Raw genomic sequence first — 57,671 nt, forward strand, 5'->3', positions numbered from 1 at the left:
GCGATCGGCGCCGGCAACTGCGTCGTGCTGAAGCCGGCCGAATCGACGCCGGTCAGCATCCTCGTGCTGGTCGAGCTGATCGCCGACCTGCTGCCGCCGGGCGTGCTCAACGTCGTCAATGGCTTCGGCGGCGAAGCTGGGATGCCGCTCGCGACGAGCAAGCGCATCGCGAAGGTCGCCTTCACCGGCTCCACCGCGACCGGCCGCGTGATCGCGCAGGCGGCGGCGCAGAACCTGATCCCCGCGACGCTCGAACTCGGTGGCAAGTCGCCGAACATCTTCTTCGCCGACATCGCGAACGCCGACGACGCGCTGTTCGACAAGGCGGTCGAAGGCATGGTGCTCTTCGCGTTCAACCAGGGCGAAGTGTGCACCTGCCCGTCGCGCGCGCTGATCCAGGAGTCGATGTACGACAAGTTCATGGACCGCGTGCTCGCGCGCGTGAAGGCGATCAAGCAGGGCAGTCCGCTCGACACCGAGACGATGATGGGCGCGCAGGCCTCGACCGCGCAGATGAACAAGATCCTGTCCTACCTCGACGTCGGCCGCGAGGAAGGCGCGCAACTGCTGATCGGCGGCGACCGCGCGCATCTCGGCGGCGAGCTGTCGGAGGGCTATTACATCCAGCCGACGCTGTTCAAGGGCCACAACAAGATGCGCATCTTCCAGGAGGAGATCTTCGGACCGGTGCTCGCCGTGACGACCTTCAAGGACGAGGCCGAAGCGCTCGAGATCGCGAACGATACGCCGTACGGCCTCGGCGCCGGCGTGTGGTCGCGCGACGGCAGCGTCGCCTACCGCATGGGCCGTGCGATCAAGGCCGGGCGCGTGTGGACGAACTGCTACCACGCCTACCCGGCGCACGCGACCTTCGGCGGCTACAAGGAATCCGGCATCGGCCGCGAAACGCACAAGATGATGCTCGACCACTACCAGCAGACGAAGAACCTGCTCGTCAGCTACAGCCCGAACGCGCTCGGTTTCTTCTGAGCCGGGCGTTTCGCCGGGCCGGGGCGCTGCCCGGTCCGGTGCGGAAGTTTTTCTCCCTCGCTCCGTCCCTCCTCTACCCCACGGGCGAGCTCGCGGGCGGCTCCGGCCGCCCGTTTTTTTGTCACTGAATCCAGGTGCAGACCGATGCTGCATGAAATCCGTCTCGCGTCGCGATGGGCGCTCGCGCCCCTGATCGCGGCCCTCGGTCCCCTCGGCGAAGTCCACGCCGCCGAACCCGGCGCCGCCGAAGCGCAGCTTCCGCCGGTGGAGGTGGTCGGCGCCACGCCGTTGCCCGGCCTCGAACTGCCGAAGGATCAGGTGCCCGGCAACGTCCAGATCCTCGACGCCCCGGCGCTGCGAGCCGCCGGCGGAGCGTCGCTGGCCGAGGATCTGCAGCGCATGCTTCCCGGCGTCAGCGTGAACGAGATCCAGGGCAATCCCTACCAGGCGGACCTCGACTACCGCGGCTTCTCCGCGTCGCCGCTGCTCGGGACGCCGCAGGGCCTGTCGGTGTTCCTCGACGGCGTGCGCGTGAATGAAGCCTTCGGCGACGTCGTGAACTGGGACCTGATCCCGCAGGCGGCGATCGACACCGTCGTCCTCGTGCCGGGATCGAACCCGCTCTACGGCCTCAACACCCTCGGCGGCGCGATCGCGATCACCACGAAGCGCGGCGACACCCACCCGGGCGGCGAAGCCGAACTCTACGGCGGCTCCTTTGACCGCCGCGGTGGGACGATCGAGCACGGCGGCCGGCGCGACGAGCTGTCGTGGTATCTCGCCGCGGAAGGCATGGAGGAGGACGGCAGGCGCGATCACTCGCCGTCGGAAGTCGGACAGGTATTCGGCAAGTTCGCCTGGACCCGCGCCGAAACCGACCTCGCGCTGACGCTCGCGCACGCCGACACCGACCTCATCGGCAACGGCCTCGTGCCCGAGAGCATGGAGCGCGACCGGCACGACGCCGTCTTCACCCACCCCGACCAGACGAGGAACCGCAGCACGCTGCTGGCGCTCACCGGCAGTCACTGGCTCGGCGATCAGGACCGCATCGCCGCGACCGCCTACCTGCGCCGAACGCTGACGCGCACGCTGAACGGCGACGGCAACGACGAGTACGAGGACGACTTCGAAGACTGGGCGGACGACGGCTTCCCGGCCGGCGACGAACCGGACAGCGGCGTCCTCAATCGCACCCGCAGCGAGCAGCGCGCGGCGGGCTTCGCGACACAGTGGAGCCGCATCGCGGGGGCCCATCAGTTCGCGGTCGGCGTCTCCCACGACCGCGGCCGGGCGGACTTCCGGCAGAGCGAACAGGACGGCGAGCTGACGGCGGACCGGGGAATCGACGCCGACGAGGACGAGGAAGCGGTCAACCGCCTGCTCGGACGCACCCGCAGCAGCGGCCTCTTTGCGACCGACACCGTGATGCTCGCGCCGGGTCTGCATCTGACCGGATCGCTGCGATTCAACCATACCCGCGTGATCAACCGCGACCGCATGGGCGACGCGCTCAACGGCGACTTCACCTACCGCAAACTCAATCCGGCGCTCGGTGCGACCTGGCAGGCGACGCCGCAGACGACGCTGTACGCCGGCTTCTCACAAGGCAATCGCGCGCCGACGCCGATCGAGCTCGGCTGCGCCGACCCGGAAAACCCGTGCAGCCTGCCGAACGCGATGGCCGCCGATCCCTTCCTCCGCCAGGTCGTCACGCGCACCTTCGAAGCCGGCGTGCGCGGCACGCTCACGGACAGCACGCGCTGGAACGCGGGCGTGTTCCGCAGCACCAACCGCGACGACATCCTGTTCGTCGGCACCGGCGGCAGCATGGGCTACTTCACGAACTTCGGCCGCACCCGCCGGGAAGGCGTCGAAGCCGGACTCACCGGCACCGCGGGCAGGTTCGACTGGCGCGCGAACTACACCTTCCTCGACGCCACGTTCCAGTCCTCCGCGTGCCTGCTCGCCGAGAACAACAGCACCGAAGGCGAAGGCGGCTGTCCCGACGACGAGATCCGGGTCGGGCGCGGCGACCGCATGCCCGGCCTGCCGCGGCACAACCTGAAGCTCGGCGTCGTGTGGCGCGCCGACGATGCATTGCGGGTGGGCGCCGATCTCGTCGCGTATTCCAGCCGCTACGTGCGCGGCAACGAGAACAACCGCCACCGCCCCGACGCCGAGTTCGGCGGACGCGGCAAAGTGCCGGGTTACGCGGTCGTGAACCTGAACGCCGACTACCGACTGGCCCGGGGCTGGACCGTCTTCGGACGCATCGACAATGTGTTCGACCGGCGCTACGCGACCGCCGGCGCGCTCGCCGAAAATCCGTTCGTTGGGGCCGGCAGCGCCTTCGCGACGGATCCGGAGCAATGGCGTCACGAGCAGTTCATCGCGCCCGGTGCGCCGCGGAGCGCGTGGATCGGCGTGCGCTACGCGTGGAACGCCTTGTGACCAGGCAGCCCGACCGCGTTTGGGATGCCGCCGCGTCGCGCGCCCTGACCGGTCGGGCCGCACCGGCGCCGGCGCACGTACTGTCACGTTTCGGAACAGGTGTTCCACAACGGCACGCGCGAGGCCCCGCGTCCGCGTGTCTCTCCCGCTCCGGCCGCCCGGCCCGTTTCGTGCATTCCCCCTCCTTCACCGGCGCCCGACGCCGGACAACGACAACGATGGAGACACGGGCATGAAAGCCTGCCTTGCGCGCATCCTGATGCTCGCCGTGCTGCTCGCGCCGTTCGCATCGCCAGCCGCGGCCGCCGACCCGGCGACGATCCGCATCGGCGTCCTGCAATACGGCACCGTGAGCTGGGAGCTCGACGTGATGCAGCGCATGGGGCTCGCCGAGCGCGAAGGCGTGCGGCTCGAGATCGTCCCGCTGGCGCTGAAGGACGCGGCGAGCGTCGCGATCCAGGGCGGCGCGGTCGATGTCGTCGTCAATGACTGGATCTGGGTCGCGAGGCAGCGCGCCGAAGGGCGGGACTTCGCGTTCGTGCCGTACTCGCGCGCGATCGGCAGCGTGATGGTGCGACCCGACGCCGGCGTGCGCTCGCTCGCCGACCTGCGCGGCAGGCGCCTCGGCGTCGCCGGCGGCGCGCTCGACAAGAGCTGGCTGCTGCTGCGCGCCCACGCCCGCCGCACGCTCGGCGAGGACGCGGCGCAACTCGTCAAACCCGACTTCGGCGCCCCGCCGCTGCTCAACGCGCTGATGCTCAAGGGCGAACTGCCGGCGGTGCTCAACTTCTGGCACTACGCCGCGCGCCTGCAGGCGGCCGGGATGCGCGAACTGGTCGGCCTCGACGAGATCCTGCGCTCGCTCGGCGTCGAAGGCGATCTGCCGATGCTGGGCTGGGTATTCCGCGAAGAATGGGCCGCGCGCAACCGCGCGGCGCTTGAAGGCTTCCTGCGCGCGTCCGCGCGCGCGAAGCAGCTGATGCGGGAGTCGGACGCGGTCTGGGAAGAGCTGCGGCCGCTGACGCGCGCCGAGGACGACGCGACGCTCGCGGCGTTGCGGCAGGGCTTCCGCGACGGGATCCCGGGCGACAATCAAGTGCAGGCCGAGCGCAATGCACGGCGGGTGTTCGAGATCCTCGCCAACGAAGGCGGCGCCGAACTGGTCGGCCCGGCGACGTCGCTGCCCGCGGGCACCTTCTGGCACGGGGCGGCGCGGTGAAGATCGGCGCCGACCAGGGCGCGATGCTGCCGCTGCCGGAGTCGCGCAAAGAGGCCTCGCCGAAAGCGTGGATGCCGCGCGGCGACGGCTGGCTGCGCGTCACGTCGCTGCTCGCCTTCGTCGCGCTGTGGCAGGTCGCCGCCGCGTGGCTCGCCAGCCCCGCGCTCCCGGCGCCGGCGGTCGTGTTCGGCCGCGTCATCGACGAGACGCGATCGCTCGCGCTGCCCTTCCATCTCGCGATCACGCTCGGGCGGGTCGCGGTGAGCTTCGTGCTGGCGATGGCGATCGGCACCGTGATCGGCATCGCGATGGGCCGCTGGCCGCGGCTCGACCTGCTGCTCGACGGCTGGCTGGTGCTCGGGCTCAACATCCCGGCGCTGGTCACGATCATCCTGTGCTACGTGTGGTTCGGCCTCAACGACGCGGCGGCGATCGTCGCGGTCGCGGTGAACAAGATCCCGACGGTCATCGTGACGGTGCGCGAAGGCGCGCGCGCCGTCGACCGCCGCTTGATGCAGGTCGCGCACGCCTACCGCCTGCCGCGCGCGCGGACGCTGACCCGGGTCTATCTGCCGCAGCTCTATCCGTACCTGATGGCGGCCGCGCGCACCGGGCTGTCGCTGATCTGGAAGATCGTGCTGGTCGTCGAACTGCTGGGCCGCAGCAACGGCATCGGCTTTCAGCTCAACCTGTTCTTCCAGTTTTTCGATATCGCGGGCATCCTCGCCTACACGCTGGTCTTCGCCGCGATTGTGCTGATCGTCGAGGCGGCGGGCCTGCGACCGCTCGAGCGGCGCCTGACGCGCTGGCGGGGGTGAGACGGATGCTTGAAATCGCAATCGGGAGAAAATCCTTCGCGGACCGCGGCGGCCGGCCCCACGTCGCGCTGGCCGGGCTCGACCTGAACGCCGCGCCAGGGGAATTCGTCTGCATCGTCGGCCCGTCGGGATGCGGCAAGACGACGCTGCTCAACGTCGTCGGCGGCCTCGACCGCGATGTCGAGGGCCGCGTCAGCATCGGCGGCGCGCCGCCCGGCGCCGGCACCGGCTTCATGTTCCAGGAGCCGCGCCTGATGCCGTGGCTCACGGTGCTCGAGAACGTCACGCTCGTCGCCGGCCCGTCGGCGGCGGCCGAGCGCCGCGCGCGCGAACTGCTCGCCGCGATGGGGCTCGGCGAAGTCATGGACGCGTTCCCCGGCCATCTGTCGGGCGGCATGCAGCGCCGCGTCGCGCTCGCGCGCGCCTTCGTCATCGAGCCCAAGCTGCTGCTGATGGACGAGCCCTTCGTGTCGCTCGACGTGCCGACCGCGGACCGGCTGCGCGCGATGCTCGTCGAGCTGTGGCAGCGCTGCCGGTGCACGGTGCTCTTCGTCACGCACGACCTGCACGAGGCGCTCGCCCTCGCGGACCGCGTGTGCTTCCTGTCCGCGGCGCCCGGCCGCGTCGTCCTCGAAGTCGTCGTCACGCTGCGGCGTCCGCGCCTGCCCGCCGACCCCGCGGTGCAGGCGGTACACGCGGCGCTGCTGGCGCAGCACCCGCAACTGCTCGCCGGCCTCGCGCAACCGGCGGGCGCCGAGCGGAACGCAGGCTGCGGCAGCGGCGGCGGGAGTTGCCGATGACCGACCTGAACGCGGGATCGAAGGCCGTCGCGACGGCCGAAGCGGCCGGCAGCCGGCCGCCCGCGAACGAGGAACCGCTGCTGCGCCTCGACGACGTCCGCAAGTCCTACGGCGCGCGCGAAGCGCTGCGGGGCGTGAGCCTGCACGTGTCGCGCGGCGAGTTCGTCGCCCTGCTCGGGCCGAACGGCGCCGGCAAGAGCACGCTGTTCCAGCTGCTGACGGGACTCTTCAACGCCGATTCGGGGCGCGTCCGCGTCGCCGGCCACGACATCCGCGACGAACCGGTCGCGGCGCTCGCGGCGATCGGCGTCGTGTTCCAGCAGCCGACGCTCGATCTCGACCTCGGCGTCGCGGCGAACCTGAAGTTCCACGCGAGCCTGCACGGACTCGGCGGGCGACGCGCGCGCGAGCGCATCGGCGACGCGCTCGAACGCCTCGGCCTCGCCGAGCGCGCGCGCGATCCCGTGCGCGAGCTGAGCGGCGGCAACCGCCGCAAGGTCGAACTCGCGCGCGCCTTGGTGCACGAACCGGCGGTGCTGCTGATGGACGAGGCGACGGTCGGCCTCGACCCGGCGTCGCGCCGCCAGTTGCTCGACGAAGTGCTGGCGCTGCGCGCGCGCGGCGTCGGCGTGCTGTGGGCGACTCACCTCGTCGACGAGGCCGAGGCCGCCGACCGCGTCATCGTGCTGCACCGGGGCAGCGTCGTCGCCCAGGGCCGCCCGGCGGAACTCGCCCGCGCCGCCGGCAAGCCGACGCTCGCCGAGGCCTTCCTCGAAATCACCGGCGCGGGCGCCGACTGAAGCCGACCGCGCATGTTCGACACAGCGACAGGAGACCGACCGTAATGCGCATCCGCACCGTGTTCGCAGCATTGGCCCTCGCCCTCGCCGCCGCGCCGGCCGGCGCGAAGGGCACCGGCTACGTTTTCGTCAGCAGCGAGAACGACAATGCGGTCACCGTGCTCGACAGCCGGACCTGGCAGGTCGTGAAGGCGATCCCGACCGGCAAGCGCCCGCGCGACATGAAACTGAGCGCAGACCGCACCGCGTTGTACGTGATCGCGAGCGACGCGAACCGCGTCGACGTCATCGACATTTCGCAGCTCAAGGTGTCCCACAGCATCCCGGTCGGCGACGATCCCGAGATGTTCGATCTCGGCGCCGACGGCAAACGCCTCTACGTGTCGAACGAGGAGGACGCGCAGGTGTCGGTGATCGACATCGCGACCCGCCAGCCGGCCGCGCAGATCGAGGTCGGCGAGGAGCCCGAGGGGGTGCGGCTGAGTCCCGACGGGCGCCGGCTGTACGTGACGTCCGAGGTCGCGAACATGGTCCACGTCATCGACACCGCGAGCCTGAAGATTTTCGCGAACGTCGTCGTCGCGAACCGGCCGCGGCGTTTCGCGATGACGCCCGACGGCGGCGAAGTGTGGGTCACGAGCGAACTGGGCGGACAGGTGACGGTGCTCGACGGCGCGACCAACAAGGTCAAGGCAACGGTCGCCTTCACGCCGAAGGGCTTCCGCGCCGACGACGTCACGCCGGTCGGCATCACGATGACGCGCGACGGCAAGACCGCCTTCGTCACGCTCGGCCGCGCGAACCACGTCGCGGTCGTCGACGTCGCGACGCGCAAGGTTCAGGACTACGTGCTGGTCGGCAACCGCGCCTGGGGGGCGACGCTGAACCGCGACGAAAGCCTGCTCCTCGTCGCCAACGGCCTGTCCGACGACATCTCGGTCGTCGACACCGGCACGCGCAAGGTGCTGCGCTCGGTCGCGGTCGGCCGCGTGCCGCATACCGTCGTGATCGACGACTGATGAGAACGCGGATGAAACCAACGACGCGCGCGCGACGCTTCTTGCGGAACCCATTCGGGCGCCGGCTGGCGGGGCTGTTCCTCGCATTCGGCGTCGCCACCGGCGCGGCGGCCGCGACGACCCGCATCGCCGTCCTCGAAATCGAACCCGACGCGCGCTACGACGAAACCCGCCTCTTTTTCCGCGGCCTCGCGCAGCCGCTCGGCCGGCCGTTCGCCGGCGCGGAAGTGGCGCTGCGCGAAGCGCGCTTCGTCGGCCAGGCGATCGGCACCGAGTTCGCGCTCGAACGGATTTCCGGCGCGGACGCGGCCGCGCTCGTCGCGGCGGTCGAGCGCCTCGCGAAGGACGGCGTGCGCTTCTTCCTGATCGACGCGGCCGGCCCGGTCGTCGCCGACGTGTCGAAGGCCGTGCGCGGCCGCGACCTGCTGCTGTTCAACGTCTCCGCGTCCGACGACGCGCTGCGGCAGGAGCAGTGCCAGCCGAACCTGCTGCACACGCTGCCGAACGACGCGATGCGCGCCGACGCGCTGGCGCAGTTCCTCGTGTCGAAGAAGTGGCGCTCGGTACTGCTGCTCGAAGGGCCGAAGCCCGAAGACCGGCTGCTTGCCTCGGCGTTCGAACGTGCGGCGAAGCGTTTCGGGCTGAAGATCGCCGAGCGCCGACCGTTCGTGCTGAGCAACGATCCACGCCAGCGCGACCAGGGGAACGTCGCGCTGCTGACGGCCGGCGCCGACCACGACGTCGTCTTCGTCGCCGACGCCGATGGCGAGTTCGCGCGCAGCGTGCCGTACCGCAGCGTGCGCCCGCGTCCGGTCGTCGGCAGCGAAGGGCTCGTGGCGACCGCGTGGCACTGGTCGTGGGAGCGCCACGGCGCGCCGCAGCTCAACGCGCGGCTGGAAAAGCAGGCGGCGCGGCGGATGGCGGCGCCCGACTGGGCCGCGTGGATGGCGGTCAAGACCGTCGTCGAGGCGGTCGTGCGCACGCAGAACGCGGCCTTCCCGTCGCTCGCGAAATACATCAAGGGCGAGGACATCACGCTCGACGGCTTCAAGGGCAGCCGCCTCGGCTTCCGCCCGTGGGACAACCAGCTGCGCCAGCCGATGCTGCTCGCAACCCACAACGCAGTCATCGAACGCACGCCGATCGCCGGTTTCCTGCACCCGACGCAGAACCTGGACACGCTCGGCTTCGACCGGCGCGACAGCCGCTGCGCGTTCTGATGCCGCCGGTCCCGGAGGGGTCTTCCTCGGTCGTCCCTTCCCCGACCGTCCCTTCGCCGATCTTCCCTTTGCCGACCTTCCCTTTGCCGACCTTCCCTTTGCCGCCGCGTCCGAACCCGAAGAGGTGCACATGAAACTGCAACATGCGCTGCTCGCACTGCAGGCGATCGCCGGCCGCGAGGTCGCCAAGTTCGTCCGCCAGGGCGGCCGCTTCGCCTCCGCGCTGGTGCGGCCGCTGCTGTGGCTCGTCGTGTTCGCCGCCGGTTTCCAGAACGTGTTCGGCGTGTCGATCATCCCGCCCTACGACACCTACATTCCGTACCAGGTCTACATCGTCCCCGGGCTGCTCGGCATGGTGCTGCTGTTCAACGGCATGCAGTCCTCGCTCGCGATGGTCTACGACCGCGAGATGGGCATGATGCGGCTGCTGCTGACCGCCCCGCTGCCGCGCGCCTACCTGCTGTTCGCGAAGCTGCTCGCCGGCACGCTGCTGTCGGTGCTGCAGGCCTACGTGTTTCTCGTCATCGCCGCGCTCTTCGGCGTCGACGTGCCGTGGAGCGGCTGGCTCTACGCGCTGCCGGTCGTCGTGCTCGCCGGCATGATGCTCGGCGCGCTCGGCCTGCTGCTGTCGGTGCATGTGCGCCAGCTGGAGAACTTCGCCGGCACGATGAATTTCGTGATCTTCCCGATGTTCTTCGTCTCGCCCGCGCTGTACCCGCTGTGGAAGCTCGAGGAATCCGGCGCCGCAGCGATCCACGCGGTCGCGCAGTGGAACCCCTTCACGCACGCGGTCGAGGCGATCCGCTTCGCCCTCTACGGCCAGTTCGCCGGCGAGTCGCTCGCGATCGTCGCCGGCTGCCTCGTGCTGTTCTTCACGCTCGCCGCGTGGGGCTACGACCCGCAACGCGGCATCGTCAAGCGCGCCCCCAAGCCCGCCTGATTCGCACACACAGTTGATCGGGCCCCTCTTGCTCCATTGCGGCGGAGCAAGAGTGCTCCAAAACGGAACACCGCTTTCCAAGGGATACAGTATCGGGGTGCGCAATCGGGCCTTCTGATGCGGCACCCGGGGGCCAGTTGCCCCCGGTCGGATCAAGGCGTCCGATGCGTAACCCCGTGCGCCGCGAAGATGCGCGCGAGGTCGCCCGAGCGCTGCAGTTCGGCGAGCGCGCCGGACAGCGCGGCGGCGAGTTCGTGGTGATCGGCCTTGACGGCCATGCCCAGGGGCCAGCCGGTGACGCGCATTTCGGCCAGCGCGACCGCGTCGATCTCGTAGCCGGCGACGTCCTTCAGCGCGGCTTCGAGTTGGGCGCGCGTCGACATCACTGCGGCGACCTCCTTACGCGAGAGCGCGGCGACCGCGTCCGCGACGCTGCGGAAATGGACGACGTTGTCGCGCAGGCGGCCATTGAGCACCTGCAGCAGGTAGTCGCTCGCATGCGTATCGACTTCCGCGCCGATCTTCTCGCGCGTGAACACCTCGAAGGCGTTCGCGGCGGACCCGGCAATGCGCGGCACGCGCGCGCTGTCGCGCGCGACCGCCATCGTCTCGAGATGGTAGGGCGCGAAGATCTCGACCTTGTCGTTCTCCGCCGCGAAATGGGCGTCGACCGGCACGTGCATCATCACGTCGGCGGGCCGCGTACCCAGGTAATGGCCGCGCCACACCATGTTGCGCAGGTCGTCGCTCATGTTCTCGTCGGCAGTGAATTCGACGAACTCCGCGCGCAGCCCCAGGCGCTCGGCGAGCGCCTGGCCGAGCGCGATGTCGACCCCCTTGCCGCGCGCCGAATACGGCGCGAAGTTCGCATACACCGCGATCCGCAGCGCCCCCGCCTGCTGCAGTTCGAGCTGGGCGACGGCATGCGCCGGCAGCATCGCGCCGGCGAGCAGCGCGGTCGCGGCGACAAGAAAGTGGCGGCGGTCATTTTTCACGGACGGTCTCCAGCCAGGCGCGGATGGCCCACATCGCTTCCTGCGACAGCGTACCCTCGAACGGCGGCATGTACACCGCGCCGTTGCGCGTGACGCCGGTGCGCACGCGGCCGATGAAGTATTCGTCGGTTTCGGGCTCGATGTCCAGTTTGCGCAGATCCGGCGCGATGCCGCCGGACACGGCGCCGAGGCCGTGGCAGCGGGCGCAGTTCTGCGTATAGGCCGAATCTCCGATGCGGATCGCGTCGGCGTTGTCGCGATACGGATTGACCGTCTGCCATTCGTCGCCGAGCGACTTCAGCGTCGACGTGTCGACGGCCTGCGGCGTGACGTCGCCGTGCGCTGCGGCAAGGCCCGCGAGGCCCGCAAGCGCGGCGGCCACCGCTCCGATGCGCAGTTTACGGGTCAGCGTCGCCTTGGATTTGTCGGTGTTCACGTGTGTCTCCTCCGTTAACTGGTTTCTGTCTGCCGGTTGCCGGCATGCGTCCCCCTTCGCAAGGGCTGTGCCACGAAGGCTGAACACGCCGGAGTGCCCCGGAGCGCGCAATCAGCGCCGAGATGCACTGGCAGGGAAATTGCTCCAGCCCGTCACGGACTCGAACAGTTCGATTGCTTCAACACAGGCCAAGTGCTACGTTTTGACACAGGGCGTACAAGAAAAATTGCCCGCGCAGAATTGCAGGGACAAGGAGGAGGAGATGGGGGTCTTACCGCAACTGCGGGAGAGCCGCGACGAGAAGCTCGTGGCTGCCCGACGGTTTTTCTTCGAGCTCGGCGAGTTGCCCGAGACCGGACTCGCGCCGCCGGTCCTGCGCTCGTGGCAGCGCTGCCGCACTGCGGGGCTCGATCATCTGGACCGCCATGCCCTCGACCCGGTCGGCCGCACGCAGCTTTCCGACGCGCGCGAGCGCAGCGGCGCGCTGCTCGATCAGGCCGGCGGCATCATGGAGCACCTGTTCGAGCAGATTCGCGCCTCCGGCAGCATGGTGATCCTCGCCGACCGCGACGGCCTGATCCTCCATAGCCTCGGCGATCCGGATTTCGTTGACCGCGCCCAGCACGTCGCGCTGCGGCCCGGCGCCTCCTGGAATGAGGACGGGCGCGGCACGAACGCGATCGGCACGGCGATCGTCGAGGGCCGGGCGGTCGAAGTGCTCGGCGCCGAGCACTACCTCGAACGCAACGGCTTCCTGACGTGCAGCGCCGCACCGATCTTCGACGCGCTCGGCAAGCTCGTCGGCGTGTTCGACATCTCGGGCGCGTCGCATGTGCCGCAGCGTCACACGCTGGGCCTCGTCCGCCTGTCGGTGCAGCTCCTCGAAAAGCGCCTGTTCGAATCACGCTTCGCGAAGAACCTCCGCGTCGCCTTCCATTCGCGCCCGGAATACGTCGGCACGCTGCAGGAGGGACTGCTCGCGCTCGACGACGACGGCTACATCATCGGCGCGAACCCCGTCGCGCGCGACTGCCTCGGCCTGCCCGCGGAGATCAACGGCGCGGTGCCGTTCGCGAATCTCTTCCGGATCGGCTTCGGCCAGCTGCTCGACCGCACCGCGAGCGCCGGCGACGCGCTGACGCAGCTCGAACTGCGGCGCGGCGATTCGGTGTACGTGGAGGTGCATGGGCAACGCCGCACCGCGGTCGATGTTCCGTCGGCAGCGGTCCTGGCTCGCGCGGCGCCCCTCGCGAAAGCCGCCGTGACCGGACCGGCCCGCCCCGCTCCCGCAGCGAAAGCGGCCGCCACCGCCCCGGGCCGCCCGGCGCGACTCACACTCGCCTGCCTCGCAACCGGCGACGCGCGCCTGCAACTCGCGCTCGATCGCGCGCGCAAGGTGCAGGGCAAGGACATCCCGCTGCTGATCCAGGGCGAATCCGGCGTCGGCAAGGAACTCTTCGCGCACGCGTTCCACAACAGCGGCCCGCGCGGCGACGGCCCGTTCGTCGCGCTCAACTGCGCGGCGATCCCCGAGAACCTGATCGAATCGGAACTCTTCGGCTACAGCGGCGGCGCCTTCACCGGGGCGCGGCGCGAAGGCGCGATCGGCAAGATCCAGCAGGCCCACGGCGGCACGCTGTTCCTCGACGAGATCGGCGACATGCCGCTCGGCATGCAGGCGCGGCTGCTGCGCGTGCTGCAGGAGCGCAGCGTCACGCCCGTCGGCGCGCTGGCGTCGATTCCGGTCGACATCTCGCTCGTGTGCGCGACGCACCGCGTGCTGCGCGACGCCGTGCGCCAGGGCCTGTTCCGGGAAGACCTGTACTACCGCGTCAACAGCCTCACCGTGACGCTGCCGCCGCTGCGCGAACGCACCGACATCCGCTCGATCGTCGGCAAGCTGCTCGATGCCGAAACCCGCGACACGCGCCCGCAGGGCGTCGGCATCGGCGAGGAAGTGATGGGCTTCTTCGAGCGCTACGCGTGGCCCGGCAACATCCGCCAGTTGCAGAGCGTGATCCGCGTCGCGGTCGCGCTGCTCGACGACGACGAAGACGAAATCCGTCCGGTGCACCTGCCCGAGGAGCTTTTCGGCTGCCAGTCGCTGGACGGCGACGACGAATGCGCCCAGCGGCCCCCCGCCGCACCGGCCCAGCCGGTTGCCGAAAACCGGCCCGAACCGAGGAGCCTAGACGAGATCGAGCTCGCCGCGATCGCGACCGTCATCCGCGAAGTCGGCGGCAACGTCTCCGCCGCGGCGCGCCGTCTCGGCGTCAGCCGCAATACGCTCTACCGCAAGCTCGGACGGATCGGCTGATCCGCGCTACGGACGTCGGACATCGCTTCGCTCAGTCCGACCTACGTTCGGCGTCGCCCCGACGGGCAGATTCGGCGTAGGTCGGCGTGAGCCGCAGGCGAAGGCCGACGGCCGCGCCTTCGGCAAGCCGTCATCGGACATCGGTGCGCTTGTCCGACCGTCTAAATGACAACCGGCGCGAAACGTGCCCCTTCGGGCACCGCCGCGCGCCGGGCGTCGTGCCGGCCTTGGGGCCGGCCGCGATCAGAAGAAGATGATGCCGCCGAGCGAGATCGTGCGCGTCTTCGTGTCGCCCGGGAATAGGTCGTCGCCGATGCCCTTTTCGCGGTTGAACTCGCCGACGAGCGTGATGTACTTGTTCAGGCTGTGATAGACGCCGAACGTCGCCGAGCGGAAGCGGTTCGTGTCCGCCAGCAGTCCGTCGTCGTCGCGGTTCTCGCCGTAGTTCAGTCCGACCTTCGTCTTGCCGAACTTGTACGTGCCCTGCACGAAGTAGCCCTTGCCGCTCGTCTTCTCGAACGGCGAGAAATACAGCGCGCCGACCGTTGCCAACCCCAGCCCGTCGCCGGTGAAGCCATAGGCCACCGCCTCGAAGTTGCCGAACCCGAACTTGCCGCCGAGTTCGAAGCCGCTCGCATCGAAGCTGCCGTCGCCGCTCGTGGTCTGATGGACGCCGCCCGCCCACAGCGACGCGCTCGTGCTGTTCGACTTCCAGTCATATGTCGCCATCGCCTGGAACCCCGGCGAATCGGTCTCGTCGCCTGCGAACTGGTTCGGATCGAAGATCCCCGCCGACGCCGAGAAACCGCCCCACGCGGGCGTCGTGTAGGTGATCTGCGGCTGGAAGCCGGTGTACATGTAGCCGTGCCCGATCATCCCGAACGTCGTATTGAACGGCGTCGCCGCGTAGCTGTTGCCTCCGAGGCCCAGCAGCGTCATGTCGGCCAGGATGATCTTCTGCCCGAAGAGACCGATGTCGCGGCCGAACTTGATCGTGCCCCAATCGCTCGAGCCGAACTGGAAGTACAGGTTGCGGGTGTCGATCTGCGAGAACGGGCTGTCGCACCCGACCGCGCCGCCACAGCCCGGATCGCTCGGCAGGCCGACTACGTCCGACTTGTCGTTGATACCGGGCGCGAAACCAACGTGCGCCTTAATGTCGAGGCCTTCGACCTTCGTCGTGAACACGAAATTGATCCAGCCCGGGAGCAGCCCGTTCGTCAGCGCCGAATTATTCGTCTCGACCCCGTTCGCCTCGACCGAGCGGTGCGCGTAGAAGCCGTTGATCGTGCCGTTGATGTCGATCGTCGCGTCGCCCTGCGTGAAACTCACCGCGTTCGCCTGACCCAGTCCGGCCGCGGCGAGCGCCACTCCCAGTGCTGTCCCCTTTAACCGTCGAGCTTTCATTCCCTTCGTGCCTCCTTGGCTGCGGATTCATGTTTTTGCTTGAAGTCGCGGCGCGGACGTAACGCGCCCGACCGCCAGCGCAGGAGTGCAAGCACCGAGCCACTGCGGCTTCGGAAGCCAAACAGCGCGTGCCAAGGGGAAAACGGGGGTTTTGCGGCGGGAGCCGCTCAGGATCTGCGCCTGTTTGAAACAGGCGCGAACACTCGGGGTGCGACAGGTGTTCCAGCGTTGAGCAAGCGGGACGCTCGCCGGCTGGAGCCGCGGCGGGCCGATTACCGCGAGGGATGCGACGACAGCTTCAGTCCGTACCGGCCGAACTCGCCATCGCATCGTGCCGCCGGCCGGGGCGCTTCCCGCCGATCGGCCCGGTCGCACGCATGACCGGGTAGATCAGGAAAACGGCGCCGCCACCGTCGCGTCTGCCGCGGCGCATCGGAAGTGACGCCGCGGCAACGACGGACGGGTTTAGGGCCTACTTGACGACGACGATGTCGTTCTTCACCGACAGCACGCCGGCGACCGAGCGCGCGAGTTCGGCGGCCTTCGCGCGTTCGGTTTCGCTCTTCGCGGTGCCGCTGAGCCGGACCGCGCCCTTGTTGGTGTCGACGTCGATCGCCAGGCCGCCGACGACCGGGTCTTTCAGCAACGCAGTTTTCACCTTCGACGTGACCGCCGCGTCGTCGACATAGTCGCCCGTGCTCTTGCTCGAGGACCCGCCGGCGCAGCCTGCGACGAGAGCTCCGACCAGGCCGAACATCAGGATCCGCCGCTGGTTTGAAATTTTTTCAACGTTTTGCATGGTTCCTCCTATTGCCGTCGGCGGAGCCCGCGTCGGTCGGACGCGGCCGGCCGCTTTCGGCGTCGGTCTCGGGCTGTCGAAGCCCTGCTTCGGATCGGTCGGCATCTGCCGGCCGTCACGTTTCCGCCATCCGCCCGGGGTATGTCGTCAGGAACCGGTAGAAACCGGTGACGCTGCACGGCGCACCGTGGAAGGATTACGGAAGCGGCTCCATGCCGAAGCAATCACTGCTCCCGGGGAGAGCGCCGCACAGTCATGCAGACCGCAAGGTGCGGGGGGCTGCGGCGCGGGTGAGCTAGCGCTCGTGCGAGGCCGGCGCCGCGAGACCAAAAGTCAGGAGGTCGGCGGCGCGGTCGAGGGCCAGCGACAGGCGCCCGAGCTGGCGCCGCGTGCCGGCGTCGTCGATCCCGCCGGCGAGCGTGTCGAGGGCCGTCACGGTCTGCCGCGGCGTGCGCTTTTGCTGCAGCATCGACGCGAGCAGCGTGCGGACGCTTTCCGGCATGCCGTGCTTGCGCAGGTCGATCAGCGCGTGGCCGAGGTTGAGCGTCGCGACGAGGCCCGCCGGCCAGCGTTCGCCGAGCGTTTTCGCGCGGCCGAGATGCAGGGTCAGCCGCAGGATGGCGCGCGAGGCGCGCGCGTGCCAGGCGAGCCGGTCGCCGGCGTCCGCTTCCAGGATCCGCTGCAGGTCGCGCCGGATCACGGCCGCGGCGTCGAACGCCTGGCGTTGCGCGCGGCGCGGCAGCAGCACGAACAGGCCGGCCATCAATCCGGCGGCGACCGCGAGCGCGGCCGAATCGGCGAGGACGCGGCCGACGTCGTCGACGGCCGGCATGCCGGCCTGCGAAGCGAGCATGAAGCACATGTTCGCGTCGATCGCGGCGATGCCGGTGCGCGGATTGGCGCGCCCGAAGCCGCCGAGCAGGACGAACGGCGCGATAGACAGCAGCAGGGCGGCGTTCGACGCAATGTGCGGCTGCAGCGCGAGGCGGTAGAACGTCGCCGCGACGACGCCGGTGACGACGCCCGCGAAGAGTTTGGGCGCGACGAGCTGGGGCAGCGGCAGCGAGCCGAGCACCATGACGAAGATGCACACGCCGAGCGCGGCGAGTTCGACCGCGGGCCACGGCCATGCGAGGCCGACCAGGCCTGCGCCGAAACTGGCGGCGGCGGCGAGCGCGGCGGTGCGGCCAGCGAGCGCCCATTCGCGGTGCGGCGCGAGGCGGATGCGTGTCGCGCCCGACACCGGGCGCGACACGCCGTGCGCGAGCGCGTCGCCGGCATCGAGAATCTGCCCCACCGCGATCTTGAGGCGCGCGACCGCGACGTCGTCGTCCGCTTCGGCCCATCCCGCCTCGCGCGCCTCGGCCTGCGATTCCCGGCGCAGCCGCGCGGCGACACGGTCGAGCCATTCAGGCAGCCCCGGCTCGATGCGGCAGCCGGCGTCCTTCACCGCCTGCGCGGCGGCGATCGTCGACAGCGAGCCGACGACGAGCAGATCGATGTCGCCGAGGCGCCGATACCCTTCGACGGAGCCCGCCGCAGTCGGCCGCGCCGATGCATCGAGCTGGCTGATCTGCGCGACGAGCCGGCCCTCCTCCGCGGCGTCGCCCGCTGCAGCTGGATCGCGGAGCAGCCGGGCCGCGTAGGCGACGGCGTCGGCCGACACGGCGCGGACCTGCGCATAGAACTCGGCGAGCGGCGAAACAGGGGTCAGCACCGCGAGCACGAGCGTGCTAACGACGACGCCGATCAACGTGCATTCGACGCGCGCGATCGCGATGTCGAGCGATTCCGTCGGCGTCAGCAGCGCTGGGATCACGACGACCGCGGCAGTCATGCCGGCGAGCAGCGCGCCGTAGCCGTGCACGCCGCGCAGCAGGTGCGTCAGCGCCGCGTTGAACCCGATCCAGCCGGCAAGCAGCGCGAGCTGCACGATTGGCGGCGCCGGCACGTGCACCAGCGCGAAACCGACCGAGGCCCCGATCAGCGTGCCGACGATGCGGAAAACCGCGCGTTCGACAACGAGCCCGCGCGACGCCTGCGTGAGCACCCACACGGGCATCGCCGCCCAGTAGGCGTTGTGGACGTGCAGCAGCGACGCGATCGCGAACGACAGCCACGCGGCAAATGCCAGCGACAACGCCTTGCGGACGATCTCGGGCTCGAAGCCGACGAGTTCGCGGAACGAACGGAATGAAGTCATGAGTGAATGCTGGAGAGGCAGGATTGCGACCGCCATGCAGCCGGCAAGACGCCGCGCGGTCGAAACGCGAAATTCTAGGCCATTAGCGGGGCATCCCAATATCGTCCGGGGAACGACTTTCGATTTCGGTCCGCACACATCGCTCACGCAGGTCGGCGTGAACGCAGCGAAGGCCGACGCGGGCGGTTCCAGAGGCCATCGGATGTCGGACATCGCTGCGCTCAGCCCGACCTACGGCCCGGCAGGCAGAGCGGCGCGTAGTGTTTCAGAACCCGACCGTCGGCCCCCGCCAATAACTGTCCCGCGGCCGGGCGCGAGCGACGGCATCGACGGCCTCGCACCAGCCGTCGCACGCGTTGCGCCCCGGCCGTCGCCGCCACAGGTTCAGCAAGCCCTTGCACTTCGCATAGAACCGGAAGAATCGCAGCACGTCGGCGCAGTCGGCGGGACTCGGGCGATGGTCGCAGCAGACGAGCTTGTCGTCGCTCATACCGCGGTCGGTCAATGTCACCGCGCCCCACGCGAGCGTGCGCAGGCGCGTGCCGCGTGCACGCCGCGGGCCGAGGACGAGCGCATCGAGCAAGTCGTTGTCCTGCCCGAGGTAATCGGGGACGGCGCCGTAATTGAACGGGCACGGCAGCGGCGAGATGAAATCGATGCGGTCGGTCGAGCCGCGCTTGAGGAAGCTGCCGCGCGGAATCTCGATGACGACTTCGAGTTCGAGCGGCTCGATGCCCGAGTCGTCGGGCGCGCCCTGGGGTTTCGGCCGGTCGTGCGGCACGGTGCCAGTCGCCGCCGGTCAGCGGCCCGGGCGGCTCAGTGCGCCGGCGCGAGCTTCAGCGCGAGCCCGACGAGTTCGCGCTGGCCGGACACGCCGAGCTTGCGGTACAGGCGCTTGACATAGGTCTGCGCGCTCGACAGCTTGATCCCCATGCGTTCGGCCGTCTCTTCGACCGTGATTCCGGTGAGCACGCACTTCAGCAGTTCGCCGTCGCGCTTCGTGAGTTCGGGATAGGCCCGGCAGAGCCGCAACACGACCATCTCGGGCAACTCATTCACCGACAGATGGACGTTGTAGTGCAGCCGCACCATCTGCATCACGAGCGGCGCGAGCGCCTCGATGCATTCGATCTCGCGGGGGTTGAAGCGGCCGTGCTCGCGTCCGCGGTAGAAGTTCACCGACAGCCAGCGCCAGCCGTCGAAGAGGTTCAGCAGCGCGAGTCGTTCGGAGATCTGCGGCTGGTCGTAGCAGATGCGGCGGTAGTCGGGATGGGCGATGTCGTCGCCGGACTGGCGATGGACGAGGATGCGGCTCGACGGGCATTTGCCGTCCTCGGACGCCATCGCGTCGCGGTTGCCGTCGAGGCGGTAGAACATCGCCGCGTAGCTGCGGTTGATTTCCGGGAGTTGCATCGTCCTCGCGCGGTCGGCGAACGATACGATGCGCGGCGTGCCCTGCCCTTCGTACGCGAAGATCGTGCATTGCGCGATCGGCACCTGCGCGGACAGGAGCCGCAGCAATTCGCCCGCGAGCCCGTTCGGGGTCACCGCGCCGATCTGCGCGAGCATGCCCGCAATCTGGTCGACCCCGAGCCGGTAGTCGACGCTGACGGATTTCAGCGGCCAGTAGTCCATGTCGTCTCTCTCGCACCGTGCCCGCGTCCGCGCCGGTCTCTTGTGCCGGAGTATAAACGGCGGCGACCGACGCGGGACGATTGACGCGGCAACCGTTCGGCCCAAGCCCTTCGTCAAGCTCGGGACGGGCCTGTCGAAGCCCTGCGACCGCCCTTCGACAAGCTCAGGGCGAACGACTGGACAGGCTCGGGGCGAACGGTTGTACGAGGCTCAGAAAGAACGCAGCACTGCCGATCAGTTGCGCAGCTTCGCGAGCTCGCCCTGCGTCGCGTCGAAGACCGCCTTCGAGCCGCCTTCCTGCGCGAAGCTCGCCCACAGCGGCTTGACCGCGTCGCGCATCCGCGCGCGCTCACCGGCGGCGACGTCGTTCACCTTCAGCCCCTTGTCCGCCATCTTCTTGACCGACGACTTGTCCTGCTCGCGCGCGACCGTCCGCTGGTAGACGCGGGCTTCGAGCGCGGCGTCGGCGAGGAGCTTGCGGTCGGCTTCCGGCAGGCGGTCCCAGAACTTCTTGCTGACGAGCGGGATGAACGCGCCGTACGCGTGGCGCGTCAGCGACAGGTACTTCTGCACTTCGTCGAGCTTCAGCGCGGACGTGACCGCGGAGGTCGTGCCCTGGCCGTCGACGGTGCGGGTCTCGAGCGCGGTGTAGAGCTCGGGCACCGCGAGCGGCACCGGGTTCGCGCCGAGCGCCTTGACCGACTCCTGCGAGATCTTCGCCTGCACCGCGCGCAGCTTCAAGCCGTTGAAGTCCTCGAGCTTCGCGACCGGGTGCTTCGAGTTCGTGAAGTTGAAGAAGCCGTTCTCCCAGTAGCCGAGGCCGACGAGGCCCTTTTCCGGCAGCCGGTCGAGCAGTTGCCGGCCGATCGCGCCGTCGAGGACGGCTTCGGCTTCCTTCTCGGTGTCGAACAGGAACGGGTAATCGAGGACTTCGAACTCCTTGACCATGCCGGTCAGCGTCGTCGTCTGCGGCACCGTGAATTCGATCGTGCCGCCCTGCAGCGCGGAGGTGACCTGCACGTCGTTGCCGAGCGCGGCGTTGTAGAACGGCTTGATCTTGATGCGGCCCTGGCTCTTCGCATTGACGAGCTCGACGAACTTCGCGACGCCCTGGCCCTGGTGCGAGCTTTCCTGCAGCGTCACGGCGAACTTCGCGTTGACCTGCTGCGCGAGCGCGGCGCCCGACGCGAGCGCGCCGAATGCGAGCGCGAGGACGGTCCTGGTAACGACGGCCTTCGTGAGTTTTTTCTGCATTGCAGTCTCCTGTCTCTCTTTATGTAGGTCTTACTGTTGGAAATCGAAATCTCAGCGCCACCAGCCCGCCGGCACGATGACGAGCGCCGGGAACAGGATCAGCCCGACGAGCACGAGCAGCTCGGCGACCAGGAAGGGCATGACGCCGCGCACCGCGCGTTCGAGCGGGATCTTGCCGATCGACGCGATGACGTTGAGGACGACGCCGACCGGCGGCGTGATCATCCCGATCGCGACGTTCATGATGAACAGCACGCCGAAATACACCGGGTCGATGCCCGCCCCCTGCGCGATCGGCATGAACACCGGCGTCAGGATCAGCACGACCGGGATGAAGTCGAGCACCATGCCGGCGCCGAACGCGATCAGCATCATCGCGGCGACGAGCGTCGTCGGCGAGTCGGCGACGGGGGCGAGCCATTCGCCGATCTGGCCGGGGATGTCGGCGATCGTGATCATGTACGACGCCACCATCGCCATCGCGACGAGGACCAGCACGACGGCCGAGGTGCGCGCGGCGATCAGCAGGCAGTGGTAGATCGCCTTCGCGTCGAGCTCGCGATAGACGAACGCCCCGACGAAAAGCGCGTAGAACGCGGCGACGACGGCGGCCTCGGTCGGCGTGAAGATGCCGAACTTCAGCCCGCCGATGATGATGACCGGCAGCAGCAGCGCCCAGACGCCGCGGCCGAGCACGCGCAGGCGCTCGGGCCAGCTCACGCGCTCGCTCGGCGCGAAGCGCTCGCGCCGCGACACCCACCACCACGCGACGACGAGTGAGCCCGCCATCATTGCGCCGGGGACGATGCCGGCGAGAAAGAGCTTCGTGATCGACACGTTCGCGACGACGCCGAACAGCAGAAAGCCGATCGACGGCGGAATCACCGGCGCGATGATGCCGCCGGCCGCGACGAGCCCGCAGGCGCGTTCGTTATCGTAGCCGGCGCGGCGCATCATCGGCACGAGCAGTGCGCCGAGCGCCGCGGTGTCGGCGACCGCGGAGCCGGACAGGCTCGCGAGCACGAGCGCGGCGAGGATCGCGACGTAGCCGAGGCCGCCGCGCAGGTGCCCGACGAAGGCCATCGCCATGTCGACGATGCGCCGCGACAGGCCGCCGGCGTTCATGAACTCGCCGGCGAGGATGAAGAACGGCACTGCCATCAGCACAAAGTTGTCGGCACCGGCGATAGCGTTCTGCGCGACGATCTGGGCGTCGAACTGACCGAGCAAAAACATCAGCGCGAGCGCGCTGATCAAGAGCGCGAACGCGATGGGCATGCCCATCACCATCGCGCCGAGCAGGCTGCCGAGGAAAACGGTCGCGGTCATCGCGCCACCTCCGCGAGCTGCGCGCGCGACGCCCGCGCCGTACGGGATTCATCGGGCGCGTGGTGCGAGACGTTGCCCATCTCCTCGCCGACGCGGTCCTCCATCTCGCGGATCAGCACGAGGTCCTCGGCGGCGTGCGGGCGGGCGAGCGCGTCGATCACGTTGTAAACGATGCTGATCGCCATGCCGAAGCCGAACGCGACCGCCGCGGCGTGCAGCCACGCGTACGAGATGCCGAGCACGGGGTAGAAGTTCTCCGCATTGATCAGCGTCTGCTGCCAGCCGCCCCAGACAAAGAGCGCACAGCAGCCGAGCATCATCACGCCGGTGACGACGATGCACACCTTCTTCCAGAACACCGGCAGGCGGCGCACGACCGAGTCGAGCCCGAGGTGCGCGTGCTCGCGCGACGCGAGGATCGCGCCGAGGAACACGACCCAGACGAACAAAAGCCGCGCGAGCTCCTCGGACACCGCGAGGCCCGAGTCGAACGCGTAGCGCAGCACGACGTTGCCGAACACGAGCAGGGCCATCAGGCCGAGGCTCGCGACGAGCAGGATTTCGAGCAGGCGGGTGACCGCCTGCGTCAGTTTGTCGAACACGATTGTCTCCTTTGGGCCGGCCCCGGGGATGGGGCCGGGTGAAACGCTCGGGTGCGTCAGCGCACCTCATATGTCGGGGAAGGCCTCTCCCCGTTTGGCAAATCGCTTGCCGCCCGGTCCGCCACGCAATGCGGACCGGGCCGGCTCGCGTCACAAATCCTGCAGCGCGGACTCGGCGATCGCCTGGAAGCGGCCCGCGTCGCCGATCTCGTGCGCCGCGAGCAGCGCCAGCTTCACGAGGAAGAGTTCGGACTTCGCCGGAGTCGCCTGGACCATCGCGAGGGCCAGCGCGTCGTAGACTTGCTCGAGGTCATGTACGGATAGGGTTTTCATCGGGATTCCTCTGTCAGTTGCCGAGCGCGGTGCGGATCGCCGTCGCGAGCCGGTCGGCCGCGAGCGTGACCCAGCGCGCGCAGATGTGCTGGTCGGGGCGGACGAGATAGGCGCCGCCGCCGGTCGTGATGCCGTACTTCGCCCAGAAATGGCCGTCCTCGTCGCCGATCACGAGCGCGGCGCCCGCGACGTCGGCGCTGCCGCTGCGGCGCACCGCGATGACTTCGAGCGGGATGCCGCGGGCGCGGACCGCGTCGACTTCCGCGACGATGTCGCCAGGGATCTCGCCGGACTCGGTGAAGTACAGCAGGTAGAACGCCGCGCCGAGGAGGTCGAACAGGAAGCCGTCGCTGCCGAGCCGCACGTTCGCGAGCTGCGCGCCGACCGCCGGGCCGCGGCGGAACAGGCGGTTGTCGTCGCCGGCGCAGTTCAGCGGCGAATCCTCGTACTCGTGCGGCCGCGACGTGCGCCAATGGAACAGCGGGCGGACGAACGCGTGCTTCAGCGACAGCGACAGCACCGCGTCGCGCAGCAGCCGGAAGCCGTGCGTCGGCGGCGTCATGAAGCGCGTGCTCTTGCTCGCCTCGTCGATGATCTCGCGCGCCGCATTGACGCGCTCGGACGAGTACGACGGCAGCAGCTTGTCGCCGGCCCAGCCGCGCACCTGGAACGCGAGCTTCCAGATCAGGGCATGGCAGTCCTGCCAGCCGGTGTTCGCGCCGCGCACGCCGAAAATCGGCAGCATGTGCGCCGCGTCGCCGGTGAAGATCACGCGGCCGTGGATGTAGTCGGGCAGCGTCAGTGCGCGCGCCGAATACACCGAACACCAGTCCATCTCCCATTGCGGGTTTTCGACGCCGATCATCGCGAGCTGCGCATCGATGCGCGTCTTCAGCGATTCGGGCGCGAGCGCCTGTTCGGGCGTCTCGTCGGCGGGCAACTGGTAGTCGATGCGCCAGATGTTGCCCGGCTCGCGGTGCATCAGCACGGTGTTGCCCGGGTTCCATACCGGATCGAAGAATGCGAGGCGCTCGGTCGGCAGGTCGAGGTCGATGCGGATGTCGGCGATCACGAAGCGCCCTTCGTACGACGCGCCTTCCATCTGCAGATTCATCGCGCTGCGGATCGGCGAGCGCGCGCCGTCGGCCGCGACGAGCCATTCGGTTTCGAGCTGGTACGGCCCTTCGGGCGTGTCGACCTGCACGAACACGCGGTCCTTCGCCTGCTCGACATTGACGACGCGGTTGCCCCAGCGCACGTCAATCAGCGGGTTCGCCATCGCCGCGTCGACGAGGTATTCCTCGAGGTACTGCTGCTGCAGGTTGATCATCGGGTAGAAGCGGTCGTCCGGATCGTGCGGCGCCTCCATCCGGAACACGCGCTCGCCGCGATAGAACGAATTGCCGAAGCGCCACGGCAGACCGCGCTCCGAGATGCGTTCGGCGACGCCGACCTGCTGCAGGATCTCCATCGAGCGGCGCGTGAACACGATCGCGCGACTGCCTTCGGACACCTGCTGCTCCGATTCGAGCAGCACGCACGGCACGCCGTAGCGCGCGAGATCGAGCGCCGCGGTCAGGCCGACCGGCCCGGCGCCGACGATGACGACGCGCTTGGCATCGCTTTCATTCGGAGACAACGGCACATAGGCGGGATAGACGTGATACTTGTAATATATCGAGCGACGCGGCTCGGTACTGGGACGGTGCATGAGTTATGTCTCCATGTACTTCTTGTGGATCAGACCCGCCAACGGCCTGCGTTGACATAAATCAATGCTATGCGTCGATCGACGCGAGGATGTCCCTCATTGGGGACATTTTGCTGCAGGTCCGTTCACGCGCCACATGCAGTGAAGTGCAGCTCCCCTTGGCATTTCGCCCGAAACTCGGATTACACGAGAGAATTCCTCAAGGACTGGCAGCGCCTGTCCCGAAGCCTCTTACCCGTATCGCCTCTGCGCCTCATCGCAGCCCGAGCCCGCCCGCGCTCGCTGAAATGCCGGAACCTCCCGCGGCGGCCCGCCTCTGAATGACGTCCGCCAAAATTCGCAGCAGGACGGGCGATAGGGAGAAAGATGGCGTTCTCGTCTTCGGTCGGCGTGCGTGCTTACCGCTTCAACGACCTCAAGGACCTGCTTGCGAAGGCGTCCCCCGCGCGTTCCGGCGACGTGCTCGCGGGCATCTCGGCCGAAAGCGCGGTTGAGCGCGCTGCCGCCCGGATGTGCCTCGCCGACGTGCTGCTCTCGCGCTTCCTCGACGAGCCGCTGATCCCGTACGAAACAGACGAAGTCACGCGGCTGATCGTTGGGCGCCACGACGCGCTCGCGTTCGCCGCGATCGGCGCGACGACCGTTGGCGGCTTCCGCGACTGGCTGCTCGACGACGCGACCGACAGCGCGACGCTCGCGGGCGTCGCACCCGGCATCACGCCGGAAATGGCCGCCGCGGTCGCCAAACTGATGCGCAACCAGGACCTGATCCTCGTCGCGAAGAAATGCCGCGTCGTCACGCGCTTTCGCGACACGATCGGCCTGCCCGGCCGGCTCGCGGTGCGGCTGCAGCCGAACCACCCCACCGACGATCCCAAGGGGATCGCGGCGTCGATGCTCGACGGGTTACTGTATGGCTGCGGAGACGCGGTCGTCGGGGTCAATCCCGCCGGCGACAATCTGCGGACGATCGTCGATCTGCTGCACCGGCTCGACGAGGTACGCGCTCGGTTCGACATTCCGACGCAGACCTGCGTGCTGACGCACGTGACGAATACCCTGCACGCGATCGGCCGGGGCGCGCCGGTCGACCTCGTGTTCCAGTCGATTGCCGGCACCGAGAAGGCGAACGCGTCGTTCGGCCTGAATCTCGCCCTGCTCGCCGAGGCGCGCGACGCCGCGCTCGCGCTCGGACGCGGCACGATCGGCAACAACGTGATGTATTTCGAGACCGGCCAGGGCAGCGCGCTGTCGGCCGACGCGAACTTCGGCGTCGACCAGCAGACCTGCGAGGCCCGTGCGTACGCGGTCGCGCGCGAGTTCGCGCCGCTCTTGACGAACAGCGTCGTCGGCTTCATCGGGCCCGAGTATCTTTACGACGGCAAGCAGATCATCCGCGCCGGGCTCGAGGACCATTTCTGCGGCAAGCTCCTCGGCGTGCCGCTCGGCGTCGACGTCTGCTACACGAACCACGCCGAGGCGGATCAGGACGACATGGACACCTTGCTGACGCTGCTCGGCACCGCCGGCGTGACTTTCGTGATGGGCGTGCCGGGCGCCGACGACGTGATGCTGAACTACCAGAGCACGTCCTTCCACGACGCGCTGTACCTGCGCGAGCTGCTCGGCCTGAAGCGTGCGCCGGAGTTCGAGGCGTGGCTCGAGACGATGCGCGTGACGGACGGTGCCGGCCGGCTGCTCCCGGCCGCGTCGCCGCGCCTCCTCGCCGCGGCGGCCTCAATCGCGGAGGGCGACCCCCAATAGAACCGGCCGGCGTGCTTCGCCGGGGCAGTGAAATGCGACACGCCGGTGCGCACTCGCGAGGCTTGCCCGGCGGCGGCGCCGGCGAAAGGAGCCGACGATGAAGGACATGCCGAACCGCGACCCGTGGGACGCGCTCCGCCGCTTCACGCCGGCCCGCATCGCACTCGGCCGCCGCGGCGCGAGCCTGCCAACCCGCGAAGTGCTGCGTTTCGGCCTCGCCCACGCGCAGGCGCGCGACGCGGTGCATCTCGCACTCGACGTCACCGCGCTGCGGGACGCGCTGCGTCCGCGCCACGGCGGCAGCATCGTCGTTCACAGTCGTGCCCCCGAGCGCGCGACCTACCTGCTGCGCCCCGACCTCGGCCGACGGCTCGACGACGCGAGCGCGGCGTTGCTCGCCGAAGCCGTCGCGCCGGTGTCCGCAGCACCCGGAGCCGCCGGCGCTCCCGCGCCTCCGGACGTCGCGTTCGTCGTTGCCGACGGGCTGTCGGCGCTCGCGGTGCAACGCCATGCGGCGGCGCTGCTCGGCGCGCTCGTCCCGCGACTGCCGCCCGACTTGATCGTCGCACCGATCGTCATCGCCGAGCAGGGACGCGTCGCGCTCGGCGACGAGATCGGTGAAATCCTCGGCGCGCGCCTTGTCGCGGTCCTGATCGGCGAACGCCCCGGTCTTAGTTCGCCCGACAGCCTCGGCGTCTACCTGACCTGGGCGCCAACGCGCGACCGCAGCGACGCCGAGCGCAACTGCGTGTCGAACATCCGCCCCGAAGGACTCGGCTACGCCGCCGCTGCGATGCGGATCGCGTGGCTGATGCGCGAAGCCCGGCGCCTGCAACGGACAGGCGTCGGACTCAAGGACCGCAGCGACCTGCTGGAAGTCGCCGATGACTCGGGGTGATGCCCTCGGCGCCCGTCTTTGCATCGCATTTTTTCAGCTGCATTTTCCGGATATCGACGCGGATCTCTACATTCCCGCGCTCGTCGCGGGCTGGTTCGGGTCGATGCTGGATGGCGACGATCGGGCGCCAAGGCGGCACGGTGAAAACCACGGCCAAGGGCGAAGCCGCGCGCAGGAACGGAAAGCTCGGCGGCCGGCCGCGGCGCAGCGCCTGAGGCGGGCCGGCAGGGATCGCCCACCCCGCTCGTTGATTCCCCATCCGTGGTCTAAGTTGAACCATTGGAGAGCGGACAGCGGGAGTCGTGCAATGGGGCGCACGCATGAAGTCTTCAACCAAGTGCCGCCGCTCGCGGATTTCGATCTCTTCGGGACCGATGCCGCGTTGCGGGAGGCCGTCTCGCTGCATGGCGCGGCCTGGCACGCCGAAGCGCTCGCGGCCCAGGGCGAACGACTCGGCAGTGCGGCAACGCTGCGGCTCGCCGATCTCGCGAACCGCCATCCGCCCGAACTGGTGACGTACGACCGGTCCGGCCGGCGGGTCGACCGGGTGGAGTTCCACCCCGCGTGGCCGGAGCTGATGCGGATGCTGTACGCCGACGGCGTCCACGGCTCGGCTTGGCTCGACCCGCGTCCGGGCGCGCACGTGGCGCGCGCGGCGTCCTTCTTTCTGCACGGACAGGCGGAAGCCGGCTCGCTGTGCCCCGTGACGATGACGTTCGCGTCGCTTCCGGTGCTGCGCCGGGAGCCGGCGCTGTTCGCGCAGCTCGAAGCCAGGTTCCGCTCGCACGAGTACGACCCGCAGGACGTGCCGCTGTCCCGGAAGACGTCCGTCACGATCGGAATGGGGATGACCGAGAAACAGGGCGGGTCGGATCTGCGCGGCAACACGACGCGGGCGACATCCGCCGGCCGGGGTGCGAGCGGGTTGCACGAATACTCGCTGGTCGGCCACAAGTGGTTCTTCTCGGTGCCGACCTGCGACGCGCATCTGGTGCTCGCGCGGACCGGCGAGGCCTTGTCGTGCCTCTACGTGCCCCGTTGGCTCCCGGACGGCAGCCGCAACACGGTGCGCCTCCTGCGGCTGAAGGACAAGCTCGGCAACCGGTCGAATGCGTCCGCGGAGGTCGAGTTCGAGGACGCGGTCGGCATCCTCGTCGGCGACGAAGGGCGCGGCATCGCGACGATCATGGAGATGGCCGCGCAGACGCGGCTCGACTGCGTGCTCGGCAGCGCTGCGCTGATGCGCCGCGCGCTCGTCGAGGCGATCCATCACGCACGGCATCGCGCGGCGTTCGGCCGCCTGCTCGCCGAACAGCCGCTGATGCAAAGCGTGCTCGCCGACCTCGCGCTCGAAAGCGAAGCGGCGACCGCGCTCGCGATGCGGCTCGCCGCGTCGGTCGAACGGTCGGAAGAAAGCCTGCGCGAGCGCGCGTACCGGCGCATCGTCACGCCGGCCGCGAAGTTCTGGATCTGCAAGCGCGCGATCGCGTTCGCCGCCGAATGCATGGAAGTCTGGGGCGGCAACGGCTACGTCGAGGACGGCCCGATGGCGCGGATCTTCCGGGAAGCGCCGGTGAACTCGATCTGGGAAGGCTCCGGCAACGTGATGTGCCTCGACGTGCTCCGCGCCGCCGCGCGCGAACGGGACGCGCGCGACGCGCTGCTGCAGGACTTCGGCGAGGCGACGGCCGGCGAGCCGCTGCTGCATCGCTCCCTCGCCGCGCTGTCGTCGGTGCTGCAATCCCCGACCGAGAGCGAGCCGCTCGCCCGCCGGACCGCGACGCAACTCGTGCTGCTCGCGCAGGCGACGCTGCTCCGCCGACATGCGCCGGCGCCGGTCACCGACGCCTTCATCGCGAGCCGGTTCGACGGCAGCGGCCAGGTCGCCGGACTGTCCGAGGTGCCGGATGCCGCGGCGTTCCTCGCCCGCGCGTGGCCGGAGTGAACGGTTCGGCTGTTCGGCGGCTGCGGATCGTTCGAGCGACAGGTCAGCAGATCGTTGGATCGGCCGTCCCGCGCCAATGCAGTTCTTACCTGCGCTGCGGCCCGGCAACGACTAACGATGGCCCGGAACCGTCGGACGGCGGCATCGAAAGCGGGACCGGCAGATGCTTGCAAGTCCGCGCCCTTTCCGACAACCGGACAAGCAAGGAGGGATCGACATGCAACCGAATCAGACGTCGACGCTCGACGGCAAGAAGGTCGCGATGCTGATGACCGACGGGGTCGAGCAGGTGGAGTACACCGACCCGCGTCGTTTCCTCGAGCAGCACGGCGCGCGGGTGACGCTGGTGTCGCCGAAGCCGCAAGGCGAGGAAGTCCAAGGCTACAACCACCTGGCGGCCGCTGACCGTTTCCGCGTCGAACTGAACGTGCGCGACGCGCGGCCCGAGGACTTCGACGCGCTCGTGCTGCCCGGGGGCGTCGCGAATCCTGACGCGTTGCGCCTCGCCCCGGACGCGATCGGCTTCATCCGCGAATTCGGCCGGCAGGACAAGCCGCTCGCGGCGATCTGCCACGGCCCGTGGACGCTGATCGACGCGGACCTCGTCAAGGGCCGGCACGTGACGAGCTGGCCGAGCCTGAAGGAGGACCTGCGCAACGCCGGCGCCGAATGGATCGACGAGGAGGTCGTCGTCGACGGCCGGCTCGTGACGAGCCGCAAGCCGGACGATCTGCCCGCGTTCGACGCCGCGCTGCTGCGGGCCTTGACGGAGCAGGGGGCGCGGCGATGACGGCTGCGGCCGGCGCTCCCGCGATCGCGGCCCTGGCCGTGGCGTCGCGCCGCTCGCTGTGGCTCGCCCGCTCCGGGCGAGCCGGGGACTGAGCCAGCAATGTTCCTCGGTCCGCCCGACACCTTTCCCCGTCTCGTCGGCGACATCGGCGGCACGAACGCGCGCTTCGCCACGATTCCGGCGTCGGGCGGCGACCTCGGCGGCATCGGCGTCGTGCCCTGCGCGGACTTCGCCGGTCCGCGCGAGGCGATCGAGCATTACCTCGCGACAAGCCGGCAGCCTCGCCCGCGCTGGGGCGCGCTCGCGATCGCGAATCCGGTCGAAGGCGATTTCCTGCGGATGACGAACCACGACTGGGCGTTCTCGATCCGCGCGCTGCGCGACGCGCTGGGCCTCGACCACCTCCTCGTGCTGAACGACTTCACCGCGCTCGCGATGGCGATTCCGTTGCTGCAGCCCGGGGAGCTCGTGCCGGTCGGCGGCGGCGCCGCCGTCCCGCGCCGCGCGATCGCGCTGCTCGGACCGGGAACCGGGCTCGGTGTCTCTGGCCTCGTGCCGTGCGGCGACGATTACACCGCGATCGTCGGCGAAGGCGGCCACGTGACGCTGGCGGCGAGCGACCCGCGGGAAGCGGAGCTGATCGCGGAGCTGACGAAGCGCTTCGCGCACGTGTCGGCCGAACGCGTGCTCTCCGGCCCCGGCATCGTCGCGCTCTACGAGGCGCACGCGGCGCTTGCGGGCGAGACGCCCGACCCCATCGGCGCGCCGGAGATCAGCGCGCGCGCGCTCGCGGGCTCCTGTCCGCTGTGCACCGCGACGCTGACGACGTTCTGCGCGCTGCTCGGCACGGTCGCCGCGGATCTCGCGCTGGTCCTCGGTGCGCGCGGCGGCGTCTATGTCGGCGGCGGCATCGTCCCGCAGCTCGGCGAGTTCTTCGTGCGCTCGCCGTTCCGGACCCGTTTCGAACACAAGGGCCGTTTCAGCGCGTATCTGGCCGCGATTCCTACCCATGTCATCCACGCGGCGCAGCCGGGACTGCGGGGCGCGGCGCGCGCGCTCGCCGCCTCGGTCCCTCCCCCCCGCGAATAGCAGGTGGAGGCTCCGACAAGCCTGTCGTGAACGAAATCGAGGGGCTCGACCCGGCCGGTATTCGGCCGAGACGAGCCCCTCGGGTCGACCGTGCTTACCCGCGCGGCTTGCGCGGGGCGCGGCGACGCGCGCTGCCGGTCGACTCGTCGCCGGCTTTGCCGGCAGCGCTACGGCTTACGCCAGTCGTCTCGGCCGGTGTCACCGATCCCGCGGTGGATCGGGCGGCATGCCGCCGCGTGCGTGCAGCCGGCGTTGCTGCCGGCGCCGCCAGGGAGGGCGCGGCCACGCCGGTCGTCGAAGCGCCTCCCGCGTCACGGCGCCGCGCCGCGGTGGCGCCGTCGCTCGCCGCGGCGTCCGCCGTTCCCGCGCTCTCCGGGCTTGCCGCCAGCTGCTTGGCCGCTTCGGCTGTCGGGCCCGTCTCCGGCGTCGCTGGGCGCGCGCGGCGGAACAGCGCCTTGATGCGTTCGAAGCGGCCGGCGGCGTGCGCGCTGAGTTCGCCGCTCGCCGCGAGCACCTGCTCGATCTGCGCGAGGTGCGCGTCGATTTCGGCGGCGCTCTGCCCCTTCAGCAGCGTCGGGATCGCTTCGAGCGCCGCCTCGCGGTCCTGCTTCAGGATGAAGAACTGTTCGCGCAAGAGCTGCTTGAAGTCGGCGAGCTTGATGCCCGGCTCGAGCTCGGCACGCGACGCGCGCATCCGCTTGAAGTTGCGTTCGTCGGTCGCCGGGGCGCCGCCGAGCACGTAGATCGTCGAGCGCATCATTGCTTCGTGGCTGCCGCCTTCGGCGATCCGCGCGCGCAGCTCGGCCTGCCGGCGAGCGATGAAGCGCCGATGCTCCGGCTCGGCGCCGGGACGCCGGCGATGCGCGTGAACGTCGCCGCCGATGCCGACGAGCGCCTGCAGCAGCGGCTGGCCGTAGATCTGCAGGAAGAGCGCCTCGCTCGCCCGGTCGCGCAGGTCGCCCCACGCCTCGAGGGCGCGGACGATCTGGTCGGACATATGGTTTTCGACGATGCGGAAGATGTTGTCCTCGCCGACCGGATGGCGGTCCGCCCGCACCTTCTCCGCGAGCATCGGCAACGGGGCGGTCAGCGGGTTGCGGTCCGACAGCAGCCGGTAGCGCAAGCGGCTCGGATGCATCAGGCGCAGGAATTTCGCCGACTCGGGCGTCGCGAACGCGCGCACCCACGGCTGCACGAACAGCCGGTAGAGGCCGAGGTTGATCCCCGAGACGCGCGACACGGTCGCGAAGCGCGTGTCGTCGTCGGGGCGCGGCACGACATCCCCGTCGAGCTCCGCGATCGTGCGCGGCGTGAATTCCAGCAGGTACTCGCGCTCGATCAGCCCCGCGTCGCGGCGGTCGGCGGCGCGCGAAATCGACGTCTCATAGAGTCCCGGCGGCAGTACGTCGATGTAGTCCATGTTCGCGGTGAACTCGGTGTGCTCCTTCCGCGACACGCTGCCCGACACGAAGATGCCGAGGTGGCCGGTGCTGTCATGGACGCAATAGACGATCGTCTGCTCGTTCGCGACGATGCCGTCGACATCGGCGTAGAGGTCGCGGATCCAGCCCAGCGCCTGGGGCGGCGGGGTAATGTCGTCGCCGCGCGAGCAGAACACGACGACCGGCGAACGCAGGTTGCGCAAATCGATGCGCCGGCCGTCCGATGTCGTGAGTTGCGCCGAGGACAGCCGGTTTCCGACGAACAGGTTGTCGACGATGTACTGGATCTCGTCGCCGCCGAGCACGACGTGCCCCCCCCACCAGCGCTCGAACTCCAGGTAGCGCGACGCCTCGGTATCGACGTTTGCGAACACGCGGTATTGCTTCGTCCACCACGTGTTCGCGGGATTCATGTTCTCGAAGTTCTGCACCAGCCACGCGCCGTCGAACAGGCCGCCGCCCATATCGCTCAGCAGCGCGGTGACCCAGCTGCCGCCGCTGAGGCCGCCGGTGTAGCGCATCGGCGCCTTGCCGCGCTCGCCCGCCCAGTACGACAGCGGCGAGCCCGCGATCAGGATCGGGCCGAAGAGGTCCGGCTCGAGCGCAGCGGCCATCATGATCTGCCAGCCGGCCTGACAGTTGCCGACGACCATCGGCTTTTCGCTGGTGGTCGGATGACGCTCGATGACGTGGCGCAGGAACGCGACTTCCGCCTCGACGACGTCCTCGACCGTCTGGCCCGGCTCGGGATACGGCAGGAAGCCGATGAAGTAGCACGGATGGCCCGCCCGCAGCGCGACGCCGATTTCGCTGTCGGGCTTGAAGCCGCCGATTCCCGGTCCGTGTCCCGCGCGCGGGTCCACGACGACGAAGGGGCGCTTCAGCGGATCGATCACTGTCCCGTCGGGCGGCACGATCCGCATCAGCTCGTAATTGACCGGGCGCGGCAGCTTGCGGCCGTCTACCAGCACCTCGGCCTCGAAGCCGAGCACGCTCGGCTTGGTCTTCTCGATATGTTCGAGGTACTGGTTGCCGCGATGACGCATGACGTCGAAGAACAGCACGCTGCGCTCGAACGTGTCGCGCCAATAGTCGATCGCCGAACGCGCGAAAGAGACCGGGTCCATGAAAGGCAGCACGGGCACGGGCGAGGTCGGTAACGGAAAGTTCATTCCGGACTCCATGAGTTGCCGCGGCGCGCAGTCGCAGCGCCGCAGTAGTCGAATCGGTAAAAACGGGCGTCAGGATATGCCTTCCGGCGCCGCTCTGCAGCCACTGCCACGTCAGGGTTTTCTGCCGGGCCCCTGGCGGCGCGCGCCGTCACCCGGTGCGCGGGCACGGACATCAGGTGTTCGACAGCGAGCCGCTGCCGGTCATGCCGATCACGCCGAGGAATTCGCGGCGCGTCGACGCGTCGTCGCGGAACGCGCCGAGCATGCGACTGGTGACGAGCCCGGCGCCGGGCTTGTGCACGCCCCGCGTCGTCATGCACTGGTGCGACGCCTGGATCACGACCGCGACGCCTTTCGGCTGCAGCACGGCCTGCAGCGTGTCGGCGATCTGCACGGTCATCTTCTCCTGGATCTGCAGCCGCTTCGCGTAGATCTCGACAAGCCGCGCGAGCTTCGAGATGCCGACGACGCGGTGGTTAGGCAGGTAGCCGATGTGCGCCTTGCCGATGATCGGCACCATGTGGTGCTCGCAATGGCTCTCAAAGCGGATGTCGTTCATGACGATCATCTCGTCGTAGCCGTCGACCTCGGAGAACGTCTTCGCGAGCACGTCGGCCGGATCGAGGAGGTAGCCGGCGAAGAACTCCTCGTACGCGCGCACGACGCGGGCGGGCGTGTCGATCAGCCCTTCGCGCGCCGGGTCGTCGCCGGCCCAGCGAATCAGCGTCCGCACCGCCTCCTCGGCCTCGTCGCGGGTCGGCCGATCCGGCAAATCGGTGGCGCCGGCCGGTCCCTTCGCATTCGTGCTCATCACTTCCTCCTGTTGACGCCGGCGGTTCCGCGGGCCGTCGGCCGCCGCCAAAACGACCGACCGGACACGCCGGACCGGCGCCCCTGAATTTTCCGGGGGCGTCCACCGTAGTCCTGCACGGCGCGCGCGTCCACCCGCCGCGGGCGGACGTCGCATCGCCGCGCCCGCGCGAACCATGACGTTTGCACGTACCCGGGACGGCTTCGCGGGCGCGGAAGCGGCGAACATCCGGATCGGCGACATCGTCGCGGTCTTCGCGCAGGGACCGATCGGCCTGTGCGCGACCGCGGGCGCGAAACTGCGCGGCGCGAGCATGATCATCGCGGTCGATGGCGTGAACGAGCGCCTGAACATCTCGCGCAAGCTTGGCGCGGACGTCACGCTGAACTTCCGCGAATGCGACGTCGTCGGCGAGATCCTGAAGATTACCGGCGGACGCGGCGTCGATGCCGCGATCGAGGCGCTCGGCCTGCAATCGACGTTCGAATCGGCGCTGCGCGTGCTGAAACCGGGCGGCACGCTGTCGAGCCTCGGCGTCTATTCGAGCGACCTGACGATCCCGCTCGGCGCGTTCCACGCCGGCCTCGGCGACAACCGGATCGTCACGTCGCTGTGCCCCGGCGGCAAGGAGCGCATGCGCCGGCTGTTGAACGTCGTCGCGTCCGGCCGCGTCGACCTCGGCGCGCTCGTGACGCACACCTACCGGCTCGACGACATCGTCGTCGCGTACGATCTCTTCGCGAACCAGCGCGACGGCGTCCTGAAGGTCGCCATCAAACCGTCCTGACCGGCGGGCACCACCGCCCGGCTCCGGCCCTCAGTCGAGGATGCCGAGGAGCCGGGCGCGATCCACCGCGTGGCGGCGGTTCGCCGCGTTCAGCTTCGACAGCAGGTTCTTCATGTGCCACTTGATCGTTTCGGTGCCGACGTCGAACATGCTCGCGATTTCCTTGTTCGACCGGCCGTGGGCGAGCGCGCCGAGCAATTCCATCTCGCGCGCCGAAAGGTGCGCCGCGCGGGCCTTCGGCGCTTTCGCCGCGGGCTCGGCGGATTGCGACGCGGCCCAGCCGGGCCGGCAACGCTCCTGAGCGCGCTCGAGGAAGCCCGGCGACACGCCGGCCGCCCTCGCTGGTCCCGCCTGATCGAGATCGGTCAGGCATTCGACCGCTGCCGGCCAGTCGTCGGCGAGGGCCCTGACCAGCCCGAAAGACTCGGCGAGGCTCATCGCTTCCGCGAGCAGGCGCAGGGCGGCGTCGTCGCGGCTCGCCGAGCAACACGCGCGGAGGATCCTGATCGTGATCTGGTCGCGCCCGCGCCGCAGCCCGGCGGCGACCCGCTCCGCCTGATCGAGTGCGGCGGCCGCGCCGTCGTAGTCGAAGTCGAGCAACGCGACGCGGGCGACCGCGAGCTCGCGGATCAGCCGCAGCTCGGCTTCCAGCCCATTCGCCGGCCCACCTGCCCCGGCGACGAGCTCGTCGAGCCCGTTCCTCAGCATGCGGCACGAGACGAGACGGTTGCGCACCGCATGCTGGCGGATCTGCTCGCCGAGGCTCGCCGCGACGAGCCGCGGCTGGGCGCGCGACTGGCCGATCGCGGCGAGGCTGTTCAACGCATCGAACGCCTTGCCTTCCCGGCCCTTCTGGCTCTCGTAGCGCGCAAGCGTCAGGTACGCGAGGATCACCGCGTCCGGCAGCGCCGCCTGCTCGATGAGATCGAGCCGGTTCGCGAGCAGCGCGCGCGCCTCTTCCTCGGCGCCGAGTTCCCAGCACGCCGCCGCGAGCCCCGCCGCCTGCATCGCCGCCGGCAGCGAACGCCAGCCGGTGCTCGTTTCGGCGCGTTCGAGCGCCGCGCGGAATACGCGCGCCGCCTCGAACGCCTGCCCTTCGATCAGGTAGCTCAGGCCGACCGCGAACGCGCCGTACATCGCGTCGTAGAAGCTGCGCGCGACGCGCCCGCGGCCGTCGGAAATCTGCTGGTAATGGCGCGCACGCTCAGGAAAGCCGCTGTGGATCGCGATGAACGACAGCGAGTTGCAGTACAGCGGGCCGAGTTCCGGGTCGTAGCTCTCGACGCAGCCGCGCGCGCGCTCGTAGTCGTCGCAGTGGATCGCGACGGCCGACCGGACGATGTTCGCCTGCAGTTCGATCTCCGGCGTCACGTCGGGTCGCGCGAGGATGACGTCGGTCAGGCGCTCGGCGTCGTGCGGGCGGTAGCACAGCGCGCACGCCCACGCCGCGGTCAGCTGGATGCCTTCGCGCCGCGTGATCTCCTCGGGCGGCAGCCGGTCGAGCCACGCGAGCACTTCGACGATGCGCCCCTGCACGCCGAGATAGCGCAGGCGCTTTTCGATCCAGTCCATCGCCTGCTGCGTCCGGCCGGCCGCGAACGCATGCTCGGCCGCCTGTTCGACCATGCCGTGCGCGGCGAGCCACTCGGCCGCGGTCGCGTGCAGTTCGCGGCGCACTTCCGGCGCGAACGCTTCGAGGCGGCTCTGCAGGTGTTCGATGAAGAGCGGGTGCAGCCGGTACACCCGGTCGCTGCCGACGACCGACGTCGCGAGCCCGGTGCTCTGTTCGAGCCGGGCGAGGACCTCGGCGCTGTCGTCGAAGCCGCTCAGCGCGGTGCACAGCGTCGGGTGCAGCGTCTTCAGGATCGACGAGCGGACCAGCATGTCGACCGCCGCCGGCTCGAGGCTTTCAAGCACGAACTGCGAGAAGTAGCGCGCGATGTCCCCGGTCGCGCCCGACAGCCCGGCGACCGTGCTCGCGATGTCGCATTTCTTCGCCAACGCGGCCGTCGTGATCTGCAGCGCCATCGGCCAGCCTTCGGTGCGTTCGTGCAGCCGCGCGCAAGTCTCGATGTCGATGTCGTCGCCGAGCCGCCGGCGCAGGAAGGCCACCGTATCGTCGAGGCGCAGCCGCAGGTCCTCGGTGCCGAACTGCGCATACAGGCCGTGCGCGTGGAGCTCTTCGACCGGAAACGGCGGCTCGGCGCGCGAGCTGATGACGACGTGGAAATTCGGCGGCGCGTTGCGGATCAGGTAGTAGATGAAGTCGATCGCCTGCGCGTCGGCGAGGTGGTGGAGATCGTCGATCAGGATGTACGTCGGCCGCGCGAGCTCGTGGATCTGCACGAGGATTTCGCTCGCGAGCCACAGGTCGGTCGCGACCTGCCCGACCTGGTCGAACGATCTCGCCGGCAGATCGAGTCCGATCGCCATGCGCAGCGACGCGAGCAGCGCCGGGATGAACGTCGCGCTGTCGTCGGTTGCCTCCGCAGTGAGCCATGCGACCGCGGCGCCGGCGGCGATCAGCTCGCGGCGCAACTGCACGAGCAGCGACGTTTTGCCGAAGCCCGCGAGCGAGGTCAGCGCGACCACCGCGAGCTCGGACGCGTCGCGCAGCCCGTCGAGCAGGCGTGGCGGCGCGACCGCCTGCTTCGCGAAATGCGGCGGCATCGTCTTCAGCGAGAAGCGATACGGGATCGGCTCGTCGGTCTTCGTCCTCATCGATCTTCCATTTCGGCGGAGCGGACGCGCGGCGTTCGCTCCGGAATTCAGGCTGCCGGCCCCTCCGGCGCGGGTGCGCTTCCCCCCGGCGCGGCCGCTTCGGCGCGCGCGGCAAAAGCGCGCACGGCCGCATCGAACTCGGCGATCGCCTCCGGCGCCACCGCGGTGCCGCATTCATAGCACGTGTCGTGCATGCGGTCGAACCAGCGGCAGCCGCATTGCTCGCAGGCGAGCTCCGGCGCGCCCTTCGGGTTGTGGAAGATCATCGGCAGGCTCCGAGAAAGGCGAGGCCGAGGGTGTCGAGGAATTCCTCGTAGCCCGCGTCCTGCAGTTCGAACTTGGTCCGTAAAACGAAAAACATGATGCTCCCCTGACGGATCAGTCGTTTGATCGAGGACAAGGTGTCGCCATCGAGCGCGGCGCGCATCGTCAGCAGCGCGACGTCGTCGGCGACGAACAGCAGGTCAACCTTCGCATCCTGGAAGCCGAGATACGGCTGCACGCTGCAGCGCATGGCTCCGTCGCCGACGGTCCATTTCATCATCTCGATGTCCGCGCCGTCACCGACGAGGCCGGCGACGTGTTTGCCCGGCTGGATACCGGAGCCGGTGCGCGGCACGAAACCCACCGACGAGCCCGGCGTCATGTCGGTGAAGAGCTCGCAGTGGCGATCGAGCATCGCCTGCCACGCGCCGTGTTCGCCAAAGCCCGGCGCCTCGGCGACGAGTACTTCATCCAGTTCGACCTGCATATCCACCTCCTCCGATCAGCTTGATACGTGTTCGCGCCGCGCGCTGCCTGCGGCCGGCTCGGGCTCGCCGGCTGCCCGACCCTGCCCTCCGTCCTGCGTCCCGACGCCGGGCGACGCCGCCGGGGCCCGGAACCGCGACAGGTTCGCGCGGACGTCCGGCGGGATCGGGATCGATTTCATCGTGTCGAGACTCATCATCACGATCGTCTGCGTCGCGCGCAGCCGGACCTCGCCGTTCGCGACGGCGTGCACCTCGATGCCGATCGAGCGCTCGCCGACGCGGGTGACCGAGACGCTGAACGTCACGACTTCGCCGAGCCGGCTCGGCTTCGAAAAGGCGCAGTCGATCGCGACCGTCGGGATGCCGATCCTGCGCCGCGTCACCATATCGGCGAAATCGACGCGGAGCCCTTCCGAGAACCAGTCCTCCATCAGCCCGTTCATGATCACGAAATACTGCGGATAGAAGACGATGCCCGCCGGATCGCAGTGGGCGAAGCGGATCGCCACATCGCGCTCGAACGGGCCGGGCACGGGCTGCGCCGCGGAACGACGCGCGGCGGCGTGCCGCTCGACGGGGTATCCAGCCGGCATGCGGAACGGAAGGAAGTTCAGCAGCGACTTCCAGGTCGAGGTCGTCGCGGCGATCGCGGGTGCCGTCATGCGCGCACCTCTGCGGCGGTGCGGGGGAAAGCGGCGCCGATGCAGCGGAAGGGCTCGATGTCCGAGCGGCTTTCCCGCTGGCTCGACCCGGCACGCGCATCGGCATCGGCGGGAACGGACGCCTCGCCGGCCGCCCCGACGGCGCGGCGGAACGCGACGACTTCGCCGAGCGACGACGCGATTTCATTCGGTGCGGGGAAATCGCGGAACTGCATCGAACCGGAGCCCGTCCCGTCGAGCGGCGCGCCGGCCGCGTCGTCGAGTTGCCGGATGAGCGCGAGCACATTGCCGAGAGCTGTCATGGTCCGTCTCCTTGCGCGAGTGGGGTGATCGAAGCGGCTGTTCATGGGACGAATATAGCCACGGCACCGCGTCATCACCCCCCCCACCCGGGAGGGGACGGCTGCGAGCCCCAGCCCGCGCCGCCCGCCCTCATGTCCCGGGTCACGCCGTCCGCGTGAAGTCCGGGACGCGCTTTTCCTGGAACGCGGTGATCCCCTCGCACGCCGCCGCGGTGCAGGCGCTTTCACCGAACGCCCGGTAGCCGACGTCGAGCGCCGCCGCGAGCGTCGGTGCCGCAGCCGCCTCGCGGATCGCCGACTCCATCAGCGCGATGACTTCCGCGCTCAGGACCTGCCCGTTCGCGGCCCGCGGCTCGATGGGGTCGAGCGGGCCGAGGTCGACCACACCATCGGGGATCCCGGCGACCTTGCCGGCGAGGGCCCGGACGCGCGCGATCGCCGCCTGCACGAGCGCGGGGTAGTCGTCGGCGAGCGCATCGACGACCCCCAGTTCGCGCGCGTGCGCCGCATCGAGCCGCTCGGCCCGCCGCAGCATCCCATTGAACCGCGCCGCGGCCTGCGGCCAGCGCCGGTACGGGACGACCATCGCGCCGATGCCCGGGACGATGCCGAGCGTGATTTCGGGCAATTGCATCCACGCGTGGCGCAGCGCGACGATGCCGTGACAGCGGATCGCGAGCTCGAAGCCGCCGCCGAGCACCATGCCGTTAAGCGCGGCGACGACCGGCTTCTGCATGCGGTCCAGATGCACGAGCAGCCGCGAGCAGTCGCGCGCGTACTGCGCCGCGGCCGGCGCGTCGCCCAGCATGCGCGGGAAGCGGCCGATGTCGGCGCCAGCGCAGAACGCGCGCTTGCCGTAGCCGACGATCACGAAACCGACGACCTGCGGGTCGTTCTCAAACTCGCGGATCACCGACAGGATCTCGTCCGTCATCTCGTCGTGCAGCGCGTTCATCGCCTCCGGCCGGCGCAGCGTGATCAGCTTGACGCCGTCGAGGTCGTCGACGAGCACGTGGCGCAGGAACCGCTGGTACGCGGCGAGCGGCCTTGCGGGCATCGGCATCCCGCGCCGCTCGGTGCCGAAACGGTCGAGCACGCGGCCTGAGAAGTCCTCGCCGAGATCGCGCATCAGGTCGAGCGGCCCCTTGCGGAAGCCGAGCGCCTGCCGGCAGCCGAAGTCGAGATCCGCGGGCTCGCCGATCCGGCGGTCGAGGATGTCGACGCTCTGCGAGAACAGCACGCCGAGCAGCCGCTCGCGCACTGCCCGGGCGGTGTCCGGCGCGACGTCGACGGATTTCCCCGGCGCGACCGTCAGCCAGCGCTCGACCGAGCGGAAAACCGGCGCGGGTCGGTAATGCTCGCCCTCGACGTCGGCCTGCAAGGTGTTCGTCTCGGTGATGATCGGGTTGCCGTTCGCGAGGTTCAGCACGAAGAACGGGCCGGCATGAACGAATTCGCCGGCGACACTGTCGATCTCGGCCGCCGTCGCGCGATCGAGGAGCAGCGCCGACTCGTTGCACCAGTTGTCGAAGATCCGGTCGAGCATGAAGCATGCGACGTCGTCGGTGACGAGCGGCACCTTGCCGGTGCTGCAGAAGAGCCAGCGCAGATATTCGACGAGCGCCGGATCGCCCTTCTCCCAGCGGACGACCTCGACGACGGGGTTGCGCCACGCCGGCGCGAAGAAGTGCGTCACCGTCGCGCGCTCGGGGTGGCGCAGTTCGGCGTAGATCTGCGCGGCCGGAAGCGAGCTCGTGTTCGACGTGATCAGCGTGTCGGGGCGCACGACGGCCTCGACGGCGGCGAAGATGCGCCGTTTCAGCGTGAGGTCCTCGGTCGCCGCCTCGAGCACCCAGTCGACGTCCGCGATGTCCGCGTAATCGACGGTGCCGACGACGTTGCCGATCACCGCGCCCGCCTCGGCCTCGTTCATCTTGCCTTTCGCGACCGCCTTCGCCGCGTAGTCGGCGAAACGCCGCAGCGCGCGGTCGATCGCCGGCTGCGAGATGTCGACGAGGTACAGCTTCAGAGCGGGCTGCGCGCTCTTCAGGTAATAGCCGATGTCGGGGCCGATGGTCCCGGCACCGATGATCGCGACCGAGCGCGGCATCGCGCGGACCGGGGCCGCGAGCAAGGGATTGGCGAACGAAGTGGCCATGGCGGGTTTCCTTTGGTGGATGAAAAGGCAGGCCGGGCTCGCGCGGCGGAAGCCAACGTCCGGCTATTTGTATACAGTATTCCGCACACGGAGTGACAGACGCAAGCCGACTTGCTCGACTGGGCGTCCGTGGTAAGAATGCGGACGCACCGAAACACTCACCGAAGGAAAGGCCGATGGACCGCGAATCCGACCGATCTTGCACGCCCGCCGTCGCCCGGCCTTACGATGTCGCGGCGATCCGCGCGGACTTCCCGATCCTGCAGCGCCGCGTGCATGACCGGCCGCTGGTCTATCTCGACAACGCGGCGACGACGCAGAAGCCGCAAGTCGTCATCGACGTCGAGGCGGACTATTACGCGACGACGAACGCGAACATCCACCGCGGCGTGCATGCGCTGAGCCAGCAGGCGACGGACGCGTATGAAGCGGCGCGGGCGACGGTCGGGCGCTTCATCAACGCCGCATCGACGAATGAAATCGTCTTCGTCCGCGGCACGACCGAAGCGATCAACCTCGTCGCGCAATGCTTCGCGCGGCCGCGGCTCGCGCCCGGCGACGAGATCATCGTCAGCACGATGGAGCACCATTCGAACATCGTGCCGTGGCAGATGGCGTGCCGCCAGACCGGCGCCGTGCTGCGCGTCGTGCCGGTCGACGACGCGGGCGAATTCGATGTCGATGCGTACGCGAAGCTCCTGACGGCGCGCACGCGGCTCGTCGCGGTCACGCATGTGTCGAACGCGATCGGCAGCGTCGTCCCGGTCCGGCAGGTCGTCGATCTCGCGCACGACAGGAACGTACCCGTGCTGCTCGACGGCGCGCAGGCGGTCTCGCACCGACGGATCGACGTCGTCGATCTCGATTGCGACTTTTACGCGTTCTCCGGCCACAAGGTGTTCGGCCCGACCGGAATCGGCGTGCTGTACGGCAAGACCGCGCACCTCGAAGGGATGCCGCCGTATCAGGGCGGCGGCGACATGATCCGCTCCGTGACATTCGAGACGGCCGAGTACAACGACCTCCCGTACAAATTCGAGGCGGGCACGCCGCATATCGCCGGCGCGGTGGGCCTCGGCGCAGCCCTCGATTACGTTTCCGCGGTCGGGATGGAGGCGATCGCCGCGCACGTGCGCGACCTGCTCGCCGACGCCACCGGGCGCGTCGCCGACATACCGGGGCTGCGCATCATCGGCACCGCGCGGCAAAAGGCCGGCATCCTCTCCTTCACGCTCGATGGCATCCATCCCCACGACATCGGCACGATCCTCGACGACCGCGGCATCGCGATCCGCGCCGGGCATCACTGCGCGATGCCGCTAATGCAGCGGTACGGCATCGCCGGGACGGCGCGGGCGTCGTTCTCTTCGTACAACACACCCGAAGACGTCGACGCGCTCGTCGCCGGCATCCACGAGGTCCGGAGGATTCTCGGCGGCTGAGGCCCCGACACCGGCGCCGGCGCCCGTTCCATCGCAAGGTCGTTGAAATGGACTTTACACACGAAAAAATACTGTATACAGTATTCATCAACTTACCGCCGTTACCCGAGAACACGAGTCCTTTTGATGGTTCCCTCGCTCAAACCCGTCGAACGTCCCCTCGCCCTCGGCGAGCAGGCATACCACACGCTGCGGTCGCACCTGCGCGAGGGCCAGATCGTCGCCGGGCAACCGCTGCAGGAAGTGCAGCTCGCCGAGCAGCTCGGCGTGTCCCGCACGCCGGTGCGCGAAGCGCTGCGGCGGCTCGCGAGCGAAGGCCTCCTTGTTTCCGACGGCCGCAGCTTCGTCGTTCCGGCACTGACGCTCGACGACGTCAATGACATTTACGAAATCCGGTTCCTGATCGAGCCCGCGGCGATCAAGAGCATCGCCGGCCTCACCCGCTCGCGCGACCTGCGCCGCTCGATCGAGGACGCTTTCGCCGCGACCGCACGGGCGCACAAGGCCGAGGATGCCGTCGGTTTCCGCGACGCGACGATCAGGTTCCGCGACGCGTGGCTCGCCCTGGTGCCGAATCCGCGCCTCGTGCGCATCGTCGAACAGTACGCCGACCACATGCAGCGCATCCGCACGCTGACACTCGACGATCCGGAAATCCGCACGATCGTGCTGCGCGGGCTGAACCGCATCACCGCGGCGCTTGCCGCCGGCGATGGCGACGCGGCGGCGGCGGCGATGCTCGAACATCTCGGCGAGGCCAAGCGGTCGTTCATCGCCGCGGTCGGCCTCGCCGACGAAGACCTGCAGCACCGGTAACGGGAAATCCCCAGAGGTCAGCCGCACGAACGGCGCCCGGGGACGCGAAACATACAGGAGGAGACAGACGATGCGCAGCAACCGCACCCGCGCCCCGAGGCGCGCGCAAGCATGAGCTACCGGGCCGAGATTCCGTACGGCGCGTACTGGAGCACGCCGTTCGCGCGCTGGCAGGGCAGCTTCGCGAACCTCCACAGCATCCGCTTCGCCGCGCACGTCGCGAAGAGCGAGCTCGCGAAACGGCGGATCGACGCCGCTGCGATCGACTATGGCGTGCTCGGCTTGTCGGTGCCGCAAAAGCACGCGTTCTACGGCCTGCCGTGGCTGACCGGCCTGATCGGCGCGACGCGCGCCGGCGGTCCGACGATGATGCAGGCGTGCGCGACCGGCGTGCGCACGCTCCTCGCCGCGACGCAGGAAGTCGACGCCGGCATGGCGGAAGTCGCGCTCGCGGTGAATTGCGACCGCACGTCGAACGGCCCGCACCTCTATTACCCGAACCCCCGTGCTCCGGGCGGCACCGGCATGGCCGAAGACTGGGTCATGGACAACTTCGGCTGCGATCCGCTCGGCGGCCATTCGATGCTGCAGACCGCGGAGAACGTCGCGTCGAAGCACCACGTGTCGACCGGACAGCAGCACGAGCTCGTGTTGCGCCGCGAAGCGCAGTACGGCGACGCGCTGCGTGACGACTCGGCCTTCCTGCGGCGCTTCATGACGCTGCCGTTCGACGTGCCGAGCGCCGACTTCCGCAAGACGGCGGCGACGCTCGACGGCGACGAAGGCATGTCGCGCTCGACGGCGGAGGGGCTCGCGAAGCTCAAACCGGTCCTCGACGGCGGCAGCGTCACGTTCGGCGGCCAGACGCACCCGGCCGACGGCAACGCGGCGATCCTCGTGACGACGCCCGCGCGGGCGCGCGAGCTGTCGGCGAACCCGTCGATCGCGGTGCGGCTGCATGGCTTCGGCCTCGCGCGCACCGAGCTCGCGTACATGCCCGAGGCGATGATCCCGGCCGCGAGGCGCGCGCTCGCCCAGGCTGGGCTTGGCGTCGCCGACATGGCCGCGATCAAGACGCACAACCCGTTCGCGGTGAACGACATCGTATTCGCACGCGAAACCGGCGCGGACCTCGCGGCGATGAACAACTTCGGCTGCTCGCTCGTTTGGGGTCATCCGCAGGCGCCGATGGGCACCCGAGCAATCATCGAACTGATCGAGGAACTCGCGCTACGCGGCGGCGGGTTCGGCCTCTTCACCGGCTGCGCGGCGGGCGACACCGCGATGGCCGTCGTCATCGAAGTCGCTGACCGCTAGCCGCAACCGTTGCATAAAGGCTGAGCCGCCCACATGGCGCAGCCGGTTTCACCTCCCCCGCGGGAGATCGAGAGGCGCACAAGCGCCCGGACAGCAGCATTCCCCAGCCGATTCGAAAACCAGTCAGAAGAGGCGCGCAAAGCGCTCATGACCGAACCTGGAGGAGGAGTGGGGATGGACTTGTCCGAATGGATCGTCCGCCGGGCCGGACTCGCGCCCGACAAGACTGCGATCCGCTTCCCGGGGCGCGACGTCTCGTACGCCGCGTTCGCCGCCGACATCGAGCGGCTCGCGTCGGCGCTCGCGGCGTCCGGCGTCGCGCATGGCGGCTGCGTCGCGTTTCTCGGCCACAACAGCCCGGAAACGCTCGCGACGCTGTTCGCCTGTGCGCGGCTCGGCGCGCTTTTCATGCCGCTGAACTGGCGGCTCGCCGGCCCCGAGCACCAGCAGCTGCTCGCCGACTGTCCGCCGACGGTGCTGATCGTCGAATCACGCTTCGTCGCGCAGATCGACGCGTTCCGCGGCGCGCTCGACGGCGTGACGCTCGTCGCGCTCGACTCGCCGCCGCCGGGCTGGATCGACTGGGACGCGCTCGTCGCGCGCGGCGGCGGGCTGCTCTCGCGCGATCCGCGTGTCGGCCCCGACACGCCGCTCCTCGTCTGCTACACGTCGGGCACGACCGGCAAGCCGAAGGGCGCGATGCTGACGCAGGACGCGCTCGCCTGGAACGCCGCGAACAGCGTCGACCTCCACGCGCTGAGCGCTGACGACCATATCCTGACGACCTTGCCGCTGTTCCACGTCGGCGGCCTCAACAACCAGACGACGCCGACGCTCTACACCGGCGGCACGGTCGTGCTGCATCCGAAGTTCGAGGTCGACGCGACCTTCGACGCGATCGAGCGCGAGCGCATCACGCTGACGGTGCTCGTGCCGGCGCAGCTCGAGATGCTGATGGCGCATCCGCGCTGGGCGAAGGCGGATCTGTCGAGCCTGCGGATGATCACGACCGGCTCGACGATCGTCCCGCAACGGCTGATCGGCGCGATCCATGAGCGCGGCATTCCGCTCGTGCAGATCTACGGCTCGACCGAGACTGGCCCGATCGCCGCGTACGTGAAAGCGGCCGACGCGCGCGCGCACGCCGGCTCGGCGGGACGCGCCGCACGCCACTGCAGCGTCCGCGTCGGGGCCGAGGGGGGCAGTGGCAGCGGCGACGCGAAACCCGGCGTCAGCGGCGAGATCCTCGTGCGCGGCCCGAACGTCATGTGCGGCTACTGGAACAACCCCGAGGCGAGCGCCGCGGCGTTGCAGGACGGCTGGTTCCACACCGGCGACATGGGCCACTTCGACGCCGACGGCTGGCTGTGGGTCGACGGCCGCAAGAAGGAAATGATCATTTCCGGCGGCGAGAACATCTATCCGGCCGAGATCGAGAACCTGCTCGCCGAGTCGCCCGACATCGCCGAAGTCGCGGTCATCGGCCGCCCCGACGAGCGCTGGGGCGAATGCGTCGTCGCGGTCATCGTCACGCACGAGGGCGCGACGCTCGATGCGGACGGCGTGCAGCGCCTGCTCGAAGGGCGCATCGCCCGCTACAAGCTGCCGAAGGAAGTCGTATTCGTCGACGAACTCCCGCGCACCGCGCTCGGGAAGGTCAGGAAGGATGACGTGCGCCGGCTGGTCGCGCGCAAAACGTTCATGGAGCCCATCTGATGACATTGAAAATCGGAATCGACGTCGGCGGCACCTTCACCGACTTCGTCGTCACACGCGACGGAGCGGAGCCGGCGATCTTCAAGTCGCTGTCGACGCCGTCGGACCCGTCGATCGCGGTCGTGAATGGCCTCACCGACATCGCCGCGAGCATGAACCCGCCGATGACGCTCGAAGCGTTCGCGCCGACGATCGCGACGATCGTGCATGGCACGACCGTGACGACGAACGCGACGCTGACCGGCACCGGCGCGAAGAGTGCGCTGCTGACGACCGAAGGCGTGCGCGATGCGCTCGAGATGCGCCGCGGCATCCGCGAGGAGCAGTACAACAACCGCTACACGAACGTGAAGCCGCTCGTGCCGCGCTATCTGCGGGCGGGCATCCCGGGGCGGATCAACCGCGACGGCGAGGAAACCGCGCCGCTCGACCTCGATGCGGTGCGCAGCGCGATCGAGCTGTTCCGCGAGGAAGGCGTGCAGGCGGTGTCGATCTGCTTCATGAACTCGTTCGCGAACCCGGCGCACGAAGAGGCCGCGGCCGAGCTCGTGCGCCGCGAGCTGCCTGACGCGTACCTGTCGGTGTCGGCGGACCTGCTGCCGTCGATCCGCTTCTACGAGCGCGTGAGCACGACGGCGCTGAACTCCTACGTCGGCCCGAAGCTGAACCACTACCTCGACCAGCTCGTCGGCCGGCTCAAAGGCATCGGCTTCGACGGGCTGCTCTTGATCATGCAGTCGAACGGCGGCGTGATCTCGCCGCAGCTCGCGCGCGAGAAGGCGGCACTGACGCTGCTGTCCGGCCCGGCCGGCGGCCCCGGCGCGGGCCTGCACTACGTGCGCGTCCACGACCAGAACAAATGCATCATCACCGACATGGGCGGCACGAGCTTCGAGGCGTCGGTCGCCGTCGATGCGCCGATGATCAAGAACGACGGCGAGATCGCGCGCCACAAGATCGCGCTGCCGATGCTCGACATTCACACGATCGGCGCCGGCGGCGGCTCGATCGGCTGGCTCGACGAAGGGGGCCTGCTGCGCATGGGCCCGGCGAGCGCCGGCGCCGACCCCGGCCCGGCGTGCTACGGCAAGGGCGGGAAGCTGCCGGCGACGACCGACGCGAACGTCGTGCTCGGCTACCTCGATCCGGAGTTCTTCGCCGGCGGCCGGATGAAGCTCGACGTCGAAGCCGCGCGCGCGGCGATCGACGAGCACATCGCGAAGCCGATGGGGCTCACCATTGAGGACGCCGCGGCCGGCATGTACCGCGTCGCGTGCAACAACATGGCGCAGGGCGTGCGCGAAGTGACGATCAAGCGCGGCTTCGACCCGCGCGAGTTCCCGTTCATCCCGGCCGGCGGCGCGGGGCCGATCCATTCGTGCCTGATCTGCGAAGAGCTCGAGATCCCGCTGCAGATCGTGCCGCGCGAGTCCTCGGTACTGTGCGCGTTCGGCATGCTGATGAGCGAGTTGAAGCACGACTTCGTGCGCACCTTCGTGTCGCGGCTCGAAGGGCTCGACTGGGCGAAGCTCGTCGCGATCATCGACGCGATGGCGGCGGACGGCGCGCGCCAGCTCGACGAGGAACGCATCCCGGAGTCGCGCCGCCGCTACGACGTCAAGCTCGACTGCCGCTACGTGAAGCAGTACCACGAGGTGTCGTTCGTCGTGCCGCACCGGCTGATCCAGACCGGCGACGCGGGCGCGATCGCCGCGGCGTTCCACGCCGAGCACAACCGGCTGTACGGCTACTCGCTGGAAGCCGAGAACACGCCCGTCGAAGTCATCAACGTGCGCGTGCAGGCGATCGGCGTCACCGACAAGCCGGTCGCGCGCCACGAGGAATGGGCCTGCGACGACGCGTCGCACGCGCTGAAAGGCAAGCGCGCCGTCTATATCCCCGAAACGAAGAAGTTCCGCGAAGTGCCGGTCTATGACGGCCACAAGATGCGCCACGGCAACCGCATCGACGGCCCGGCGATGATCGAGCAGGAGACGACCGCGATCTTCGTGTCGGCGTCGTTCGACTGCGTCGTGGACGCGCTCGGCTCGTTCGCGATGTACCGCAAGGGCCGCGAGGACCTCGTCAAGACATGCATCAGGGAAGTGAAGGAGGCGCTGGCATGAGCACCGCGAAAATCGACCCGATCCTGCTCTCGGTGTACGCGCGGACCTTCCGCTCGATCACCGACGAGATGAGCATCTCGATGGAGCAGACAACGCGCTCGCCGATCCTATGCGAGGCGAAGGACTACGTCACCGGGCTGTACGACGGCGACGGCAACATGCTCGAGCAGACCGAGAACCTGCCGATCCTCGCGTTCTCGCTCGCGCCGGTGTGCAAGTACATCAAGGACTACTTCGGCGACGACCTGCACCCGGGCGACGTGATCTTCCACAACGACGTGTTCAGCCTCGGCAACCAGAACAACGACGTCGCGGTGTTCAAGCCGGTGTTCTTCGAAGGGCGGCTCGTCGCCTGGACCGCGGTCAAGGGCCATCAGGCCGACATCGGCGGTAACGTCGCCGGCGGCTACAACCCGAACGCGGTCGAAGTGTGGCAGGAGGCGCTGCGCATCCCGCCGGTCAAGGTCGTCGAGAAAGGCAAGCTGCGCAAGGACGTCTGGAACCTGATCTTCGCGAACGTGCGGCTCGACATCGTGCAGCACGACATGAAGGCCGAGATGGGCGCGTGCACCGTCGGCGAGCGGCGCTTCCTCGAGCTGATCTCGAAGTACGGCGTCGCGAGCTACGAGTCGCACAAGGAGGCGCTGTTCGACGCGACGCGCAAGATGATGGAGGCCGAGATCGCGAAGATCCCGAACGGGCGCTACTCGGGCGAAGGCAAGGTCTTCTACGACGGCCGCCACGTCGGCTCGGAGTTCACGATCCGCGTCGATATCGAGGTCGAGGACCGCGCGATCCGCTTCGATTACTCGCGCACCGACCCGCAGACGAACGGCTTCGTGAACGGCACCTTCACGTCGAGCGCGTCGGCGACGATCCTGACGCTGCTGCAGATGGTGAACCCCGACATCCCGCACAACGAAGGCATGGTGCAGCCGATCGACATCGTGATCCCCGAGGGCACGATCCTGAACGCGGCCTACCCGAAGGCGACGACCTTCGGCAACCACCTGTGCCCGCCGAACGCCGACGCGATCCAGCGCGCGCTCGCCCCGGTGATGCCCGAGCGCGTGACCGCCGGCTGGAACAACCTGCTCGCATCACTCACGACCGGCATCGACCCGAAGACCGACGAGAAATATGTCGACATCGGCTTCATGGGGCTGAAAGGCGGCTCCGGCGCGATGCGCGGCACCGACGGCTACGATCACATCGGCATGATCGACGCGTCCGGCGGCGTGCTCGACCAGGACTACGAGATGTTCGAGCAGCAGACGCCGCACCGCCTGATCCGCCACGAGCTGCTGACCGACTCGGCCGGCGCCGGCGAGTGGCGCGGCGGCCTCGGCGTCGAGACGATCTTCGAAATCGGCTCGGAGAACACGCAGCTCGTGACTTTCGGCGACGGCGACTTCGAGCCGGCGTTCGGACTCTTCGGCGGCGGTGAAGGGGGCCTCAATTTCATCCGTCTGCACTACCCCGACGGCCAGACCGTTGTGCCGAAGAACAAGGACCTGATCACCGGCGTGCCCAAAGGCACGATCTACCACCAAGTCGCGAGCGGCGGCGGCGGTTACGGCGATCCGAAGCGGCGCGACCGCAAGCTGCTCGCCGAAGAGATCCGCAACGGCGTGATCTCGGAACAGGCCGCACGCGAGCTGTACGGCTACGAAGCCGAAGGGATCGCCTAATGGACTTCGACCTCACCGACGACCAACGCGTGATCCGCGACACGTTCGCGCGCTTTTGCGACGAGCGCATCGCGCCGCAGGCGGCCGCGCTCGACGAAGCACGCGCGTTCCCGCGCTCGCTGTTCCGCCAACTCGCCGAGCTCGGCTTCTTCGGCATGCGCTACCCGGAGGCGGTCGGCGGCGCGGGCCTCGCGCTGACCGAGTTCTGTCTCGCGCTGACCGAGGTCGCGCGCGGCTCGATGTCGCTCGCCGGCGCGGTCGCGATGCAGTCGCTGATGGGGACGAAGTTCCTGCAGCTGCTCGGCAACGCCGACATCGTCGAGCGCCTGTTCAAGCCGGCGCTGCGCGGCGACAAGATCGGCGCGATCTGCATGACCGAGCCGAACGCGGGCTCGGACCTCGAATCGATCGCGACGACCGCGACCAAGGTCGACGGCGGCTACGTGATCAACGGCCAGAAGACCTGGATCACCTCCGCCCCGGTCGCCGATTTCTTCACCGTCTTCGCGCGTGCCGGCGACGAGAAGAAGCTGACGATCTTCCTCGTCGAGAAGGACTTCAAAGGCCTGATCGTCGGACGCGAGATCCACAAGATGGGCGTCTGGGCGCTGCCGACGTCGGAAGTCGCGTTCGACGATTGTTTCGTGCCGGACAGCCATCGCCTGTCGAAAGAGGAAGGCGACGGCGAAGGGCACCTGAAGAAGACGCTCGCCGAGATCCGCATCATCACCGGCGCGATGGCGCTCGGCGTCGCGCGCGCGGCGTTGGACGAAGCGGTCCGCTACGCCGGCGAACGCAAGCAGTTCGGCAAGCCGATCAACCGCTTCCAGGCGATCCAGCTGAAGCTCGCCGAGATGGCCACCGGGCTGGAGGCCGCGACCGCCCTCGTCCACCGTACGGCGTGGCTGTGCGACGCGAAGCGCCCGCATCACAAGGAGGCCGCGATGGCGAAGCTCTTCGCGACCGAAACGGCGGCGTCGATCTGCGACCAGGCCGCGCGCGTGCTCGCGTCGTACGGCTACGCGATGGAATACCCCGTGCAGCGCTACCTGCGCGACGTGCGCTTCACGCTGATCGGCGGCGGCACCAGTGAAATCCTGAAACTCGTCATTGCGAAGGAACTCAGCTCATGAACGACACAGGACAGCAACGCAGGATCAAGGTCCTGCTCGCGAAGCCCGGCCTCGACGGCCACGACCAGGGCGCGAAAGTCGTCGCCCGCGCGATGATGGACGCGGGCTTCGAGGTCATCTACACGGGATTGCGGCAGACGCCGGAAGCGGTCGCGCGGATGTCGCTCGACGAGGACGTCGACGTCATCGCGCTCTCGAGCATGGCGGGGTCGCACCTGCCGTTCTGCCGCAAGTTGAAGCCGCTGCTCGAAGCCGGTGGCCTCGACGACAAGCTGTGGCTGATCGGCGGCAACCTGCCGGCGCAGGACCACGACGCGCTGCGCGAACTCGGCTTCAAGGGCATCTTCCCGACCGGCTCGAAGCTCGACGCGATCGCCGCTTATATCCGTGAGAACATCCGGGAGAACGTCGCATGAACGACCGCGCGCAATCGACGCTGAAGCGCGTCACGAACGAATCCGGCCTCGAAGTCCAGCCGCTCTACACCGCCGCCGACGTCGCCGCGAGCGGCGGCGACGCGATGATCGGCCAGCCGGGCGAATATCCCTTCACGCGCGGCATTCACCGCGAGATGTACCGCAAGCAGCCCTGGACGATGCGCCAGTACGCCGGCTTCGGCAATCCGCAGGACACGAACCAGCGCTTCAAGTACCTGATCGCGAACGGCCAGACGGGCCTGAACGTCGCGTTCGACCTGCCGACGCAGATCGGCCTCGATTCGGACGACCCGCAGGCCGAAGGCGAGATCGGCCGCGTCGGCATGTCGGTGGACACGCTGCGCGACTTCGAGATCGCGTTCGACGGCATCGACCTCGACAAGATCACGGTGTCGATGACGATCAACGGCGCCGCGGCGATCGCGATCGCGATGTACCTCGCGATGGCCGAGAAGCGCGGCTACGACGTCAAGAAGCTGCGCGGCACCGCGCAGAACGACATCCTCAAGGAATTCATCGGCCGCGGCACGTGGATCTTCCCGGTCAAGCCGTCGATCAAGCTCGTCGGCGACACGATCGAGTACTGCGCCGAGCACGCGCCGAAATACAGCCCGGTGTCGGTGTGCGGCTATCACATCCGCGAGTCGGGCGCGACGCCGGCGGAAGAGATGGCCTACGCGTTCTGCATCGCCCGCGCGTATGCCGACGAAGTCATCGCGCGCGGGCTGCACGTCGACGAGTTCGCGGGCCGCCTGTCGTACAACTTCAACATCTTCGGCAACCTCTTCGAGCAGGTCTGCAAGTTCCGCGCGGGCCGCAGCCTGTGGGCGAAGATCATGAAGGAAGAGTACAAGGCCGAAAAACCCGGCTCGATGTGGCTGCGCATGATCGCGGCCGGCGGCGGGGGCGGGCTGACGTTCGAGCAGCCGGAACTCAACATCGTGCGCGGCGCGTACTACGCGCTGATCAGCGCGCTGTCCGGTACGCAGACGATGGCGCTGTGCTCGTACGACGAGGCCTACACGATCCCCACCGAGTACTCGGCGCGCATCTCGCTGCGCACGATGCAGATCCTGATCGAGGAGATGGGGCTCACCGAGACGGTCGATCCGCTCGGCGGCTCGTACTACGTCGAGACGATGACGAACCAGATGCGCGACAAGATGGAAGAGATCATCGCCCAGACCGACGCGCAGGGCGGCATCGTCAAGCTCGTGTCCGAAGGCGCGATCCAGGCAAAGGTCTCCGCGCAGGCGTACACGATGCAGCGCGACATCGAGAGCGGGGAGTTCCCGAAAGTCGGCGTCAATTGCTACCGCAACGACCGGGAGGACGAGCACCCGGTCGAGTTCCATCCGTACAACGAGGACGACGCGCGCGTGCAGATCGACAGCCTGAACCGCGTCCGCGCCGAGCGCGACGCCGATCGCGTCGCGAAGGCGCTCGCCGCGGTGCGCAACGACGCCCGCATCGGCGCGAACGTCATGCCGGCGATCGTCGAGGCGGTGAAGGCCTACGCGAGCGTCGGCGAGATCACGAAAGAGCTGGTGAGCGTCTACGGCCGCTACCAGGAACCGATTTGCTTCTGAGGGACTTTCAATGACAGCCATCGAAAGATATGCCACGCCGAAGAACCTCGACGAGGCGCTCGGCATCCTGCAGCACGGCGACGTGACGATACTCGCCGGCGGCACCGACCTGATGCCGCAGACGAAAGCCGGCCGCATCGCATTCAAGTCGACGCTGATGAACATCCGGGAAGTAGCCGGCCTGAAAGGCGTCACGCTCGACGGCGATTCGGTCCGCATCGGCGCGGCGACGACGATCACCGAGATCCTCAACGACCCGCTCGTGAAGAAATACGCGCCGGTGCTCGCCGAGGCCTGTGATCACTTCGCGAGCGACCAGATCCGCAACGCCGGCACGATCGGCGGCAACATCGGCAACGCCTCGCCGGCCGGCGACACGCTCGTCCCGCTGATCGTGCTCGACGCCGTGGTCGAGCTCGCGTCGAGAGATGGCGCCGCGAACGGCTCCGTGGCGACGCGCCGCATGCCGCTCGCCGAGTTCTTCACCGGCCCCGGCAAGACGAAGCGTGCGGCGAACGAACTGCTGACCGCGGTGCGCATCCCGCTGCCGCGGCCCGGCCACGTCGCCCGCTTCTACAAGTTCGGCGCGCGTCCGGCGCTCGACATCTCGACGATCTCGATCGGCATCGCCGGGGTCAAGCGCGATGGCGCGCTGACCGACACCCGCGTCGCGTTCGGCGCCGTCGCCGCGACGCCGGTGCGCGCGAAGCAGACCGAAGCCGCGCTCGAAGGTCGCCGCCTCGACGGCGACACGATCGAAGCCGCGGCGAACACCGCCCGCGACGAGGTCACCCCGATCGACGACGTCCGCGCGACCGCGTGGTACCGCAAGGAACTGATCCACAACATGACGAAGAGGATGCTCGACCATGTCGCTGAAGCATGACATCGAATTCACGCTGAACGGCGTCAAGAAGCGCGTCACCGTCGACGTCACGATGAACGCGCTCGACATGCTGCGCGACGTCGTCGGCCTGACCGGCACGAAGTACGGCTGCGGCGAAGGCGAGTGCGGCGCGTGCACGATCCGCGTCGACGGCGCGACGCTCAATTCCTGCCTGATGTTCGCCGTCGATTGCAACGGCCGCGAGATCACGACGATAGAGGGCGTCGCCGCCGACCCGACCGCCGACGCGCTGCGCGAAGCCTTCGTCGAGCACGGCGCGGTGCAGTGCGGTTTCTGCACGCCGGGGATGGTCATGCAGGCCGCCCACATCCTCGAAACGAACCCCAACGCCGACGCTGACGCGATCAAGCGCGGCATCGAAGGCAACCTGTGCCGCTGCACCGGCTACAAGAAGATCGTCGACGCGGTCGAGTCGGCCGCGTGCTGTGGCGCGAAGTGAGGAACGCACGATGAACGTCGCTGAGAAACCCGTCATCGCGGCCGAGACGCTGATCGGCCAGCGCATCCAGAAGAAGGACGCACCCGAGAAGGCCGCCGGCAAGACGCGCTACATCCAGGACATGGTCGTGCCCGGGATGCTGCACGCGAAGATCCTGCGCTCGTCGCGGGTGCACGCGAAGATCCTGTCGATCGACACGTCGGCGGCGAAGGCGCTGCCCGGCGTGCAGGTCGTGCTGACCGCGGCCGACGTGCCCGACCAGCAGCCGATCGGCGTCGCGCGCGACCATCTGCCGCTGAAGGGCGAGCGCGTCCGCAGCCTGCGCGACGAGATCGCCGCGGTCGCCGCCGACAGCGAGGAGATCGCCGAAGCCGCGCTGAAGTTGATCAAGGTCGAATACGAGGACCTGCCGATCGTCGCCGGCCCGGAAGATGCGATCAAACCCGGCGCACCGCTGATCCACCCTGCCCCGCTCGGCGCCGACGGGCAGCCGAAGGCGGTCGCGCCGAAGACCCCGATCGCGTTCGCCGGCAAGCCCGACAACGTCGCGATGCGTTTCGACTACACGCACGGCGACGTCGCGCAGGCCGAGGCCGAGTCCGACGTCGTGTTCGAGGACACGTTCCAGCTGCACTACGTGACGCACTGCTGCATGGGCGTGTCGGGCGTCATCGCCGAGTTCGATGCGTCCGGGAATCTCCTGATGCACTCGAACACGCAGGTGCCCTTCCTGCACAAGCGCGAGTTCGCCGAGTACCTCAACATCGATCCGAGCCGCGTGCGCATCATCCAGCCGCCGATCGGCGGCGGCTTCGGCTCGAAGCTCGACATCTACCCGTTCGAAGTCATCTGCATCTTCCTCGCACGCGCGGCCAAGCGCCCGGTGAAGATGGTGTTCACGCGCGAGGAGGAGTTCCTCGCGTCGCCGACGCGCCAGCCGGTGCTGCTGACGCTGCGCTCGGGCTGCAGGAAGGACGGCACGCTGACCTTCCGCCACGTGCATACGCTGCACGACAACGGCGCCTACACGTCGTGGGGCGCGACGACGCCGTTCGTGATGATGCAGACCTTCTCGTCGCTGTACCGCGTGCCGGCCTGCGACTACCACACGACGGTCGTCTACACGAACAACCCGTACGCCGGCTCGTTCCGCGGTTACGGCAACCTGCAGGCGACGTTCGCGATCGAGCAGCACATGGACATGATGGCCGACGCGATCGGCATGGACCCGCTCGAGTTCCGGATGAAGAACGCGCAGGACGCCGGCGAGGAAACCGGCCAGGGCATGAAGTTCAAGAGCTGCGGCTTCAAGGAATGCCTGACGATCGCCGCCGAGCGCAGCGACTACCAGGCGAAGCACCGCGAGAACCTCGCACGGCGCAACGCGCCCGGCCCGATCAAGCGCGGCATCGGCATCGCATCGATGCTGCACGTCGGCGGCGGCGCGAAGATCTACCCGTCGGACGGCTGCGGCACGATCCTGA

The 57,671-nt window shown here is 69.0% G+C and carries 47 protein-coding genes and 1 pseudogene (1 of these 48 running past the window's edge); 28 read left to right on the forward strand and 20 right to left on the reverse strand.

The annotated features are described in order from the left end of the window. The 9 genes and pseudogenes from adh to V6M37_RS02755 all read left to right on the forward strand — a co-directional run. Nucleotides 1-990: pseudogene (adh, locus tag V6M37_RS02715) on the forward strand (aldehyde dehydrogenase); the annotation flags it as partial. A 144-nt stretch (nt 991-1,134) separates the two neighbouring features. Further along, a complete protein-coding gene (locus V6M37_RS02720) occupies nt 1,135-3,444 on the forward strand; it encodes a TonB-dependent receptor (RefSeq protein WP_332670876.1) in 2,310 nt (769 codons plus the stop codon). A 232-nt stretch (nt 3,445-3,676) separates the two neighbouring features. Then, complete coding sequence (locus V6M37_RS02725) at nt 3,677-4,663, forward strand: ABC transporter substrate-binding protein (protein WP_332670877.1); 987 nt, start codon at nt 3,677-3,679, stop codon at nt 4,661-4,663. Between the two features lie 23 nt (nt 4,664-4,686). After that, a complete protein-coding gene (locus V6M37_RS02730) occupies nt 4,687-5,481 on the forward strand; it encodes an ABC transporter permease (protein WP_332670940.1) in 795 nt (264 codons plus the stop codon). Nucleotides 5,482-5,486: 5 nt separating this feature from the next. Further along, the gene (locus V6M37_RS02735) at nt 5,487-6,281 is read left to right on the forward strand and encodes an ABC transporter ATP-binding protein (RefSeq protein ID WP_332670879.1); all 795 of its coding nucleotides are present in this window, start codon (nt 5,487-5,489) and stop codon (nt 6,279-6,281) included. A gap of 5 nt (nt 6,282-6,286) precedes the next feature. Continuing rightward, nucleotides 6,287-7,081: an ABC transporter ATP-binding protein gene (locus V6M37_RS02740; protein WP_442880982.1), complete on the forward strand. Its 795-nt coding sequence runs from the start codon at nt 6,287-6,289 to the stop codon at nt 7,079-7,081. A 44-nt stretch (nt 7,082-7,125) separates the two neighbouring features. After that, entirely contained in the window at nt 7,126-8,100 is a 975-nt protein-coding gene (locus V6M37_RS02745) for a PQQ-dependent catabolism-associated beta-propeller protein (RefSeq protein ID WP_332670881.1), read from the forward strand. Nucleotides 8,101-8,111: 11 nt separating this feature from the next. Beyond that, nucleotides 8,112-9,320 carry an ABC transporter substrate-binding protein gene (locus V6M37_RS02750; RefSeq protein WP_332670883.1) on the forward strand — a complete coding sequence of 403 codons (1,209 nt, stop codon included), beginning with the start codon at nt 8,112-8,114 and terminating at the stop codon, nt 9,318-9,320. Between the two features lie 130 nt (nt 9,321-9,450). After that, nucleotides 9,451-10,260 carry an ABC transporter permease gene (locus V6M37_RS02755; protein WP_332670884.1) on the forward strand — a complete coding sequence of 270 codons (810 nt, stop codon included), beginning with the start codon at nt 9,451-9,453 and terminating at the stop codon, nt 10,258-10,260. A gap of 152 nt (nt 10,261-10,412) precedes the next feature. Here the strand turns inward: V6M37_RS02755 and V6M37_RS02760 are convergent, their stop codons facing one another. Together V6M37_RS02760 and pedF are read right to left on the reverse strand one after the other, a co-directional pair. Further along, the gene (locus V6M37_RS02760; protein WP_332670885.1) at nt 10,413-11,255 is read right to left on the reverse strand and encodes a substrate-binding periplasmic protein; all 843 of its coding nucleotides are present in this window, start codon (nt 11,253-11,255) and stop codon (nt 10,413-10,415) included. Further along, the gene (pedF, locus tag V6M37_RS02765) at nt 11,245-11,691 is read right to left on the reverse strand and encodes a cytochrome c-550 PedF (protein ID WP_332670886.1); all 447 of its coding nucleotides are present in this window, start codon (nt 11,689-11,691) and stop codon (nt 11,245-11,247) included. Before pedF ends, V6M37_RS02760 begins: the two co-directional genes overlap by 11 nt. A gap of 262 nt (nt 11,692-11,953) precedes the next feature. On the opposite strand from pedF, the gene V6M37_RS02770 reads away from it, so the two are divergent. Further along, nucleotides 11,954-14,008, forward strand: coding sequence for a sigma-54-dependent Fis family transcriptional regulator (locus tag V6M37_RS02770; protein ID WP_332670887.1), 2,055 nt, complete (start codon nt 11,954-11,956; stop codon nt 14,006-14,008). Between the two features lie 243 nt (nt 14,009-14,251). Here the strand turns inward: V6M37_RS02770 and V6M37_RS02775 are convergent, their stop codons facing one another. The 10 genes from V6M37_RS02775 to V6M37_RS02820 form a co-directional block, all read right to left on the reverse strand. Continuing rightward, a complete protein-coding gene (locus V6M37_RS02775) occupies nt 14,252-15,415 on the reverse strand; it encodes a porin (RefSeq protein ID WP_332670888.1) in 1,164 nt (387 codons plus the stop codon). 472 nt (nt 15,416-15,887) lie between these two features. Continuing rightward, entirely contained in the window at nt 15,888-16,214 is a 327-nt protein-coding gene (locus tag V6M37_RS02780; protein ID WP_332670889.1) for a BON domain-containing protein, read from the reverse strand. A 295-nt stretch (nt 16,215-16,509) separates the two neighbouring features. Continuing rightward, entirely contained in the window at nt 16,510-18,417 is a 1,908-nt protein-coding gene (locus V6M37_RS02785; RefSeq protein ID WP_332670890.1) for an FUSC family protein, read from the reverse strand. A gap of 265 nt (nt 18,418-18,682) precedes the next feature. Then, nucleotides 18,683-19,198 carry an inorganic diphosphatase gene (locus V6M37_RS02790; RefSeq protein WP_332670891.1) on the reverse strand — a complete coding sequence of 172 codons (516 nt, stop codon included), beginning with the start codon at nt 19,196-19,198 and terminating at the stop codon, nt 18,683-18,685. 35 nt (nt 19,199-19,233) lie between these two features. Then, on the reverse strand, nt 19,234-20,052 hold the full coding sequence (locus V6M37_RS02795) for a helix-turn-helix transcriptional regulator (protein ID WP_332670893.1): 819 nt from the start codon (nt 20,050-20,052) through the stop codon (nt 19,234-19,236). A 234-nt stretch (nt 20,053-20,286) separates the two neighbouring features. Then, nucleotides 20,287-21,306: a TRAP transporter substrate-binding protein gene (locus V6M37_RS02800; protein ID WP_332670894.1), complete on the reverse strand. Its 1,020-nt coding sequence runs from the start codon at nt 21,304-21,306 to the stop codon at nt 20,287-20,289. 51 nt (nt 21,307-21,357) lie between these two features. Further along, complete coding sequence (locus tag V6M37_RS02805; RefSeq protein WP_332670895.1) at nt 21,358-22,635, reverse strand: TRAP transporter large permease; 1,278 nt, start codon at nt 22,633-22,635, stop codon at nt 21,358-21,360. After that, entirely contained in the window at nt 22,632-23,237 is a 606-nt protein-coding gene (locus tag V6M37_RS02810; RefSeq protein WP_332670896.1) for a TRAP transporter small permease, read from the reverse strand. Before V6M37_RS02810 ends, V6M37_RS02805 begins: the two co-directional genes overlap by 4 nt. Nucleotides 23,238-23,387: 150 nt before the next feature. Then, nucleotides 23,388-23,570: a hypothetical protein gene (locus tag V6M37_RS02815; protein WP_332670897.1), complete on the reverse strand. Its 183-nt coding sequence runs from the start codon at nt 23,568-23,570 to the stop codon at nt 23,388-23,390. A 13-nt stretch (nt 23,571-23,583) separates the two neighbouring features. Continuing rightward, entirely contained in the window at nt 23,584-25,281 is a 1,698-nt protein-coding gene (locus V6M37_RS02820; protein ID WP_332670898.1) for an FAD-dependent monooxygenase, read from the reverse strand. A 366-nt stretch (nt 25,282-25,647) separates the two neighbouring features. On the opposite strand from V6M37_RS02820, the gene V6M37_RS02825 reads away from it, so the two are divergent. The 5 genes from V6M37_RS02825 to V6M37_RS02845 all read left to right on the forward strand — a co-directional run bounded on the left by V6M37_RS02825 (nt 25,648) and on the right by V6M37_RS02845 (nt 31,767). Continuing rightward, on the forward strand, nt 25,648-27,045 hold the full coding sequence (locus tag V6M37_RS02825) for an ethanolamine ammonia-lyase subunit EutB (protein WP_332670899.1): 1,398 nt from the start codon (nt 25,648-25,650) through the stop codon (nt 27,043-27,045). A gap of 97 nt (nt 27,046-27,142) precedes the next feature. Beyond that, nucleotides 27,143-27,943 carry an ethanolamine ammonia-lyase subunit EutC gene (gene eutC / locus V6M37_RS02830; protein WP_332670901.1) on the forward strand — a complete coding sequence of 267 codons (801 nt, stop codon included), beginning with the start codon at nt 27,143-27,145 and terminating at the stop codon, nt 27,941-27,943. A gap of 307 nt (nt 27,944-28,250) precedes the next feature. After that, on the forward strand, nt 28,251-29,888 hold the full coding sequence (locus V6M37_RS02835; protein WP_332670902.1) for an isovaleryl-CoA dehydrogenase: 1,638 nt from the start codon (nt 28,251-28,253) through the stop codon (nt 29,886-29,888). A gap of 217 nt (nt 29,889-30,105) precedes the next feature. Further along, entirely contained in the window at nt 30,106-30,678 is a 573-nt protein-coding gene (locus V6M37_RS02840) for a type 1 glutamine amidotransferase domain-containing protein (RefSeq protein ID WP_332670904.1), read from the forward strand. A gap of 99 nt (nt 30,679-30,777) precedes the next feature. After that, nucleotides 30,778-31,767, forward strand: coding sequence for a glucokinase (locus V6M37_RS02845; protein ID WP_332670905.1), 990 nt, complete (start codon nt 30,778-30,780; stop codon nt 31,765-31,767). A 94-nt stretch (nt 31,768-31,861) separates the two neighbouring features. Here the strand turns inward: V6M37_RS02845 and V6M37_RS02850 are convergent, their stop codons facing one another. Further along, the gene (locus V6M37_RS02850) at nt 31,862-34,381 is read right to left on the reverse strand and encodes a DUF3141 domain-containing protein (protein ID WP_332670906.1); all 2,520 of its coding nucleotides are present in this window, start codon (nt 34,379-34,381) and stop codon (nt 31,862-31,864) included. A gap of 172 nt (nt 34,382-34,553) precedes the next feature. After that, complete coding sequence (gene folE / locus V6M37_RS02855) at nt 34,554-35,192, reverse strand: GTP cyclohydrolase I FolE (RefSeq protein ID WP_332670907.1); 639 nt, start codon at nt 35,190-35,192, stop codon at nt 34,554-34,556. A gap of 175 nt (nt 35,193-35,367) precedes the next feature. Here folE and V6M37_RS02860 point away from each other — a divergent pair, with 175 nt between their 5' ends. Further along, complete coding sequence (locus tag V6M37_RS02860) at nt 35,368-35,979, forward strand: zinc-binding dehydrogenase (protein WP_332670909.1); 612 nt, start codon at nt 35,368-35,370, stop codon at nt 35,977-35,979. Nucleotides 35,980-36,009: 30 nt separating this feature from the next. Here the strand turns inward: V6M37_RS02860 and V6M37_RS02865 are convergent, their stop codons facing one another. The 6 genes from V6M37_RS02865 to V6M37_RS02890 form a co-directional block, all read right to left on the reverse strand. After that, complete coding sequence (locus tag V6M37_RS02865) at nt 36,010-38,700, reverse strand: LuxR C-terminal-related transcriptional regulator (RefSeq protein ID WP_332670910.1); 2,691 nt, start codon at nt 38,698-38,700, stop codon at nt 36,010-36,012. Nucleotides 38,701-38,747: 47 nt separating this feature from the next. Next, on the reverse strand, nt 38,748-38,966 hold the full coding sequence (locus tag V6M37_RS02870) for a cysteine protease (RefSeq protein WP_332670912.1): 219 nt from the start codon (nt 38,964-38,966) through the stop codon (nt 38,748-38,750). After that, a complete protein-coding gene (locus V6M37_RS02875; protein ID WP_332670913.1) occupies nt 38,963-39,451 on the reverse strand; it encodes a hypothetical protein in 489 nt (162 codons plus the stop codon). The genes V6M37_RS02870 and V6M37_RS02875 overlap by 4 nt, the downstream gene beginning before the upstream one ends. A gap of 15 nt (nt 39,452-39,466) precedes the next feature. Beyond that, nucleotides 39,467-40,114, reverse strand: coding sequence for an acyl-CoA thioesterase (locus tag V6M37_RS02880; protein WP_332670914.1), 648 nt, complete (start codon nt 40,112-40,114; stop codon nt 39,467-39,469). Continuing rightward, a complete protein-coding gene (locus V6M37_RS02885; RefSeq protein WP_332670915.1) occupies nt 40,111-40,461 on the reverse strand; it encodes a hypothetical protein in 351 nt (116 codons plus the stop codon). The genes V6M37_RS02880 and V6M37_RS02885 overlap by 4 nt, the downstream gene beginning before the upstream one ends. Before the next feature lie 97 nt (nt 40,462-40,558). Beyond that, complete coding sequence (locus tag V6M37_RS02890) at nt 40,559-42,574, reverse strand: 3-hydroxyacyl-CoA dehydrogenase/enoyl-CoA hydratase family protein (protein ID WP_332670917.1); 2,016 nt, start codon at nt 42,572-42,574, stop codon at nt 40,559-40,561. A gap of 176 nt (nt 42,575-42,750) precedes the next feature. On the opposite strand from V6M37_RS02890, the gene V6M37_RS02895 reads away from it, so the two are divergent. The 12 genes from V6M37_RS02895 to V6M37_RS02950 form a co-directional block, all read left to right on the forward strand. Continuing rightward, the gene (locus tag V6M37_RS02895; RefSeq protein WP_332670919.1) at nt 42,751-44,016 is read left to right on the forward strand and encodes a cysteine desulfurase; all 1,266 of its coding nucleotides are present in this window, start codon (nt 42,751-42,753) and stop codon (nt 44,014-44,016) included. Nucleotides 44,017-44,142: 126 nt separating this feature from the next. Further along, nucleotides 44,143-44,832 carry a GntR family transcriptional regulator gene (locus tag V6M37_RS02900; RefSeq protein ID WP_332670921.1) on the forward strand — a complete coding sequence of 230 codons (690 nt, stop codon included), beginning with the start codon at nt 44,143-44,145 and terminating at the stop codon, nt 44,830-44,832. 111 nt (nt 44,833-44,943) lie between these two features. Then, the gene (locus V6M37_RS02905) at nt 44,944-46,149 is read left to right on the forward strand and encodes a thiolase family protein (protein WP_332670922.1); all 1,206 of its coding nucleotides are present in this window, start codon (nt 44,944-44,946) and stop codon (nt 46,147-46,149) included. A gap of 174 nt (nt 46,150-46,323) precedes the next feature. Continuing rightward, nucleotides 46,324-47,865, forward strand: coding sequence for an acyl-CoA synthetase (locus V6M37_RS02910; protein ID WP_332670924.1), 1,542 nt, complete (start codon nt 46,324-46,326; stop codon nt 47,863-47,865). Further along, nucleotides 47,865-49,991, forward strand: a complete 2,127-nt coding sequence (locus tag V6M37_RS02915; RefSeq protein ID WP_332670925.1) for a hydantoinase/oxoprolinase family protein — start codon at nt 47,865-47,867, stop codon at nt 49,989-49,991. Before V6M37_RS02910 ends, V6M37_RS02915 begins: the two co-directional genes overlap by 1 nt. Then, entirely contained in the window at nt 49,988-51,682 is a 1,695-nt protein-coding gene (locus tag V6M37_RS02920; RefSeq protein WP_332670926.1) for a hydantoinase B/oxoprolinase family protein, read from the forward strand. Before V6M37_RS02915 ends, V6M37_RS02920 begins: the two co-directional genes overlap by 4 nt. Further along, nucleotides 51,682-52,815, forward strand: a complete 1,134-nt coding sequence (gene iaaF / locus V6M37_RS02925) for a benzylmalonyl-CoA dehydrogenase (RefSeq protein WP_332670927.1) — start codon at nt 51,682-51,684, stop codon at nt 52,813-52,815. Before V6M37_RS02920 ends, iaaF begins: the two co-directional genes overlap by 1 nt. Next, the gene (locus V6M37_RS02930) at nt 52,812-53,231 is read left to right on the forward strand and encodes a cobalamin B12-binding domain-containing protein (protein ID WP_332670928.1); all 420 of its coding nucleotides are present in this window, start codon (nt 52,812-52,814) and stop codon (nt 53,229-53,231) included. The genes iaaF and V6M37_RS02930 overlap by 4 nt, the downstream gene beginning before the upstream one ends. Then, entirely contained in the window at nt 53,228-54,841 is a 1,614-nt protein-coding gene (locus tag V6M37_RS02935) for an acyl-CoA mutase large subunit family protein (protein WP_332670929.1), read from the forward strand. The genes V6M37_RS02930 and V6M37_RS02935 overlap by 4 nt, the downstream gene beginning before the upstream one ends. A gap of 10 nt (nt 54,842-54,851) precedes the next feature. Next, a complete protein-coding gene (locus V6M37_RS02940) occupies nt 54,852-55,727 on the forward strand; it encodes an FAD binding domain-containing protein (protein WP_332670931.1) in 876 nt (291 codons plus the stop codon). Then, nucleotides 55,711-56,187, forward strand: a complete 477-nt coding sequence (locus tag V6M37_RS02945; RefSeq protein ID WP_332670932.1) for a (2Fe-2S)-binding protein — start codon at nt 55,711-55,713, stop codon at nt 56,185-56,187. Before V6M37_RS02940 ends, V6M37_RS02945 begins: the two co-directional genes overlap by 17 nt. A gap of 10 nt (nt 56,188-56,197) precedes the next feature. After that, a protein-coding gene (locus V6M37_RS02950; protein ID WP_332670933.1) for a xanthine dehydrogenase family protein molybdopterin-binding subunit crosses the window boundary here: on the forward strand, nt 56,198-57,671 show its 5' portion. It continues 935 nt past the right edge of the window; the window shows 1,474 of its 2,409 coding nt (coding positions 1-1,474); it begins with the start codon at nt 56,198-56,200; its stop codon lies off the right edge, out of view.

This window comes from Aromatoleum sp. (genome assembly GCF_036675785.1).
In the GTDB taxonomy this organism is placed as follows: Bacteria; Pseudomonadota; Gammaproteobacteria; order Burkholderiales; family Rhodocyclaceae; genus Aromatoleum.

Bases quoted from the DNA above. Each gene is read 5' to 3' on its own strand.
- V6M37_RS02720 (WP_332670876.1), top strand. From the start codon at position 1,135: ATGCTGCATGAAATCCGTCTCGCGTCGCGATGGGCGCTCGCGCCCCTG.
- V6M37_RS02725 (WP_332670877.1), top strand. From the start codon at position 3,677: ATGAAAGCCTGCCTTGCGCGCATCCTGATGCTCGCCGTGCTGCTCGCG.
- V6M37_RS02730 (WP_332670940.1), top strand. From the start codon at position 4,687: ATGCTGCCGCTGCCGGAGTCGCGCAAAGAGGCCTCGCCGAAAGCGTGG.
- V6M37_RS02735 (WP_332670879.1), top strand. From the start codon at position 5,487: ATGCTTGAAATCGCAATCGGGAGAAAATCCTTCGCGGACCGCGGCGGC.
- V6M37_RS02745 (WP_332670881.1), top strand. From the start codon at position 7,126: ATGCGCATCCGCACCGTGTTCGCAGCATTGGCCCTCGCCCTCGCCGCC.
- V6M37_RS02750 (WP_332670883.1), top strand. From the start codon at position 8,112: ATGAAACCAACGACGCGCGCGCGACGCTTCTTGCGGAACCCATTCGGG.
- V6M37_RS02755 (WP_332670884.1), top strand. From the start codon at position 9,451: ATGAAACTGCAACATGCGCTGCTCGCACTGCAGGCGATCGCCGGCCGC.
- V6M37_RS02770 (WP_332670887.1), top strand. From the start codon at position 11,954: ATGGGGGTCTTACCGCAACTGCGGGAGAGCCGCGACGAGAAGCTCGTG.
- V6M37_RS02775 (WP_332670888.1), bottom strand. From the start codon at position 15,415: ATGAAAGCTCGACGGTTAAAGGGGACAGCACTGGGAGTGGCGCTCGCC.
- V6M37_RS02780 (WP_332670889.1), bottom strand. From the start codon at position 16,214: ATGCAAAACGTTGAAAAAATTTCAAACCAGCGGCGGATCCTGATGTTC.
- V6M37_RS02785 (WP_332670890.1), bottom strand. From the start codon at position 18,417: ATGACTTCATTCCGTTCGTTCCGCGAACTCGTCGGCTTCGAGCCCGAG.
- V6M37_RS02795 (WP_332670893.1), bottom strand. From the start codon at position 20,052: ATGGACTACTGGCCGCTGAAATCCGTCAGCGTCGACTACCGGCTCGGG.
- V6M37_RS02800 (WP_332670894.1), bottom strand. From the start codon at position 21,306: ATGCAGAAAAAACTCACGAAGGCCGTCGTTACCAGGACCGTCCTCGCG.
- V6M37_RS02805 (WP_332670895.1), bottom strand. From the start codon at position 22,635: ATGACCGCGACCGTTTTCCTCGGCAGCCTGCTCGGCGCGATGGTGATG.
- V6M37_RS02815 (WP_332670897.1), bottom strand. From the start codon at position 23,570: ATGAAAACCCTATCCGTACATGACCTCGAGCAAGTCTACGACGCGCTG.
- V6M37_RS02820 (WP_332670898.1), bottom strand. From the start codon at position 25,281: ATGCACCGTCCCAGTACCGAGCCGCGTCGCTCGATATATTACAAGTAT.
- V6M37_RS02825 (WP_332670899.1), top strand. From the start codon at position 25,648: ATGGCGTTCTCGTCTTCGGTCGGCGTGCGTGCTTACCGCTTCAACGAC.
- eutC (WP_332670901.1), top strand. From the start codon at position 27,143: ATGAAGGACATGCCGAACCGCGACCCGTGGGACGCGCTCCGCCGCTTC.
- V6M37_RS02835 (WP_332670902.1), top strand. From the start codon at position 28,251: ATGGGGCGCACGCATGAAGTCTTCAACCAAGTGCCGCCGCTCGCGGAT.
- V6M37_RS02840 (WP_332670904.1), top strand. From the start codon at position 30,106: ATGCAACCGAATCAGACGTCGACGCTCGACGGCAAGAAGGTCGCGATG.
- V6M37_RS02845 (WP_332670905.1), top strand. From the start codon at position 30,778: ATGTTCCTCGGTCCGCCCGACACCTTTCCCCGTCTCGTCGGCGACATC.
- V6M37_RS02850 (WP_332670906.1), bottom strand. From the start codon at position 34,381: ATGAACTTTCCGTTACCGACCTCGCCCGTGCCCGTGCTGCCTTTCATG.
- folE (WP_332670907.1), bottom strand. From the start codon at position 35,192: ATGAGCACGAATGCGAAGGGACCGGCCGGCGCCACCGATTTGCCGGAT.
- V6M37_RS02860 (WP_332670909.1), top strand. From the start codon at position 35,368: ATGACGTTTGCACGTACCCGGGACGGCTTCGCGGGCGCGGAAGCGGCG.
- V6M37_RS02865 (WP_332670910.1), bottom strand. From the start codon at position 38,700: ATGAGGACGAAGACCGACGAGCCGATCCCGTATCGCTTCTCGCTGAAG.
- V6M37_RS02870 (WP_332670912.1), bottom strand. From the start codon at position 38,966: ATGATCTTCCACAACCCGAAGGGCGCGCCGGAGCTCGCCTGCGAGCAA.
- V6M37_RS02875 (WP_332670913.1), bottom strand. From the start codon at position 39,451: ATGCAGGTCGAACTGGATGAAGTACTCGTCGCCGAGGCGCCGGGCTTT.
- V6M37_RS02880 (WP_332670914.1), bottom strand. From the start codon at position 40,114: ATGACGGCACCCGCGATCGCCGCGACGACCTCGACCTGGAAGTCGCTG.
- V6M37_RS02885 (WP_332670915.1), bottom strand. From the start codon at position 40,461: ATGAACAGCCGCTTCGATCACCCCACTCGCGCAAGGAGACGGACCATG.
- V6M37_RS02890 (WP_332670917.1), bottom strand. From the start codon at position 42,574: ATGGCCACTTCGTTCGCCAATCCCTTGCTCGCGGCCCCGGTCCGCGCG.
- V6M37_RS02895 (WP_332670919.1), top strand. From the start codon at position 42,751: ATGGACCGCGAATCCGACCGATCTTGCACGCCCGCCGTCGCCCGGCCT.
- V6M37_RS02900 (WP_332670921.1), top strand. From the start codon at position 44,143: ATGGTTCCCTCGCTCAAACCCGTCGAACGTCCCCTCGCCCTCGGCGAG.
- V6M37_RS02905 (WP_332670922.1), top strand. From the start codon at position 44,944: ATGAGCTACCGGGCCGAGATTCCGTACGGCGCGTACTGGAGCACGCCG.
- V6M37_RS02910 (WP_332670924.1), top strand. From the start codon at position 46,324: ATGGACTTGTCCGAATGGATCGTCCGCCGGGCCGGACTCGCGCCCGAC.
- V6M37_RS02915 (WP_332670925.1), top strand. From the start codon at position 47,865: ATGACATTGAAAATCGGAATCGACGTCGGCGGCACCTTCACCGACTTC.
- V6M37_RS02920 (WP_332670926.1), top strand. From the start codon at position 49,988: ATGAGCACCGCGAAAATCGACCCGATCCTGCTCTCGGTGTACGCGCGG.
- iaaF (WP_332670927.1), top strand. From the start codon at position 51,682: ATGGACTTCGACCTCACCGACGACCAACGCGTGATCCGCGACACGTTC.
- V6M37_RS02930 (WP_332670928.1), top strand. From the start codon at position 52,812: ATGAACGACACAGGACAGCAACGCAGGATCAAGGTCCTGCTCGCGAAG.
- V6M37_RS02935 (WP_332670929.1), top strand. From the start codon at position 53,228: ATGAACGACCGCGCGCAATCGACGCTGAAGCGCGTCACGAACGAATCC.
- V6M37_RS02940 (WP_332670931.1), top strand. From the start codon at position 54,852: ATGACAGCCATCGAAAGATATGCCACGCCGAAGAACCTCGACGAGGCG.
- V6M37_RS02945 (WP_332670932.1), top strand. From the start codon at position 55,711: ATGTCGCTGAAGCATGACATCGAATTCACGCTGAACGGCGTCAAGAAG.